Genomic DNA, 57,671 nt, shown 5'->3' with positions numbered 1-57,671 from the left:
TCCTGTATTACTGGCCCAAGTCTGAGGTTGAAGCCTTTTATCAAGCAGCGGCTGACAGCCAAGCCGATGTGATTTATCTCGGTGAAACTGTCTGTGCCAAGCGGCGAGAGCTGAAAACCAAAGACTGGATCGGGCTTGCACGCGAGCTGGTCCAATCTGGCAAACAAGTGGTGCTCTCGACCATGGCGCTGATTGAAGCGCCCTCAGAGCTGACCATGCTGAAACGCTACTGTGACAATGATGATATTCGCATTGAAGCGAATGACGTGAGCGCGGTGCAGTTTTTAAGTGAGCGTCGGCAGCCCTTTGTGGTGGGGGCCGCCATCAATTGCTATAACCCACAAACACTGAAGCAATTTGTTGACCTTGGCATGACGCGCTGGGTGATGCCGGTGGAACTTTCGCGCGACTGGCTGGTGAATATGTTAAACGGCTGCGATGCACTGGGTATTCGCGACCGGTTTGAGGTGGAGGTGACTGGCTATGGTTACTTACCACTGGCTTATTCAGCACGCTGTTTTACCGCGCGCTCAGAAAACCGCGCCAAAGATGACTGCGAACTGTGCTGCATCAACTATCCCAATGGGCGGTTAACGGAATCACAAGAGGGTCAGGCCGTATTTGTGCTAAACGGCATTCAAACCCAGTCCGGGCAGTGCACCAATCTCATTAACGATTTACCGTCAATGCAAGGTCTGGTGGATGTGGTGCGGTTAAGTCCACTGTCGCTTGACACCTTGCACTGGGTAGACAAATTCCGTGCTAACCAAGCAGGCAATAACCCGCAACCGCTCAACCACGATTGCAACGGCTATTGGCACCACTTGGCAGGCATGACACAAGTCGTCGAGTAGTGGACGTTTCCTTTCAAGGGTGTGGGTAGAGTCACTGCATCAGTCTGACTTTTCGGCCATTGTTTAGCATTATCGTTTGGCTAAATGATTGCATCAGACTGTTGAGAGCCAGAATACCCCAAGACTTGAAAAGGAATACAAGGATGCAAGTGAGACGTGCCTCGGTTGAGGACTTGGATGCCATCTTCGCCCTGAATGTACAAATTGGTGACATGCACCATCAACATGCGCCGCATCTGTTTGCAACGCCTGGCCCAAGCGGTCGGGCGTTTTTGCAGAAAGCGCTGCAAGAAGCGGATAAGTACTTTTGGGTGGCAGAGCATCAAAACAAAGTGATTGGCTTTTTGTCGGCAAGGCTGGAGTCGTTTGAACACATTCCTCATCTGGTCGACGATCCCATGTGTCATGTGAATACCATTGTGGTTGACCGTGATGCGCGAGGAACCGGTGCAGGTAAAGCGTTAATGGCGGCCTGTACCCAATGGGCGAAAGACAATCATGCCACTGTGATTAAACTAGAAGTGATGACGTTTAATCAGGATGCGCAGGCGTTTTACCATGCGCTGGGGTTTACCCCAGACTCTATCACCATGATGCAAACATTGAATTGCGAGCCGGAGGAGCCAGCACAATGATTGATAAAGACACCGTGATGCGGGTGGCACGACCCACCGACAATTTGGCCGACATTACCAACATGTATTGCGATGGGCTGGGGTTTGAGCTATTGGCGACGTTTTCTGGCCATAATGATTTTGATGGCGCCATTATTGGTCACCCACATCATAACTATCACCTTGAATTTACCCATCATCGCGGCACCCATGTCGGTCCAGCACCGTCACAGGAAAACCTGTTGGTCTTTTACTTGCCGGATCACGCTGCATGGCAGACTGCGTGTCAACAAATTGAAGCCGCTGGGTTTAAACCTGTGCCGAGTTACAATAGCTACTGGGATAAAGACGGGCGTACCTTTGAAGATCTGGACGGTTATCGTGTGGTACTACAAAACCGTCAGTGGGCGTGGTAGAGCAGGTATGTTAGAGCAAGGCGACGAATTGACTCAGGCGTAAAGGTGAGTGTCAGCAATCACAGTAATTGGCAAAACAGATTAGCGCGGATGTCTAATGCCTATTAACGTTGTATTGGTCGGGACAATCATGCACTTCGCCTGATTGCCTATTAACGCAATGCGCAAGCTGATTCGCTGTGAAGAAAGCTTGTCGAACAATAAGAGCAAGGAGAAAGCAATGTCTCAACAAGGCTCAACGTCAGGTGGTCAGTGCCCTGTCATGCACGGCAGCAAAACATCGGAAGAGATGGCACACAAAACCTGGTGGCCAAACGCGCTTAATCTCGACATTCTTCATCAACATGACAGTAAAACGTCTCCTTTTGATGAGCATTTCGATTATCATGCCGCGCTAAAAACCCTTGATATCGATGCATTAAAAAAGGATGTGAAAGCGCTACTGACCGAGAGTCAGTTATGGTGGCCTGCCGACTGGGGACATTATGGCGGTTTGATGATCCGCATGGCGTGGCACTCCGCGGGGAGCTATCGCATTGCCGACGGCCGCGGTGGCGGTGCGACAGGGAACCAGCGTTTTGCGCCTTTGAACTCATGGCCGGACAACGCCAACCTTGATAAGGCTCGTCGTCTGTTGTGGCCCATTAAGAAAAAATATGGCAACAAAATAAGCTGGGCAGATTTAATTTTGCTGGCGGGGACGATGGCGTATGAATCGATGGGCTTAAAACCCTATGGATTTGCATTTGGCCGTGAGGATATTTGGCACCCTGAGAAAGATACCTACTGGGGCGCAGAGAAAGAATGGCTGGCGCCAAGTGATGCTGAGAACAGCCGCTACTCTGGTGAACGCGATCTGGAAAACCCATTGGCAGCGGTGATGATGGGGCTGATTTATGTCAACCCAGAAGGGGTGGATGGCAATCCCGATCCGCTTAAAACCGCGCAAGACATGCGTGTCACCTTCGAGCGTATGGCGATGAACGATGAAGAAACGGTTGCACTCACCGCAGGTGGCCATACTGTCGGTAAGTGTCATGGCAATGGCGATGCGGAACAGCTCGGCCCCGAGCCGGAAGGTGCAGCGATTGAAGAGCAAGGCTTAGGGTGGAACAACCATCAAGCGCGTGGCATTGGTCGCGATACGGTCACCAGTGGCATTGAAGGGGCGTGGACCACCCATCCCACGCAATGGGATAACGGCTACTTCTATCTGCTGTTTAACTATGAGTGGGAATTGAAGAAAAGCCCAGCAGGCGCGTGGCAGTGGGAGCCCATCGACATCAAAGAAGAAGATAAACCTGTCGATGTGGAAGACCCCTCTATTCGTCGTAATCCCATCATGACGGATGCCGACATGGCACTCAAGATGGACCCAACCTATCGCAGCATTGCGGAGCGTTTTTATCAACATCCCGAGCAGTTAGCGGATGCCTTTGCTAAAGCTTGGTTTAAACTCACGCACCGCGACATGGGGCCTAAATCGCGCTATATCGGCCCAGATGTGCCAAGTGAAGACTTGATTTGGCAAGACCCTGTACCGGCAGGACGCACTGATTATGACGTCGCGGCGGTAAAAGCGGATATTGCCAACAGTGGCCTGACACTGGCAGAGAAAGTGACGACCGCATGGGACAGTGCGCGGACTTATCGGCAATCTGATAAACGAGGAGGGGCGAACGGCGCGCGGATCCGCCTAGCGCCGCAAAAAGATTGGCAAGGGAACGAGCCGGAGCGTTTGTCGAAGGTAGTCAACGTGCTGAGCAATATAGCCCAGAAGCATCAGATTAGTTTGGCCGACACCATCGTGCTGGCAGGTAATCAAGGCATCGAAGAAGCGGCAAAAGCGGCTGGCGTCCCCGTCGACGTTCCCTTTGCTCCTGGCCGTGGTGATGCCACGCTTGAGCAGACTGATGTGGCTTCGTTTGAGGTGCTAGAACCGGTTGCAGATGGATTCCGCAACTGGCTGAAAAAAGACTACACCGTTCAGCCTGAAGAGTTACTGCTCGACCGTGCCCAATTGATGGGACTCACGGCCCCTGAAATGACAGTATTGCTGGGCGGTATGCGCGTACTTGGGACCAATTATGGCGGTGCGCCGGAAGGTGTACTGACCGACCGAGTGGGGCAGCTAAGTCATGACTTTTTTGTCAACCTGACAGACATGGCGTATCAATGGAAACCCGTCGGCCGCAACCGCTATGAAATCATTGCGCGCGACTCGGGTGCGGTGAAGTGGACGGCAAGTCGCGTTGATTTAGTGTTCGGTTCAAACTCTATTTTACGTGCTTATGCTGAGTTTTACGCGCAAGATGACAACCAAGCCAAGTTCGTACACGATTTCGTGGTGGCGTGGGTGAAAGTGATGAACGCTGACCGCTTTGACCTGAATAACTGATTAAGCACCTAATCACTACAAACTGTGATGGCCAAGCCGCCTTTTATTGAGAGGCGGCTTTTTATTTGTCTTAAATCAAGCTCGGGGTTGGTTCTTGTCGTGCCACAGGCAGGGTTTTAGTACAGTGAGCTGAGTAAATTCCATCCAATTCTTTTATCTTTATCATCTGGCGGAGTGAATTATGCTAGAACTGCTCATTGGGCTAGTGGTAACGGTGGCTGTGGGTTACTTCATTGTCAAAGGTTATCGTGCTGCAAGCACCTTGCTAACCGCAGGGATTTTATTACTGATTATCACTGGGTTAATCGGGCACAGTGTCCTACCGGCTAAACTAACGTCGACGGGCAACCTGTTTACCGACTCGCTTGAATACGTAAAATACATGCTGCAATACCGGGGTGGCGGCCTTGGGATGCAAATTATGTTGTTGTGTGGTTTTGCGGCCTATATGTCGCACATTGGCGCCAATAATGTGGTGGTGAAACAGTTCTCTAAGCCGCTATCGGTGATTAAGTCACCTTATGTGCTGCTTGTAGCGGCTTATATCGTGGCCTGTTTGATGTCGCTGGCGGTCAGCTCTGCCACTGGGTTGGGAGTCCTGCTGATGGCCACCTTGTTCCCGATGATGACCGCGATGGGCATTTCTCGTCCTGCCGCTACCGCAGTGTGTGCATCACCGGCTGCGATTATCTTGTCACCCACGTCGGGCGATGTGGTGATTGCAGCGGAAAAAGCAGGCCTACCGCTTCACGTGTTTGCGGTCGAAACTGTATTGCCGGTCTCTATTTGTGCGATCATTGTGATGGCCGCCGCGGCTTACTTTTGGAATAAATATCTGGATAACAAAGAAAACACGCCGATGGAGCGTGTGGATGTTTCTGAGATAGAAACGCATGCGCCTGCTTATTATGCGGTGTTGCCGTTTTTACCCATTATTGGGGTGTTTTTGTTTAACGGTGAAACTATTCCAGGTCTCTACCTCGATATCTACACCATTGTGGTGCTGTCAATATTTTTGGGGGCATTGGTGGACTTTGCGACCAAGAAATTTGATGGTAGAAGAACACTAGAAGATCTCGACGCCTGCTACGAAGGCATGGCGGATGCCTTTAAAGGCGTCGTGATGCTGTTGGTGGCTGCCGGGGTGTTTGCCCAAGGCTTGATGTCGATTGGTGCGATTGACAACTTATTGGGCTTGGCGGAAAGTGCGGGCGCAGGCGGCATCGCGCTGATGATGTTGCTAACCTTGCTCACTGTCGCGGCAGCAATTGCGACCGGCTCGGGTAATGCGCCTTTCTATGCGTTTGTTGAACTCGCGCCCTCGTTAGCCGCGAAGATGGGGCTTAACCCAGCGTTTTTGATTATCCCCATGTTGCAAGCGTCTAATTTAGGCCGTACGGTTTCGCCTGTGTCGGGAGTAATTGTGGCGACATCAGGGATGGCAAAACTCAGCCCGTTTGAAGTGGTTAAACGCACCTCGGTGCCAGTTATCTGCGGGTTAATTACTGTGATTATTGGCACGCTTGTATTGGTGCCGATGATGGCGTAACGTCGCAAGACATGGAAAGCCCGTGTGCAGTCGCGCGCGGGCTTTTTTAATCCTATCGCACTATAGGCCAACACAGTTTTGGATGAAAACAACATGACTGCCCCGACCAAAATCACCTTTTTCTCCACCTTAACGCCCATGGTGGCCGCCGGTGTTAAAACCATCACCATTCGTGATGAATCCGAAAGTCACTATCAACCCGGTTCGCGCGTCGCGGTACATCAGCTAGAAACCGATGATTATGTGTGTGACATTGTGATCGACAGCGTTGCTCCGCTTGCTTTCGAGGACATTAATGCTCGCCATGCGGAACAAGAGGGAATGTCGTTGACTGAGCTGAAGGCGCTGATTTTGCAAATCTACCCAGAACGCCCGCCGTTGTTTGTGATTGATTTTCATCTGGCATAACAGCTCGTGCTTGTTCGTCATAGCGCGCCATTAAAAAAGCGCGCGATAACACGGACGCATCGCGACGCTTGGTGATTTCTCAGACGATTTTGGGTTGACCATCCGAGGCGGTGGCGCCGCCATCAACGGGGAGGTTAACACCGGAAATAAATGATGCATCGTCACTGACAAGGAATGTGACCGCAGACGCGACTTCTTCAGGCTCTGCCGGACGACCTAGTGCGATACGTTCATTGAACTTTTCCCGCACCGATTCAGGCCAGCCATTGGTCATGTTGGTCTTGACCAAGCTAGGACAGACGGCATTAATACGCACGCCTTGAAGGCCGTGATCGAGTGCCATGGCACGCGTTAGGTTCGCAACCGCCCCTTTTGCGGCACAGTAAAAAGCCGCGCCCCAATCACCGCCTAGGCCTGATACTGATGCCGTGTTTACCATTGAGCCCCTGGTTTTAATTAACTCAGGCATGGCGTATTTGGCGCAAAAAACCACACCATCAATATCTACTCCTGATACTTTCTCCCAGTCAGCTAGGGTGCCGTCAATGACCGAACCAGGCGTATGCACCCCTGCGTTATTGATCAGCATATCTAGCTGCCCAAAGTGGGATACCACTTCTTGAATCATGGCTTCTACCGCTTTTGGATCTGACACATCGACAGAGAGCTTCAAGACGCGATCAGCATCGTATTTTGCTGCAGTGTCATTTAATGCCGCTTGGTTCCAGTCTGCAATGGCCACTTTGGCACCTTCTTGATAGAGGCGGTCGGTAATGGCTGCGCCAATGCCGTTGGCTGCGCCAGTAATCAATGCGACTTTTTGGTTAATACCTTTCATTGTGTTCTCCTTTTTATCTGATTGATCAAGCAAATACCGGATCCATACTGCCGGCCTCACGCGGGGCCATCAGTTTGAAGTTGTCACTGTAATCGACGGGAATCGCGATCACGGCGGGTCCTTCGGTGTCCATGGCTTGCTTCAATTGACTGGCAAGTTCTTCTTGGCGAGTGACCGCAAAGCCTTTGGCGCCAAACGCTTCGGCGTAGGCTTTAAAGTCAATCGGGCCGAATTTCACACCGGAAAAACGCTGATATTTTTTGACCTCTTGCATCTCTACCATGTTGTAGGCGTTGTCCACCCAAATAATATGTAGCAAGTTGCATTTGAGGCGCACAGCAGTTTCAAGCTCCATGCTTGATTGCATAAACCCACCGTCACCGGAAACGGACACCACTTTGCGATCGGGATTGAGCAAGCTCGCACCAATTCCCCAAGGAAGGGCGACGCCCATGGTTTGTTGACCGTTCGAGACCAACAATTGACGGGAACGGAAGCAGTTGAGGTAACGAGCAATCCAAATGTGGAAACTGCCCATGTCCAAGCACAGGGTTGTGTCTGGGGTGATCACATCCTGCATCACTTTGATTAGGTGTAACGGATGCAAAGCAAACTCTTGGTGTGAATGGCTGTAGGCACGGATCGCTTGGCGTTGGTGGGAGACTTCCTCGAGCACATCGACGGTGGTAGATGGCATCAGCCAGTGATGATCGAGCTGCTCGGTGAGCGCTTTCAGGGTAGGCTCAATTTGGCCAACGAGCTCAACGCTGGGGCGATAGTAATGCTCGATTTCCGCAGGCTCGACATCAATATGCACGATGTCTGTGTGTTGGGTATTCCAAAGTTCAGGATCGTATTCAATCGGGCTAAAGCCAATGGTGATGATAAGGTCTGCATCTGCAAGCAATAGATCGCCGGGCTGGTTGTTGAACAAACCCACCCGACCCGCAAAGCGCTGGTAGTAGCTGATATCAACAGTACCTGCCGCCTGATAGGTGCCGAGAACGGGTAATTGGGTACGGTTAAGCAGAGTACGAATAGCGGCGGCATTCTCGGGGCGACTGGCTTGCAAACCTAGAAGGAACACCGGATTTTTCGCTGCTTTGATTTTATTGGCCGCTTCGCTGATGGCTCGCGTATCTGCCATGCCGGGCTGGGCGGGGAAGGTCGGTGCGAGGATATCACTTTCAACGGGTTCGTTGAGAATGTCCATGGGCAGACTGACAAAGGCAGCGCCGGGGCGGCCGCTTTCTGCTGAGCGGAAGGCATTGGCAAGGATCTCAGACGCAGCAGTGCTGGCTTGAACCTCGGCGCTGTATTTGGTGACGGAGCGGAATACGCTCACGGTATCAAGGCTTTGGTGGGTTTGTTTTTGTTGATCGGCCCGTTTTACCGCGCCCCCTAATGCGACCAAGGGATCGCCTTCTGAGGTTGCGGTTGCCAGACCGGTGACTAAGTTGGCACAGCCTGGGCCAGAGGTCACCATAGTCACACCCGCCTTACCGGTAAGACGGCCGACGACGCCTGCCATAAAGGCACCATTCGCCTCGTGACGAACGGGAATCATCTTAATGTTGGTGTCTTCAACCGCGTCAAAGAGACGGTCGATTTTGGCGCCAGGAATACCAAAAATGTATTCCACACCTTGGCGCTCTAGGTGATTTGCGATCAGTTGTGCGCCATTGTCCCACTGTGTTTTTTTAGTCATGTTGGGCTCCTCGTGAGGTTGTCTCCCAATGGGAGGTGATATTATTTTTCTGCTTGTTCGATAGCGGCGTGTATGTTGTCCGAGGTTAAGTTCGCGTCGAGGAAGCTGGCATTGGTGGGAAGATCAATGACCAGTTTAGAGACCCGTCCAATTTGCAAGGTACCACAAGCCAATTCGTAGTCTTGGACATGGCCACCGCCTTGGCGTGTGTCAGTGATAAAGTGCTCGTGATAGCCAGCGACATTGATCCCTTGGGTATATTGTGGGCTGCGAAAACCAGCAATCACGCCATTAACATGGTCAAAGCGAAACTCAGGTTGTGCCGCTATGGCCTCAAGCATAGGTTTGTACGGCGGAGTTTGTTTGGGCACAGTGCGAGTGCGCACATGCTCAAAGGCACCATCGATACGAACCGCACAAAAAATGTTATCGCTTGGCACCAAGCTATCGATGACATCATGCAGCTCTTGGCGCGACATGGGGTGATCAAAAGACTGGCTGATCTCTGGCTTGAAGAAGGTCATGACCGCAAAGGGGGTCTTTTGGTCCGGGTCGGCATGACGCGCCGAGCCATCACCGCGCAGCTGAAATATGGTTTTATCAAAGGCGATGAGCTCACCGTCGAGTTGGTTGAATGTGCCGAGGCCGAAATCGCCATGTTTGAGGAGATCGGCCATGGTGGTGTCGCCCTCGTAGATGCCATCAATCAAGGCACTCATCAGGGAGGTTTGATAGATTTCGCCTTCACCCGTGTGTTGGTGATGCTCAACGTAGGCGGCCGCAATGTGCTCGGCACAGTGGCAGGTTTGGGTGCTCATAAAGCGTCCTCGTTAACCGTATTTAACGACCGTTCTGATAATCAAACGGTTCGTTGCGTGAAACCTATAGTTATGATGCGAGCTGACGTGAATAGCATCCAATACAAAAAAGGTTGGCTTTGATATCGAAAAGATATGGCACATAAAAAACGTGGTAAGATACTGAATATCAGAGACTTCTCAGAGGTAGAGTCATGGAGCTAAGGTATTTACGGTATTTTGTAACGGTGGCAGAGTGCCGACACTTCACCCGCGCAGCCGAAAAATTGGGCATTGCGCAACCACCACTGAGTCAACAAATTAAAAAGCTAGAGCAAGAGGTGGGCGTGCCTTTGTTTGAGCGTTTGTCGCGTGGGGTGGCGCTAACGCCGGCCGGTCAGGTGCTTTATGATGATGCGGTGAAAATCTTGGCGCAGTTAGATCATGCCGTGCAGCGGGTCAAACAAGTGGCGCGAGGAGAGCGGAATCAACTTCGGCTTGGGTTTGCCAGCTCGACAGTGGTGAGCCAAGCCGTGTTAGAACTTGTTCGACGATTACAGCAAGCCCATCCAGAGATTGATTTTCAACCAATAGAGCTGCCTATGCCTTCTTTGGTGGAAACCTTGCGCCAGCAGGATGTCGATCTCGCCTTTCTTCGCCTGCCGTGTTATGCCAGTGAACACGTGGCGCACACGCCGCTGTTTCCTGACCCGTTTAAGCTAGTGGTGCCCGCTAATCATGCCTTTGCCAAGCAGCAAAGCGTGACGTTGTCACATTTGGGCGGTGATCCGATTATTCTGTTTCCGCGTGATATTGGTCCGGGATTACATGATGCTTTGGTGGACGCATTAAAAGGAGCAGGACTGGCGCCCTCGAATGCCTCGTTGGCACCGCAATTACATTCAGCAACGGCAATGGTGTCAGCGGGGTTTGGTATTGCCTTGGTACCTGAATCATTGACCACACAGCTGAGCGATCATGTCGCTGTCGTCGCGGTTGAAGATATGCCGTTAGTCAGCCACGTCGTACTCGCGTGGCAGCGCACCAATACCGCTCAGGGTGTGCGTCGGTGTATTTATACCGCACGTGAACAAAGTGAACGGTTAGCGTCAGAGGCCCTCATGGGCGACTAAGATTGCTGAGCTGCACGTTGCAGAAATTCCAACTGCATTCGCTCTTGCTCACTCATTTGATAGGGCTCGTCGGATAACTGTCCGGTGTCAAAAACACCGAGTGAATAATGATCCTGTGGGCTGATGCCAAATTGTGCCCGCTCACCGGGATAGCCCGACATACGCTCAATCACCACGTCTTTCAGTTGCCATTCATCGCCATAGCCACGCATCGAGGCTCGAAAAGCGCGTAGCTCTAGCGTTTGCTCGCCCTCACTGAGGCGTGTCTTATTGGTTAATACCGCAACGGGTTGGTCGTCAGCAGTAAATAGATTAGCACGTACCCGATAAATACCGCCTTTGTCGATATCCAAAACGAGCGGGATAACCATATCCGGCCCGCGGCCGAAAACTGGCTTCACCCCTTTCACTTCCGCAATGGGCTGATAAAGGCGAAAATCGGCGGTGAGCACATCGTCGCCCCCATCAAAACTGAGGGCTGCTTTAAGACGAAGCTCGACAGGCCAATCGGCTTCGGGCTCAATGCTCCACTGTGTATCTGTGACATCGAGGTGGGTCAATTCCCGATTAGCCTCGACATCAATGACCGACAAAGTCGCGTGATTAAAAGAGGCAGGGGTGACCAGTGAGGCTTGGATTTTTTCTGGATAAAAGTAGCGGTATTGGTTGAGCTTTAATGCCGCTTTCACTGAGCCATCGAGAATTGGCATTGGGGTCGAGATATGTTGATTCCAGTGTAAATACGGGCTTTGTTTTGATGGAATGGGGAGCGAGTAGCCGGGGTGCTGGATTTGTTCTGCATAATCGGCGGCAATGTAGCTGAGTGTCGGCGCCATCGAGGTTTTCATCACATCGGGCTCGGCAGGTTGAGCTTGTGCTTTGTGGCGCGTGGTATTAGAAAGGGAGGAGGCGGCTTCACGCATATTCGGGGGCGAAGGTGTGTGGCCACGTTCGGTCGTCGTTTGATGTGTCAGCGTGTCTGGTGCATCTAGCCATAAATACGCTGTCGTTCCCATTGATACGACCAAGGTTACTGCGAGCAGCAGTCTAGTCATAGTAATCCCTAATTAATGTGTTACAGCCACGGTAGCACAGGAAAGAAAAGCGAATAAATCCAACCTGCTGCCCTTATCTCGATGAAAGGGCAGCTTTGTTAATCACGTCACAGCCTGTCCGAAATCATTGTGGGAGAGCATGAACCAGCTCCGACAAGGTGTCACGGTCTGAATCACGGACATAACGGTACTTCTTACCAAACCAGCCATCTTCGTCAATGGTCTCGACAGCGATACGAGACTGATCGCCGAGCTTAAGCTCAGGATCGGTGGCTGTTACTTTGCCTTTATGCCAAGGATTAAAGATAGTCAGATGGCTATACTTATCGCCCATCAATAGCGGGTAGTGTGAGGGCATAAAGCGTCGAACCCCTTTGTGGACATAATCTAATTGCCCATCAAACTCAATGGCGGTTGAACAACTATCAAATGCATCGACATCGGCGGCACCACAGGCCGAGTGGGCGGCGACCACGCCATCGTCGCTGCCTGGTATAAAGGGTGATGTCGCCCCTAAGAAGTCAGAGCCATTGCCCACAAAACGAATACGCGGTACACGGTTATCAGGCCACATGGCGAGTTGGCGCGCGTTTGCCACTTTCAAGTCGTTCAGTACGCCGATATTGTCTTTGCTGGGGAGTTGTCCCATCCACAGTGACACGGCTTTTTTCATCGCATGATTTAGCCAACCACCACCTTCAGCAACATTCACCGCGATGTTGGCCAGTTCAACGCCGCCGCCTGCGCCTGCAAAGTCAAAGGTGCCGACAATGTTGAGTGGCTCGAGCCCTGCGTTATTCAGCCAGTTTGCTTGGTTGTCTAACAGGTAGCGTGCCACCAAGTCGCCGGTAGAGTGGGTCACTAAAATGCAGCCGGACAGACAGGTTTCTTGCTCGGAAAGCGTTTTTAATGCAGGCCATAGATAGTCTGATGCAATCTTTCCTTCGATCCGCTCGTGAGCGGGCCAATCGACACGGGCATCAGCATGCTGTAACCAGTAGTTTTGCCAGTAGTTTGAACCATCTACGGCTACTTGATCACGATCTGGTCGGCTTTGTAGTTGATCGGGTTGAAAGCCATGGATTAAAACGACTTTGTAGGGTCCTATGGCTGCAAAACTTGCAGCAGAGAACAATGCAGAGAGGATGAAGAGTGTTTTATAAATATATTTCATTATTGTTGCCAACCTGTTTTGAGTAAACACTCAGTATTTATAGCTGATTATAAACTCATTGCCATAGTAATAAATGGGTCAGCAAAAGAAAATTTAAACGAAAAAAAGAAGAAAGCACCCTATCCACACCCTTGTTTTGTATAGTAAATGACCGTATTTTGTGTGAAAATACATCAGCTGAACCCAGTATTAACCATATATTCTAAGGGGTTAATATTTTTATGAATAAACGGGTTAATCACATCATTTCTTGAAATGTGATCTTGTTTCTAAATAAAACGATGTTTATCGCACTAAATAACTGATTGTTTTATTATTAAAAGAAAAAACTATGATTTATTTCGACAATGTCGCAAGGAAACTCCACAACGATCACAAGTCAACTCGAATTGGATTTCGCGAGACGCTTGTCCTTGAGTGCCTTCTGCAGCACGCACCGCAAGCCGTCAGTAAGCAGACGCTGATCTGTTATAGCTGGGGGAGTGAGTACATTGGTCAGACGTCGCTGGCTAAATCAGTCAGTGCTTTGCGGCGCGCCTTGATCGCAATAGGTGCAGACGCTTCATTGGTGGTCACGGTCCCTAAGTATGGCTACCGATTAACACAAGGCATGATCGCTCATCATACCGCTGAGCCCGCATGTAGTGAGGTGGATGACGTTACGCCATTACCTCAACCTTCCCTCCCTCAAACAGGGCGATCCTCACACCCTCAGCCATCAAGTCAGGCTCAGCGTAAAGTGCCTCTCTACCGGCAGTGTTTGTTGATTGCGATAACACTATTGCTGTGCGTGGCAACAAGTGTGTTTGTGGTTGGAAAAATGAATGGATGGCGGTGGAGTGATTGGGTTCAGCGAGGAGGGTTAAATCAAAAGCGTGTTGGGGCGCTTTACGTGTTTTACCCGCCCGGTAGTGAGCTCGGCTTTTCTATAGAGCAATTTTTAACTCATAGCCAGTGTAACTGCCTTGTTTATATTGAAAAAAAACACAAGTACTCCACCTTTCTTTTTGTTTCAAAGCAGACCCATCGGAGCACTTTTATTCGATACTCTCCGCTCAATATTATTCATGCGACACAAAAAATAGATGAATTTCTTCAGCAGGAAAAATAATACGCTAGATTCATAAGCAACAACTAAATTTATTCTCATGCCTAAACATGATGTTCTTGATAGGCCAAAAAATAGAGCCTTAACTCTATTTTCATCGCCAGCTTCCTCCTTTCTATTATTGAATGAAAATCACATTGAATATTTGGTGTTTTTTTGAATGTCTAGCGGTAACTTTATGAAGTTTAAAAGGAATTAATTTCAACGCTTTTCATTATTTTTTATTGAACCGTTATGAAAGGGTAAGGGCAGCGACGACCATGACAGTCGCACTATGACTCTTATTTAAGGTTCAATAAGGAATACGTCAAATGGCTAATACAATACGAGTAACGGCGCTCACTGTGTCCAGCTTATCAGTACTGGTTTATGCTGGGCTCGCGCAGGCAAATATTTACCCTGATCAAATTGTGCTCGATAACTTAGGTGATGACCAATGTCGCGCGAATTACCGCCCCCTTACTGCCGATGAAGCAAGCACACATCGTCATTTTCTGATGGATCGCATGGGACAGTGGCAGATTTCCGGCCTAGCAGGTGATTGGGCCATTATGGGCAGTGGATACAACGGTGAAATCAAGCAATACGGCCAGACGGCCGATACTTGGTGTTATCCAGAAAACGATGAGGGCGAAATTCCTCATTATGCTGCCAAAAGCATCCCTGAGGGCACAGAACTTGATATCCAGTATGCACTCGTGAATAACCGCAGTGAGTTTGTTAAACCACTGAGCTATCTCGCGCATTATCTCGGTTATGCATGGGTAGGTGGCAACCACAGTGACTATGTCGGTGAAGATATGGACGTCTGGCGCTCAGGTGACAAGTGGCATATTCGCGGTAATAATGACGGGGGCTGTGATGGCTATCGTTGTAGTGATAAGACCACTATCACGGTCGATAATTTTGCTTATACCCTCAATGATAGCGATTTTTGGCACGGTGATGTGGTCGAGTCTGATCGCCAGTTAGTTAAAACTGTTTCCGCGGTAGCACGGAATAATACCGATATTGATCAACAGGTTGTGGTCGATCTTAAAGTCGATGAATCCACCAGTTGGGAAAAAACCAACACCTATGGCTTTTCACAAAAAGTGGAAACTGAAAACAGTTTTGATTGGCCGCTGGTGGGTGAGACCAAGTTAACCATTTCTTTTGAGGCAAACCAAAGTTTTGCCAGCAGCAATGGCGGCGCGAGCAGCGAGCAAGTGACCTTGCAAGCACGTCCTTTCGTCCCAGCACACTCAGAGATCCCTATCCGTGTTGAGTTATATCGCTCAAGCATTTCGTATCCTTATCGCTTCGGCGCAGACATCAGTTATGACGTTAACTTTAACGGTTTCTTGCGCTGGGGCGGCAACGCATGGCACTCCCATCCAGACAATCGCCCTACACATGACCATACCTTCACCATGGGCCGCAGTAGCCAGCCGTCTGCCGATATTGCCTATCAGTGGCATCATCGTTATATCCCAGGTGAAGTAAAATGGTGGGACTGGAGTTGGGCCATTGAGAAATACGGCCTACAGAGTATGCAATGGGCAACAGGCAAAAGCTTACGTCCTTTCTACTCCCACGTATCTGGCGATTTCTATGCAGAGTCACAATACGCGGGCACCATCGAAGTCGGACAAGCCAAATCGTTTACCTCTCACCACGCTACGCGCAGCAAGCGGTCTGCGCCCTTCATGGCAAGCCATGATCGCGTAAATGGGGTGGAGCTCATTTCCAACTTTGATTCGGATGAGTTGGCCGCACTCGGATTTGAAAATGCTGAACTGACGATTAAACCTGCTCAGTAAGCCGAAAAAGCAGGCAATCAGCAAACGTGCCGCACCCAAGAGGTGCGGCTTTTTTCAGGTGGCGGGTGGAGGGCGTCCGACCTCAAGAACTTGTGCGATAGTTGCAGAACAGTGCTTTCATAGACTAATTTATTGGCACAATATTGACGCGTTGAATTTGCTCACGCCTCTTGCTTGCTGCTCAGTGCTTTGATGTGGCGAGCGGGTGTCCCTCCGTATAGACTGTCAGGCGGCACGTCGTGCTTAACCACCGAGTTGGCGGCGATGACGCTGCGTGCCCCGATCGTGACGCCCTGACAGATAACCACATTGCCGCCAATCCACACATCGTCTTCCACCACGATGGGTTTGCACCAGGTCTCCCACGAGCGGCGGCTTTGATAATCGAGAGAGTGGGTGGGAGTGTAAAACTGGGTATTGGGGCCAATCAGCACATGGTCACCGATAGTGATCGGTGCGCCATCGAGCATAGTGACATTCATATTGATTAAGGTATTGCTGCCAACCCGAATGGTCTCACCAAATTCACAATGGAACGGCGGTTGGATCACCGAACCTTCGCCGATAGCACTTAATAACTCGCGCAGCAGTTGCTGCCTTGTCGTCGTCTCTATTGTTTGATTGAATGCCAGTAAGGTTCGTGTGGCATGGTCTCGCCTGATATCAATGGATCCATCACTGTCGTCGAAGACAAGTCCTTGGCACATCTTTTCCCATTCAGTCATGGTTTCTCCTTATTAATCGTGAACAGTGATACAAGACCAGTCATGACGGCATTATCTCAGTTTGTGGGAGCGTGAAAACAGAAATCATTCCTTAAGCGTTTTTCCTCTTTCTATTATTTTCCTTCTCCTATGGAAATCGAACAAAAAAGCGCCACTCGGCAGTGGCGCTTGGTAGCATTTTTTAGTGCTTAGTGCTTAGTGCTTAGTGCTTAGTGCTTAGTGCTTAGCGCTTAGCGCTTAGCGATCAGCGAAAGTAAACACGCACATCGGTTTGGCTTCGGCTTCCATCGCCCGTGAGCAGTAGGTGCAGACGTTGCTGATCACGTAAATCGACCTCGATATACTGGTTGCTGCCCGGCACGTCTGAAACGGCTTGATTTTGCGCTTGCGTTGGCCAGTAATCCTCGGCGGCGAATACGCTCAGATCGCCCGCTTCACCGTCCGCCATGACCCACACTTGCGCTTTGGTTGCGCCTTCAGGCACATCGGCATACAGGTAGCGACGTTGATAGACGCTGATGCTATTGGGACTCGCGGCGTTAAGTTGCATCGGGCGCAAGTCATCGGTGCCTGCTGGCGTTTCAGGCTGTGGTTCTGGCGTTGGCTCGGGTTGCACTTGGCCTTCCGCATTCACTTTGACGGTGACATCGGTAAAGTCACCACGCCCGGTGACACTTAAGGTATAGCGGCCTGGCTCTACATCGTTAAGGGTCACGGTTTCATTACTCGTCGGGTTCCACTCGGTGGCGTCAAAATCGTAATAGTGCGCTTGACGATCTTTCGCCACGTAGAGATCGGCATTGCCCTGTCCTTCAATGCTAAATGTCAGCGCGCTAGCAGGTTGGGTAAGGTCAATTTGATACAGGTGCTCACTGTAGGCTTGTCCACTAATGGTGACGGTTTGACCTAGAGACAGGGTTGTGATGTCTGGTTGTTCTGGTTCTGGTTCTGGTTCTGGCTCGGGATCAGGATTTGGATGAGGCGGCTCGCCGCTATCTGAACTATCCAGCGTGGTCAGCCATTGTGAAAATGCGGGACCATACTGTTCACCATAATCCTTTACCAAGTTCGACCATTTTTCAAAGTGTCCAGCTCGGCCGGCTGCGAGCAACGCATTGATAGCTTCTGGGTGCTTTTCAAACAAGAAGCGTACCGCCAAATAGCCCCAGCGATACACGCGGTTCACATCATGCTGGTAGGTGGTGGCAAAAATGTCACTGAGTGAATAGCCGCCTTCTTTGCCTAAGCGTATGGCGTCGGCATAGTTGTCGCCATGGGCCATATACTCCGCAAAGCCTTCAAGCCACCACACCGTATGACCGTGACGAAGCACGTCGTTGAAATCGCCGTACATATTAAAGCGGCCATCCAGATAGTGAACGTACTCGTGCTCAAGGTTCCAAATGGAAAGCGATTGACCATTATCATTCCGGTACGCGATAAAACGGGCTTGGTTATCTGGATCGGCAGGATTTCCTTCTAGGTATTGGCCGCCATTATCGGTCGAGTTACCAAACAAAAAGGCTGAATAGGTTTTGTAGTCCGATGGGTTATCAAACACCACGACTTCAACGCTGTCGTTCAGATCGTCGGCGACCGCTTGATAACCTGAGTTCACGGTTTGATGAAAGGCCACTTCTTTATCGTGCAGGCTTTCACATGCCTGCTGCGATTGCGCTTGTGTCATGCTTTGTGAACGAATAATGGCCGGGCCGTCACATTGATGGCGATAAGGCACCACTTTGGCTTCCAGTGTTGCTTTGGCATCAGACAAACCTAATTCCGTCACCTTGTCGGGAGCGTAAGCATCCACCATTTCTGCCATGCCCACCCAAACCGCGTCGTTTGTGCCGCCTAGCGGGAAACGCGGTAATAGATCACGATAATGGCTAATCACACGATCTCGCACGCTGGCTTGGGGGGCCATCAATAGCCGTCCCATTTCGCGGACGGTGTTTGATACCAATAACGCCCCATGGTCGCTATTGGATAGCTGAGGATGATTGACAATGAACTGATAAAGGCGGTCAATCAAGGAGAGATCGGCGGCGAGCACATCGTAAAAGGCTTGACGAGACTGGTGACCCGCCATGGCGCGGAAAAGGTTGTTGAGCGCATCGGCGTAACGGCGGTCGTCTAGGCGGTCTGGGTTGAGGTTTTCCAGCAGTTGAATTTGTAGGTCTAGAGTCTGCGGCAAGCGCTTGATGCTATCGGCCATCAGCGTTAAGCCATGCAAGGCATCAGTTTGGGCGCGACCTTTTGCCGTGGCGTAAGGCGAGCGTAAAAATGCATTGATGGTATCCGCGAGGCGATCGTCTAGCGCATCAGAAAAATCAGCGTTCGCTTTGTCACCGTAGAAGCGTACATAGTAGGCCGCGCGCACGTACTCGGCTAAATTAGCAATTTGGCGAGCTTGGCTGTCATCACCCTGATAATGGGTAATAGTCTGCGATAAACGCTGTGCCACTTTACTTACAAAGGCTTCTTGGTAGAGATTGTTATATCGAATAGACGCGGTGTCGTACCAGCTGGTAAAGCAACTGCGTTCAGCACTCATAATGGCTTGGAGCGGTGTGTTACTGGCCGCTAAATCGGCAATATCACATTGAGCATCAGCCCATGCACTGGTGCTACTAAAGGCGGCAAGCGCAATGAGTGCCGATAGAGTTTTGGGTCGGGAAGGAAATAGTGTATACATTTCAAGCTCCTAGATATGATTAGGCGGAGCCGTTATAACGATTTTCCCGACACTATTGGTTTAATGAGCCTAAAAATTAGGGCTTGGTTCCGTTTTCTTTTTAAAGTCTGCTAGTGACGTATCACTGCGGGTCTTTTTCTCGCAGGTGTAGTTTGGCGATCCGTTTCGTCACTGTATACACGCGCTTTAGCGACTCGGTCCACTCCATCTCGATACTAAAAAGTTGCAAGCGGTTGGCGTCATGCTCTACCAAGCGCTCGGCTTGATGGGCGAGCACTTTATCCAATAGCGCGTTAAGCGCACGTTTGGTATGCAGTACTTGTTTCGCGCGTTTATTATCACCACGTCGAATGGCATTCACGCTATCTAGCAGCGCATGTGTGACTTTTTCTTGAATATTATCAAGGATTTCACGAATATCATCACTGATATCGATCTCAGCATGCAGTGATTTATCCATGATGGGCACCAAGGTGTCTTCAATCAGATCAGCAATGCTCTCAAGCTGATCGGTCATGCTAATTAGGGTGATCTGTCGGTCACTCTGTGCTTGCGTGAGAGGCTCTTTACGCAATCGACCGAGATAAAAAAGCACATGTCCGTGCAAAATATCGACTTGATGCTCAAGCTCATCGATTTTCTCTAACGCATGAGTGGCCGCTTCTCGCTCTTGCTGGGAAGCTAATTTTGAAGTGAGAGGCGGGAGTGCATTCATCATATTGCAAACTCGGCGTCCGATGCGTCCAATCTCGAGCTGGGCTTGATCCATGGCAATATCGGGTGTCATCAGCAGTTCTTTGGAGAGATATTTCGGCGAAACAATAGGTTGTTCACTTGGTGCAGGCTTACGAGTTTTAGGGATGATCTTCTTTGCAAGCCAAACAAACCCGCCGACAAACGGCAACATGACCAATGTATTTAAGACGTTGAATAGGGTGTTGGCATTGGCAATTTGGCGAGGCAATTCCGCGCCTAAGCGCTCAATCCCCGTGAGGTCAGGATGACTTGGCGACAGTGCGACGCTCCAATCACTCAACACACTAATCAATGGAAGCCATACCAACACCCCGATAATGTTAAACAGAATATGTACGCTGGCCGTTTGTTTAGCCTCTCGCGATTTCCCAATCGCGGCGAGAAGAGCGGTCACACAGGTGCCGACGTTGGCACCCATTGCTAATGCGATCCCGCCCTCAAGGGAGATAAAGCCTTGCCCCGCGAGGACGATGACAATCCCGGTTGTGGCAGATGAGGACTGCACTAGCGCGGTAAACAGGGCCGCCAGTAGAATGGCAAAAAAAGGATTGTGCATTTTCGCCATGGTATCAATAAACGGCTGATAATCGCGCAGCGGTGACATTGCCTCACTCATCACGTTCATCCCCGTAAAGATCAATCCCAACCCGAATAGCATTTTACCGTATTGCTTGGTTTTATCGGCCTTGGCGGTAAATTGAATAAAAAAGCCGACGGCAACCATCAGATAGGCGGCTTGAGTGATTTTAAAGGCGACAATTTGGGCGGTAATGGTTGTCCCGATGTTGGCACCCATGATCACGCCTGTTGCTTGCGCGAGCGACATTAACCCCGCAGAAATAAACCCGATGAGCAGCACAGTCGTGACAGAGGAAGACTGAATGGTTGCGGTCACCCCGGCCCCTGTGAAGACACCGGCGACTCGGTTAGTGGTGAGTTTGGCTAACAAGGCTTTAAGTCGGCTTCCAGCGGCGTTTTTTAGTGCTTTGGACATTTTATCCATGCCGTATAAAAACAGCGCCAGGCCACCGAGCAGCCCCATTAACATTGTGAGGGTATGGAGCGAAGACGCGTCCGTGTTCGCTGCCCATGTGAGGGAGGGCAGCAAAAATAAGAGGGTGGCCAAAAAGCGCCACTGCCAAGTATGACTCAACGCGGTTAGTCGCATTTATCGCCTCTACGTTGCTAGATTATGACCAATAATCATTAACATAGATGCAATAAAACTGTAATGCGAGTGGCGCAGTGACGTTAGGTGAGGCATTGACGGGAAGAATCGCTAGGGGATCACACTCTTAGAGTAACGTGAGACGGTGTTAACTCAAATAAAGCGGCCGACAAAAGGTCGGCCGCAGAGCACTTAGCCTTGGCAGCTGCCTTGATACTGCCAAACCCATTGGTTGGTGAAAGGGTCTATGCCCCAGTTATCTTGCGTGGCCTGGAATAGATGCCCTTGATATTGAACGGAGACGCCTGCTGGATAATAGTTGTATCCACCCCAAGTCGGCATATTGGTACAGCGGTTGGTATCTACCCCGCGATCGTCAAGGCGTGCTAACACGTTGGTCGCATAATCACGCGCCCCCACGACAGTGACGTACAGATCCATGCCCTGAATTTGGCTAAAGCCACAGTACTCTTCGTTGCCCGCATTCGTTGAGGCGCAGTCGTTATCATTGACGGTTGCAGGGCGACCTACCGCGGCATATAAATCTACTTCGCCGTGACCACGATAGGTTTGCAGCCAAACAGTGCCGCGAGGCGCATTGTGTACCACGAACTGGTAACCAGTGCCCGCGGGCCCTTGGATTTGCACGGGCTGATCGAGTGTCAGTGGCAAGATTTCTGGATCAGGTTGTGGCTCTGGGTCTGGCGTAGGGTTGCCTCCCGTTCCTTGGCAACCTTGGGTTTGAATGCCCACTTCGGCAAAGGCTTGGCTTACTGCTCCGGCTGGGTAGTTAAGGTCTTTAGCGGCTTCGCAAACCCCATTCGCACCTTGTTGGAAACTGGAATTCGGACGCCAATAAAGCTGATTCGCTGTCGCAAATGCTTTAAAGGCCTTTTTGATATTCCATTGGTCGTTGGTGGCGAGATGGTAAAACGCTTTGTTGAAGATACCTGAGCTAAAGTGCACGTCGATGCCAGAGTAATAGCGGTCGACATGACCAATGGAGCGTCCATCTTGGCTTGGGTTGATGAAATAACGCATAGCTTCGCTATGTTTCATCACGTCTTCACCCATTTTCCAGTTAAACTCACCAAATACGTACTGTCCCAGAGCCGCTGCGGCGACATCCGAGAAAGACTCATTCATCCCACCGGACATGCCTCGGTACTCAAGCCCTGAGTTTTGCTCGGTAAAACCATGGCTCACTTCGTGAGCAATGACATCCCAAGTGGTTAGGGGATACATGCTGCGATTACCGTCGCCAAAGGTCATTTGCCTGCCATCCCAAAAAGCATTGCCATAACCTTGGCCGTAGTGGACGCGCATGGTGAGCTTTTGTCGAATCGGACGTATACCGAGCCAGTCTTGGTACATATCAAATACTTTCTGGCCAAAAAACTGCGCATCATTCATTGGCGCATAAGCACCGTTGACTTGACGGTAGGTGTTTTGTGGGCAATTAAACTGATGAACCTCTCCGCCCCATTCGCGGTTATTCATGTTTAATGTCACCACGTTGGGGCTATCCATTTGGCAGTAGCGGTTGACCTCAAAACTGCCTAGCTGGGTATTGGGACCGAAATTAAATCGGCCGCTCTTTTGGTTACCGCCGGGGCCACCCGCCTCTAGGTGCGCGATGCCCTCCCAGCTGTCAAGAATATCGCCAGACTTCGCATCAATAATTTTGATTGGACGCGATGGATGACCATCGTCGCTGGCGAGGTAGTCGACTTTATAGACCAGGCGGGCTGTTTGTTGTTTATCCAGCCAGACCAAAAGCTCTGTGTTCGCATCGGCTTGATGAAAATGCTGACTGCCTTGGTGAGTCTGGCCTTGTGCAATCGCGATAGCCTGCTGTTGATTAATCATGGGGAGTGTACCACCGATATCTTGTTCGATATCAGTGACAACGTCACCTTTAACGCTGGGCGCAAAGCCGCGTGCGGCGGTATTTTCAACCACCGAATAACCGTAAACGGGAACGCCATGATGTAGCTGCTGCTTGCGCACTAAGGCTTTGTTGCCCACTTGTAGGCGTGACTTTTCACGAAAGCTTAATGCTGGCGATGACGCCACCATCGTGCGAGGTTGATCATCATTTAATGCCGCGCTCAAATCTAAGCTTGAGGCGTCGACCACATTGGCAGCCTGAGCAGGTATCGCTAATGGAAGGGTTAAAGCGAGTAGCGTTTTACGCATAGTGTCCTCTTCATACTACAACGAGTTAAAAATCCTTGGTTACTATCCATCGTGTGCGTCTCAAGCGGGTTTTTGAGCAGTGATAATGAGGATTTGGTTCAAAAAGTGTCTAGAAAAGTGGAACTGATGTTCGATTTTTACGTTATGTGCACAAAATAAAAGACATCGCTAGCGTGTGTTAAAAAATGATTTAAGCGTTGTAATTTCGTGACTATGCTAGCTAGGGGATTCGATATCGGGAGTAATACTGTGAGTCACTCATATTGGCGGCTTTTTCAGCGGATGGTGTTATTAGCCTTGTGCCTAACCGTGACGCCTGTGATGGCAAACCAACAGGCTTGGCAGTCGCCTGATTATATTGTTGAGGCATTTTATCGTATCGCATTTCAGAGCGAGTATGTGCAAGGTGAACAAGGCGTCCGCAAGTGGGATGGCCCGATCCGCTATCATGTGGCGCATCCGATCAGTGCGAGCCAGTTACACGACGATCTGGTCACATATCATGTTGCACATCTGGAGACGCTAACCGGGATCGACTTTATCCCAACGCCGACTCCGCAGCGTGCCAATCTAACGATTATGTTCACCAATCATGAACGTTTTTTAGATGATGCGCGCAAGCAATTTGCCAATGCGGATGTCTCCCCGTTACAAGATGCCGTTTGTGCTGCCAATTTTAGAGTCAATAAGCATGGTGCGATTCGTTATGCAGCGGTCGTTATTCCCGTTGATTTGGCGCGATCCAAAGGGAAGCTAGTGGCCTGTGTGGTGGAAGAGTTGACCCAAGTGATGGGACTGCCGAATGACGATGACCGGGTTTTTCCATCGATTTTTAATGACCGCACGCCACAGCAGCTTTTGACTGGGCTAGATGGCTTATTGCTCAGGCTGTTATACCTCGACGAAATAGAAGCCGGGCAAGATTGGCAGACGGCACAGACCATCATTCAGCCAGTCGTTGAACAGTGGGCTCGTGATGGCACCATCGAGAATGCACACCGAAGTGTAAAAACCGGTGAGCTTTATCGTTTACTCGGCTGGTAGCCCACCGATAGAGCGAGCTATTTATCCATTGGTTTGCTCAATAACACAAATTGTTTAAAGTGATTTAGACATTTCGCCAACTTCGACAACACTTAAAGTACTGGACAACAGATTGTCATGACGATTAAGGGAGGCGACATGGAGTCGATCACCGTTAAAGATTATATGAATAAACGCCCGGTAACCTTTTCACCGGATATGCCGCTTTCCAGTGCACTGGAAAAACTGCTCCGCAGTCAGCAGACCGGTGGACCTGTGGTGGATGCTAACAAGCGTTTGGTTGGTTTTATTTCTGAGCAAGATATGTTGCAACAGCTATTGCGCGACAGCTATCACTGTCAAGATTCACACGCCGTGGCTGATTGCATGACCAGTAATGCCTTGGCGGTTGAATCTGAGGATAGCATTATCAAATTGGCTGAAATGATGGCGCCGACCAAACCTAAACTGTACCCCGTGGTCGACGAGGGCAAGTTGGTGGGTATTATCACCCGGCGGGATGTCTTAAGAGCCATCAGTATGCAAATGGGTGAATGTCTTACCCATCCTGTTTGAGGTTTGTTTATTGCGCACCTTACAAACGGGGTAAGGTGCGCTCATTCTCGTATTGATACCCGCGTCGCTTCTTTTACTCTCTCCCTACCTTACGACTATCTCGCCGCGCTTCATCGCTGCCTAAGTACAAAAACCGAACGAATTGTGGTTGTTTTTCATTCAGTCTTATGTGCTGGTAATTCAATTTTAATCCTGCCTATTTAAGTAGTTACTTGCCATATGACGATATATAGTTCGATTGTTGGTGCTTGTTTTACGTTTTTCTGCTATTGTGCCGCCCGTTGGTAGCGGGCAGTTATCGCGAGATTGAGGCGTAAAAAAGCCCAAGCGCGGCAGCAAAACGATAAGCAGGATGCTGGAGTATCGTGAAGTGTGGCTAACCCGTATTGACGTTAATGTGAACGTAAATGAGGTAAAACAAAGGTCAAATTAAACAATCAGGGAGGATGAGGTGAGAGAAACAAAGAGGTTATATGTATCAACTCAATTCAATTGGTGCGCTAGAATCATTCCTGATTGCCATCGGTGTCCTTTTTTTAGGCCATTTTGTTAATTCAAAAATTCCCGCATTGCGCAAGTTTAATATCCCAGAGCCGATTGTGGGCGGGTTAATCATTGCGTGTGTTATATCTGTATTACATTACAACGGTATCGATTTTAAGTTTAGTCTGCCACTAAAAGATACGTTTATGTTGATGTTTTTTGCTACCGTTGGTCTGGCAGCAAATTATAAACAATTGGTAAAAGGTGGTTTAAAGGTATTTTGGTTTCTTGCCATCGCATCTGTGTACATCATTATACAAAACGCCATTGGTGTCAGTTTTGCGTCGATGCTTGGCTTGGATCCTCTGATGGGACTGGTCGCTGGCTCTATTACCCTGTCCGGCGGGCATGGTACTGGCGCGGCTTGGGCACAGATATTAACCGATGAGTATGGTATTCAAAGTACCCTCGAAATTGCCATGGCGTCGGCAACACTCGGCCTTGTGATTGGCGGTATCATTGGTAGTCCAGTTGCTCAGCGTTTGATTAATAAACATCAGCTTGAGTCTGAATATGGGCGTGGCACCACAACACACGAAAAATATCCCGAGCTTGTGACTTACAATGAAAATGAAGAAGATAAAGTGACAGCGAAGAAAGTCATTGAAGTCTTATTTATTTTACTACTTTGTATTACGGGGGCTCGCCATTTATCTGAGTGGGTAAACGGGTTTAATATTGAATGGCTCATGGTGCCTGACTTTGTTTATGCTTTATTCTTGGGTGTGATTGTTACGAATACGCTAGAGGTCTTTAAACTTAGAAAGCTAGAGTCAGAAACCGTGGATATGGTAGGGACTGTCTCTCTATCTTTATTTTTAGCGATGGCGCTGATGACGCTCAAGCTGTGGAACATTCTCGACTTAGCGGTACCATTTTTAATTATTTTGGCGATTCAATCGGTGGTTATCGGTTTATTCAGTTATTACGTCACGTTCAAGCTGATGGGGAGCAATTATACAGGGGCCGTTATTGCTGGCGGGCATTGTGGTTTTGGCCTTGGCGCCACCCCGACCGCGGTAATGAATATGGGCTCAATTGTGAATCGCTTCGGCCCCGCGCCCCAAGCCTTTATGGTGGTGCCGATTGTGGGGGCTTTCTTTATCGATATTGTTAACCTCCTAATATTACAGGGCTATATTTTTATTATCCAATAGGCGCATTGCGCTCAGCCATCATGGCTGGGCGCATCTTTTTCCTGCTGTTGTGCGGCGTTTGGCAAAACAAATGAGAGTTGTTTCGATAAGCGCTTGACTCTGGAGTGGGCTCCAACCCTTATACTGACCACAAGATAATGACACAACGACCAAAGAAGGAGTCGATTATGTGTAAGCATTGTGGACATCACCACTGTCATCAGCCACATCACCAAACGGTTTCTCAGTCTGCGCAGGCGGTAACGAATAGCTGCCAAGCGTCGAGCTGCTGTGCAAGTCACCAAGACGGAGAGGGTAGTGCGGGCGATGACGATCCCGACAGGCCTCACACCTCGTGTAACGATACCTGCGAGAATGCATCTTCGGCGTCATCCCCGTCATGGTCCTCTGTAACCCATGAGTGGGGGGTGACCGGTATGGATTGTCCAAGCTGTGCTGGCAAACTTGAAAAGGCGATTCATGCCACGCCGGGTGTAGAGAGCGCACAAGTGCTGTTTGCGACTGAAAAGCTACGCGTCGCTTTGACTCACGAAGCGCCAACAACCGATACTCGCTCTGCGATTCAGCAAGCCGCGAAAAAAGCCGGTTTTCCGCTGGTTCCCTTGAATCAAACCGCCACTACGCCTTCTGGCTGGCTGAAATGGCGTGATGACGCTCTGCTGTTTGGCCTAATGGGCATTATGTTGGTGGCTTGGGGACTAGATTACTGGTCCGCTTCTTTATCCGATTGGTTGTTTACTGCTGCGACTGTAGTTGGACTGGCACCCATTGTGCTTAAAGCGGCTCGGCTTGCCCGCCAAGGATCGCCATTTTCGATAGAAACCTTAATGAGCATTGCAGCCATTGGGGCCCTGTATCTGGGAGAAACCACGGAAGCGGCCATGGTACTTGTGCTGTTTCTTATTGGCGAGCGGCTAGAGGGATATGCCTCTACACGTGCCCGTGATGGTATCCAGTCACTCATGGCGTTAGTGCCAGAAACCGTGACGCGGATTGATCGTCATGGTTCGCGTGAGACAGTCGCGGCCAGTGATCTAGAGCCGGGTGATCGGATTGAAATCAGTGCCGGTGAGCGGCTCCCCGCGGATGGGCAACTGATGGAAGGTGCCGCCAGTTTCGACCAAAGTGCGCTGACAGGTGAACCTATTCCCGTCGATATCGACGCGGGTGATACCGTGATGGCGGGCAGCTTGGCAACTGATAAAACCGTACAGCTGACCGTGACATCCGCACAGGGCGAAAATGCCATTGACCGTATTTTGCGTCTCATCGAGCAGGCCGAGTCGAAAAAAGCGCCGATTGAGCGATTTATCGACAAATTCAGTCGTTGGTACACGCCGGCAATGATTGGGCTCGCCGCGCTGGTTGTGGTGATTCCACCCCTGTTCTTTGCCGCCAGCTGGCAAGAATGGTTATACCGAGGGTTAGCGCTATTGTTGATCGCGTGCCCATGTGCGCTCGTGATTTCGACACCTGCGGCGATTACTTCGGGGCTTGCCACCGCGGCACGCCGTGGTGCTTTGATCAAAGGTGGAGCAGCGTTAGAGACACTCGCCAGTATCAATGCCGTCTCATTGGATAAGACAGGTACCTTGACCGAAGGTAAACCCATGGTGACCGATGTGCGCGCATGGCACGGTGATAAGAGCGCTCTGCTTCAAGCGGCGACGGCGATAGAGCGTGGCAGCCACCACCCCTTGGCGAAATCCTTGGTGTTGTATAGCGCCGAGCGTGGTCTATCGGTACCGGATGCCTCGCATATTCAAGCGAATGCTGGTCGCGGCGTGCAAGGCATGGTCGAAGGACAGTTAGTCAGGTTGGTTGCATTGGATAAAGTGGCAGAGTCGACGTTAAACCACGCACAATATCAAGAGGCCCAATCGGTGGCCGAGCGCGGGGTGACGGTTGCGGTTGTGCTCATTGACGAGCAACCACAAGGGATGATCGGCTGGCGAGATACACTGCGACATGATGCGCGAGAATCCATCGAGCAATTGCGCGCTATGGGTATCCAGCCTGTGATGTTGACCGGCGATAACCCGACCTCAGCCGCTGAAATTGCCCGCGAACTGGATATTGATTACCGCGCGGGGCTACTGCCGGAGAACAAGGTTGAGGCGGTAGAAGCGCTGGCGGAGCAATATCGTATCGCCATGGTTGGCGATGGCATTAATGACGCACCGGCCATGAAAGCGTCTCACGTGGGTGTTGCAATGGGAAGTGGTACCGATGTGGCGCTAGAAACGGCTGAGGCGGCATTGAGTCATAACCGGCTGGTCGAGTTACCAAGAGTACTGCAACTGGCGCGAGCGACCCAAGCGAATGTACGGCAAAACATTACGATCGCATTAGGGCTTAAAGGGGTGTTTTTGGTGACGAGTGTACTCGGTATCACAGGACTTTGGGTCGCGGTGCTGGCTGATAGCGGGGCCACGGCGTTAGTCACGCTGAATGCGCTACGCTTACTTCGTGACCCGCGCTAAAAACCAGGGCAAAGGCTGTCTGCTTTTGCCTTTATAAAGTGATAACGATCTCTAAATTCTGAAATCTGTAATATTCAATATGGTAATAGGTCGATGGTGGTCACACAAAAGGCGTAAAATTTGGGTATCCTAACCACATAACCAATAACGCGTTGATGCCTGCTCACGTAGGCATCACATTGATTCTAATGCGGATGATACCATCCAGCGAGGAGACGAATGATGTCTGATACCCCTGTATTTCACCTTGGCGTAACAAAAGCGGATCTTCAAGGCGCAACCACGGCGATTATTCCTGGCGACCCTGCGCGCGTAGAAAAAATTGCTAACTTGATGGAAAAACCCACGTTTCTCGCCTCACAGCGTGAGTATACCTTGTACCTCGGTTGGCTTGATGGCAAACCTGTGGTGGTTTGCTCAACGGGTATCGGTGGCCCATCGACCTCTATTGCGGTTGAGGAGTTGGCACAACTTGGCGTTGGTACCTTCTTGCGTGTGGGCACGACGGGGGCAATTCAGCCTGACATTAATGTCGGTGACATGATTGTGACCACCGGCTCTGTACGCCTTGACGGTGCAAGTACGCACTTTGCACCAATGGAGTTCCCTGCGGTGGCCGATTTTGACGTCGCCACGGCCATGAAAGCCGCCGTTGATGAAGATGGTGCGACGGTTCACACTGGCGTGACGGCATCCAGTGATACCTTCTATCCAGGTCAAGAGCGTTACGATACCTTTAGCGGCCGTGTTGTGCGTCGTTTCCAAGGTTCAATGCAAGAATGGCAGGACATGGGTGTGCTGAACTTTGAGATGGAATCAGCCACATTGCTGACCATGTGTGCGAGCTCCGGCCTGCGAGCGGGTTGTGTGGCGGGCGTGATTATCAACCGCACACAAAAAGAGACCCCAGATCATGCAACCTTGAAAGAGACGGAAGCGCGCTCGATTAAAGTCGTGGTAGAGGCTGCACGTAAGCTTCTGTCATAAGCGAGACTTCGTTATCCTACCCAAACGCGGTGCCCTCGGGCACCGCGTTTTTTTATTGCCGACCGTTTAGCGAACCTGTCCTATTGCTTCGCGCAAGCGTCTAGCTCGTTCTTACCTCAATCGTCCCGCCCGCTGCGATAAACCAGTCATAAAGATGAGTACGCAGGTTGGCCAGTTGATCAGGGCCAATCAAGGCTAAGCCTAAATCGGTGGCACGGGTAATATCGTGATGCCTTAATGGACGGAAGCTCACCAACATCGCGCGCGCCTGAAGCCCTCCGAGCAAATCACGCAAGGACTCCAGCTTGTATAGGGTATCGTCGCCGTCGCTCGACATGCCTTTGGTTTTGCATTCAATAATATGCAGCTTGTTATTCACCACCATGGCGACATCTAATTCATTGCGCACCTCGCGCTCACCAATTTGGCGATATACCTGTAAAGAGAGGGCACTGTCTTGGATGGTGGGAAGCTCCTGTTGGATGGAAGTGACAGTGTGGTGCACGTAGCTTTCTAGCCACTCCCCGTTGGCAAAACGTCGCGCTTCTTCACAGCTAAATGTCAGCACCCCTTGCTCATAACTGGCTAAGCCGGCATCCGAGAGGTCATCGAGAAGAATACCAAGCTCGCGATAACCTTGCTGCTTCTCACTAAGCGCGACGTCTAAACGTTGCTCTTTACGACACGTGGTTGCGAGGTAGTTCAAAGTGGCTAGGCCTGGACCGAGCTCATAGGCATTGCTGGCCCACTTTTCTCCCAACCGGTAAATGTCATTGGTTAAACAACCTGAGACTTGGTCATCTTGATGCTCACAGCGCGCGCCGAAAACCGTTAAATACTCAGTGAGACTAATATGGTCTTCCACTTGTTGCTGGGGGAGGCCGTCAGGGTACAGCCAACAAAGCTCGTCGCTATAGGGCTCAATTACATAGCTGGGCCACTGATAGGTACGAAAGACTTCATAAGCGGAGAGTAATTGGTGGCGCAGGCCACAGCTCGCATTAAAAAGGATGTCTTCAGAAGCGCTGCTGAGCTGTTCTGCCAGTTGTTTCACTTGGCTTTTTACTTCACGAATATTGATATCGTCCGAGATTTCAAAAAACTCGGTTTCAATCCCCTTGGGTGCCAACACACGTGTTAAACGCTCAAACTCCAGATCTTGCTCCAGTGTGCCAATGAGTATCAGCTTACTCACAGGCAATTGCTGATGTAAAACAGGGGTGACGAGACGGACGGGGTCAGAGTCGATGATTCCTACATGAATAGCCATAATTGCTCCAGGCGGGCTACGAGGCGGCATTAGGCCGCTTAATTATCAGTATAGTTGCCAGCCTCAACAGGTGGCGTAACTATTAATATCCGGCCTCGCGGTCAGGCTTTCAACCATTCGCTGCGTAAATAAGTGTAATTTTACACAGCGCTGACGTGATATCCGTCCTGTTAACTCCGCAATAACCGTGCCTTTCACGTGACAGTGCCGAGCTAACCCTGTGTAACCGCTTTTCTTCCTTTTAGGCGCGACTTTGCTTAAGTGCTTGCTGGCGCAGTGTTTCTGTCAAACTATTGAGCTCAGGCAACATGCGTCGAATTAAGTGTAGCTGTTGCAGCACCATGCTTAGCGGCGCGTTATCAACAGGCGCATACGAAGGTGATTGCGATGCGGTAGCGTCATTGGCGTGGTGCTCATCAATGCTCACAGGCTCGCCTGCGGGTGTCTTGGTGCCAGTGGATGGTACTTGGGTGGGTAACTCTGCTGGCAATGCTTGACCCAAACGCTCAGTCAGTGTGTTAAGTGATTGATGAATCTCACGATGGAGTTGCGCCATTTTTTGGTGATTAACTTCATCATCCATGCGACTACGGTGCGCGCCGAGGGCCGAAATATAGCTCAACATTGCGTTGTTTAAACACAAGAACCGGAAGGTCTCTTCGATATTGGTGCGATAGCGTCCAGGCTCCACCAGCATGTTACTGATAGCGGTGGTGAGCTCGGCATCGGCATTGTGGGCGTGACGTCGAGCGATACGATAAGCCAGGTTGTCGCGCTTACCGACGCGGTATTGCGCAATCACATGAGCAAGATAGTCTCGATTGGCTTGCAAGGCTTCGGTCATGATCCCGCGCAAACGGTGTGCTTGCCAGTCGGGTAACACGTAACGGACGGCCGCGACGGCAATCAAGCTGCCAATGACGGTATCGCCAAGGCGGGGAAGAATAACAGCGAAGCCTTGGCCGAATTGGCTAAAGCACATTAATACCAACAGCGTAATAAACAAGGTTGCGAGGGTGTATTGCACGGTGCGAAATGCGAAAAAGAGCACACCGGTGATCACCATCAACGCCAGTTGACTGCTGGGATCTGGAAAGAGATAGAGCGCCGGTACGCCCAAGAGTAGACCGGCGACGGTGCCCAATACTCTCTCTTTAAGCTTACTGCGGGTGGCTGAATAGTTGGTTTGGCACACGAACTGAATGGTCATCAAAATCCAAAAACCGTGCTCTAGCGAAAGCCCTTGGATCAGGGCGTAGCCGGTCAATAACGATAAAGATAGGCGAACAGCATGACGAAACCGCAATGATTTGACCGTGAGCTGTCGACGAATGCGGTAAGCCATTTCCCCCAACGAGTGTGCATCAGGGTCGGCCAGTTCACTTTCTTGCAGATTGTCCGTGCTGGCTAAGTGGCTCAAGCTGGCGAGTTGTTGTTCTACTGTTTCCAAGTTTTTGTAGAGAAAATCGAGTTGCTGCAGAAGCGCGAGGCGAGTGCTGTCTTGCTCCTCTTGTGCCGACAAATAGGCCATCGACTGTTTGATTGCCGTGAGCGCTTGCTGGCCTGTTTTCGGATGCTGGTAGTGTGTACCGATTGACATGGCTTGAGCGACATCCCGGCAGGCTTGAGCTTGCGCGTTTAATAAGGCTTCAAAGCGAAAGAGGATATCGGAATGGAAAAAATGCGCCGCTAGATCTTGGTAACGATAATGGGATGAACTCACACGCTCGTGAATATCTTGGGCAATGAAATAGGTTTGTAGCAAGGTTTGATGCCGCTGTGTGAGTCGGCCACGCCGCGCGCGTGTCAGCAATGACGCTTTTGCTTGGTTTAGCGCCGCAACCACTTGGGCATTTTGGTTAGCGGCGGCGATACGCGTCGGCTGCGGAACCAGTTCAGCCACCGGATGAAATAATCGGGATTTGGTTTCCATGTACGTCGCCGTTTGACGAAAAACCGCCGCGAGCCGGTGCTGCACAGGGCGGTGAGGCCAAATGAGGATCCATACTAGCGATAGCAGCCCATACCAGAGTGCGCCTGACAGCAGCATCATAGGTTGCAACCACATATCACTGCCTTGCTCCATCCCCAGCATGGTATAAACCGCGAGAAGCAAAGAGGCAAAGGCAATGGTGCCATAGCGCTCACCGATCGCACCCAGCATGATAAAACCGAAACTCGATAGTGTGAGGCCAATGGCAAATAACCAAGGCGTGTCGTAAAGCAGTTCGACAGAAAAGGCGGCGACCGTGAAGCAAACGAGTGTGACGCCAAGTGCTCGTATCCGCCCCCAAAAGTGGTCATCCACTTCTGCCAACGCCGAGGCAATCACGCCCAACACCAGCGGTGTGACAATATCCGTACGGTCTGCATACCCCGCATAAAGCGCTACCCCCATTAGGGCGATAAGGACGCGAATGCTGTCATTAATACGATGGTTCGCCCAATACTCACGCACAGCGAGCGGCAGGAAAGGTAAACGTGGCAGAGAAAGAGACATAAATAACGGTGATCGGCCAACAATGCTGGCAAGATAGCAGAAACGGGACCAGAAACTAAGCCTCAATCGGGTATTTTGTCATGGATTAAGAAAATGGTTGCGGCAGGTCAATTTCGTGTTGTCAGCGCAGTGCGTAGGCAGTGGCATCTCTCTAGTGAATTGATTTATCGAGCCTTGAGAAGTAGCATGCCAAGCATCTTTTTAGGGCACAACGCGTGCGCTATTCGCTGAATAACGTTGAGATATGAAACTTACGGCCAATCGTTGGGCACAATGGCTTGTTTATGGCGATCATTATAGCCTGCAGTTAGAAGATGATGGTTTATTGCTGGAGTCTCGCCACCATCGCCAATACATTCCTTTCTCAGCATGGGACGGGCAACTTCGGGTGTCGCGTGGTTTGCTTTGGGGTACGATTTCGCTGACCGGTTATACCGATGAGGGCGACCCACTGCCATTCGAGGTCTTTGGCTTGCCATGGGATCACGCCCAACAGGCGGGACAAACTATCTATCGCCACTATCAAGCCTATATCGCCCGTTATCAAAAACGGCTGGCAATGATACGCCCCAGTTTACTGGCTGAGCTTGATGCACTGGTGAATGCGCCCGGTTATGCACGTGTCACACAATTACGCACCGCGCAGCAAACAGTATTGAATAAGCTGGAAGGCGAGGGGATACCCGTCTCATTCTTAGCCAATTTGGACGAAAGCCTTGCCACCACGTTAGCGCCTGTGTTGCAGGCCGATTCAAGCTGGCTGAAAGCCCGCAATCAACAGTGGCAAGCGGCGATGCTTAATCAGTGGCAAACCTGGTTTGATCAGGTTGAGTCGTCGCCTTTGAATGCGGGACAGCGCGAGGCCGTGCTTACTGATGAATCTCATACCTTGGTGGTGGCTGGGCCCGGAAGCGGTAAAACCAGCGTGTTGGTAGCACGCGCCGCCTACTTGATTGAAAGCGGTCAAGCCAAGCCTGAGCAGCTTTTGTTGCTTGCCTTTGGTCGAGATGCCGCCACCGAGCTCAAAACTCGGATTAAGACCAAAACGGGCCATGAAGTGAATGTAACCACCTTCCATGGTTTTGCCCGCCAGCAACTTGCTGAACACCAAGGACAGGCGCCGATTATTTCTCCACTCGCCAGTGATGAGACGGCGAAATCGGCATGGCTGACCCAAACACTCGCCGAACACTGGCAACAGTCCTCTACCCGTAAAGCATGGGACAAATTACATCAGCAGCACGCACTACCACTTGATGATAATGCTGAGCTCAGCGCCTGTGCCCATGAAAACCGGTTGCACACCTGGATTTGGTCGCGTCTTTCTCGAGTGATCCAAGCCAATACCACCAAGCGCGCCCTGACCGATAGATTGGCGAGCTTTGATGAGCAGAGTGCGTTAAAAAATGAACTGGCGGTGATTTGGCCGTTGTACCAAGCCTACAAACAGGCGCTAAAAGCGGAGAGCGCTGTTGACTTTGACGGCTTGATCGCAAAAGCCACCAAGTTGTTTCAGCAGCGAAAATTCGTCACGCCTATTCAGTTTGTGATGGTCGATGAATACCAAGACATCTCCCCGGCACGGTTGGCGATGCTCGAGGCACTGTGTCACGGTAAAACGGACAGTGAAACCCAATCACCACGCGCCTCCTTGTATACCGTGGGGGATGATTGGCAAGCCATTTATCGCTTTGCCGGTGCCGATGTTAGTTTAACCACCGAGTTTGCACAGCGTTTCGGTGACAGTGAAATTTGCTGGCTGACCACCTGTTATCGCTACCCGTCTACCTTGGGAGATGTGGCACAACAATTCATTGGCCAAAACCCTAAACAGCTCAGCAAACAATTAGATTACGCGCGAGACAAGGCATCGACGAAAACACCCAAAGCGATCAAGGTGATCACTGACGATAAGCTAGAAAAGACACTGGCAAGCTTAGAGAAAAAGCATGCTAAGGCGGCGCAAGCTGTGAGTGTGATGATGATTGGTCGCACGCATGCCATCCGTCCTGACGCACTAGAAAGCTGGCAGAATGCGTATCCTTCATTGGCGCTTCGCTATACCACCGCACACGCCAGCAAGGGCCAAGAAGCCCACTATGTGTTTATCCTCGGCATGGATGATGGCGTATTTCCCGCCAAACCACGCTCGCTTTCACTCGATGAGGCGTTACTGGGAAAAAATGAAGAGCCGATTGAGCACGCGGAAGAACGACGACTGTTTTATGTCGCCCTGACACGCGCACAAAAACAAGTGTGGCTAGTACACCAAAAAGGCCATGCCTCATCATTTGTTGAGGAGCTCAAAGGGTATCTCTAGAAGGTGTATAACCCACACTGTCAGCGAACGACTCACAGCGTGGGGCAAGCACTACAAACGCTCGTCTAAATAGGCTTGATAATCGGGGATTTGAACATCCACCTCTTGCCCGAACAGCGGGGAGGTAATCAGAAAGCGGGCGGTTGAGCGATTGGTGGCAACGGGAATGTTCCAAACCGTGCTGACACGCAGTAGTGCTTTGACATCTGGGTCGTGTGGCACGGCATTGAGCGGATCCCAAAAGAAAATCATCGCATCAATTTTTTGTTCAGAAATCATCGCACCGAGTTGCTGATCGCCACCCATTGGGCCGCTGATAAGCGGAGTGATTTTTAATCCGGTTTCTCGCGCAAGAATATGCCCCGTGGTGCCAGTAGCATAAAGCTCATGCTGACTCAGTATCTCTTTATTTTCTTGTACCCACTCGCTCAAGGCGTTTTTGTAGTGATCGTGCGCCACTAACGCCACGTGTTTACGCGCAAGCATGGTGCGAGACGTTTGCTTCATACCTATCATCCCTCGTTAACAAGGTGGTTGCTATCAAACTGCGTGATGCAGCATTTACCGAAGCCTAAATCAATCCGGCGATGAAATATATCGTACAACGGTCAAACTCCGACGGTCACTTGTCAGAATTATCACATTACCAATAAAAAAATAGCCAAGCAGATGAAATAACATCTATTTTTTCACCCACTTGTTAATCAAGCACGCAAAAGTAGCGCGACAACCCGTCCAAGTAGCAACAAAAAGGCTACAGTTAGGTAATCAGGCAATGGAAGTGCCTAGTCATGCAGGAGTGTTTATGAGCAAGGAGTACGCGTATGTGGGTGACACTGGATTTTGAAGCATCCGGTTTGTCGTTAGTGTCTTACCCGATAGAGGTCGGGTACGTGTTACCAAATGGCGACAGTGATAGTTTTTTGATTGACCCTTCCACCGCCAGTGGCCATTGGAACCACTGGGACAAAGAAGCCGAAACCCGAATTCATGGGATCTCCCGCGAGCGCCTTTTTAGTGAAGGGATGAGTGTGTTAGAAGTATGCCAGCACCTTAACCAAACCCTTGCCCCCTTTGAACATGTATTGTGCGACAGCCAGTGGGATCTGTTTTGGATGGGGCGGCTTTACAAAGCCTGCTACATGCGTCCTTCATTCACCCTAATGGAGGTGAATCAATGGCTAAAAAAGCACAGCGATCTCGATCGGCGCGATTTTAGTCGCGAAATGGAGGCTTTGGGGCCGACACCGCATCGAGCAGAAGAAGATGCGCGGCAAATTCGTCGCGCCCTCGATAGCTTGTTAAAATAGGGGTTCTTTCAGCACATTATCGGGATGTCATGACAGCACCTTCAAGCCTTAGGTTGGCACAATTCAACCTGTCTCTAGCCGGACGTCAGGCCGGTGACATTAAAGCACAGATGTTAGCGCCCACCCCCAGCCGACAAATTAGAAATCTCGCCGCGACCCTACAACGAGTGCGTCCTGATGTGGCGGTGCTTTGCGAGTTTGATCATCCGGGCAGCGGTGGCGACGATGGTGCGCTCGCCGCATTTTGTGAGCGGCATTTGGCTCAATCGCAACACGGTGAAACGCCGATTGATTATCCGTATCGCTATTTGCCGGCCACCAATACAGGCTTAAAATTAACGGTGCCGGTCAGTGAGCACCAACGCTTAAATCGTGCCCAGCAATGCCATGGCTTTGGCGACTATCATGGTCAATTTGGCTATGTGATTTTATCGCGTTACCCCATCGAAGATGCCGCAATTCGCACTTGGCAGCACTTTGCGTGGCATCAATTGCCTCGCCATCAGCTTCCTACGGAGTATTACACCGAACAAGCACAGCAGGCGCTGCGTCTCGCCTCAAAAAACTTGGTGTCAGTGCCGATACGGGTTGGCGAACATCGAATACAAGTGGTGGCCTGTCATCCCTCACCGCCCGTGTTTGATGGACCGGAAAAGCGTAACTGGCGTCGCAACAGTGATGAAATTCACCAACTGATTGGCCTTTTAGACAACGCCGATTGGCTGGTGGACGACAAGGGCGTCCACGGCGGGCTTGCTTCCGAGACGCCGTTTGTGGTGATTGGCGATTTAAATGCGGATCCGAGCTATGGCGATGGGGATAAGCAAGCCATTGGCGCTTTGCTCAATCATCCGCGTGTGCATCCAGAGGTCGCTGTCGGCGCACAGGTGCCAAAAAGTGAGGCGGCACTGTCTCACGCCTTTCGATTTATCGATGGGAAAGGGCGAGCAATCGCCACCCACAACGGCGGGCTGCGCCTTGATTATGTCCTACCTTCGCGAGAGCTCGCGGTGCAAGCCTCCGGCGTATTTTGGCCTGCGCCTGATGATGCCGACTACCCACTGATTTGTGATAAAAACGGCCAAGAAAATGCGCGTGCTCACTCCGATCATCGTCTTGTTTGGGTCGATGTGGCGCTGAGTTAGCGAGGCTGCGTGTCCAGCGCCACGCCTTCACGCTGACACGCGACTTCTGCAAGGCGCTTAGCTTGTTCGTCAGGCTTTAAAAAGCAGCAGGTTGAGCAATAACTGTGATCATCGACGGTAAAGATCCGGCAGCAGCCGCCGCGTAGACGGAAGCTATGGGTTTGCAGCACGGTTTGGGTGTCATTCGGGTCGTAGACGGTCACATCGTGAAAGCCACTGCGCTTACTATAAAGTGGGGTGCCGCGTTGATGGACGATAGATAGAGCTGCGTCACGCGCGGCTTGCTCACAATCACGATGTTTACCCACCATCAAAAAGGCAATACAGATTGAATCGGCAACCACTTTCCAAAGTGGACCTTCACGCATGCCACTTTGCTCCGCCACCGCGTCGACGATGGGCGAAAAATGCCGTAACAAGGCACCATGTAAAATAGCCTGCCAATCCTTTGCCGCTGGCTGTTCCCAACCAATCAAGGCATTGAGATAAAAGTGCGGCTTATGATAAACGAGCTCTTCGCCGTTCGGCTTAGTGACGCGGGTAGGCTCGTATTTGACCTGCCAATTATCCAAGTCCAGTGCGGGGAGTTGCCCAGCTTGTAGCCAGCTTGCCAGCACTGGAAGCAAAAATTCATAGGCATAGGCGCCAATAAAAAGTGTGCCCTGGGCGCGGTTATCTGCATCGCCATAGGTGGCGTTGACGGCGGAAAAACACTGCGTCAATCCGTGCTCAGTCGTGAGCTGTTCTTGAAGTGATGTGCCCACTACATCATCTGGGATCACAGACAAGCCTAAAGCAGCGGGGAAAGGGGACAGTGCAACCGTGGCGGGCAGTGGTAACACATCAACGCTAGGATCGGCCGCGTTCATCAACACTCCTTTATGATAGGCGCCAAAAAAGCGAAATTTAGCATGTACGGCAATCAATTGTAAGAGTGATTCGTATTTAGGAACGCGAGTGGCGACGATGGCACGAATAACACGCCAGACGTAAGCGGATGGAGCCTGAGGGAAGAGAGGCGAAAACTCGCCTCTCAACACTCACTGCCATTATGCGGTTGAAGGAGGCTGGACTTGATAGCGTCCAGGCTTGTGGTTCATGGCCAGCACGAGATTGGTGGTAATCGCCGCGGCGACAGATAAGGCTATCAGCCATGGGTCAACGATCATCAGCGACAACACCACAATCGAGCAATCCAACGCCATTTGTACTTTCCCAGCGCGAATACCAAATCGTTGCTGTAAGAACAACGCCAAGGTGTTAAATCCGCCCAAGCTGCATTGATGGCGGAACATCACCAGCATGCCCATGCCAATTAAGCCGCCGCCAAACAGCGCCGCATACACAGGATGAATGCTGTTGATAGTTAATACGGCGCTTAGATGATCCGCACCGAATGAAACGATGCTGACCGCAACCAAGGTACTGATGGTGAAGCGTTTGCCCATTTGGGTGTAGGCGAGCCAATAAAAAGGCAGGTTGATCACGAAGAAAAGCTCACCAAAGCTGAAATCGGTGATCCGTTGTAAAAAGAGTGCTAGCCCAGCGGTACCGCCGGTCAGTAACCCCACTTGATTGAAAAAGAAGATGCCGAGTGACACCAAACTACTGCCAATCAGTAGCGCTAATGCGTTTTCACGCTTGGAATGATTTCTATCCATATTTGCGCTCTATCCCTATTAAAACGACCGCTACACCATACGCCGTTGTTCGGATAGGTCGAGTCAAACGCTCGTTTGATAACAAGTGAATAACAACTCAATGCGTACATTATCATTTACGTTGTGGCTTTGATCACGATAAAAGTCGGTGTCTACAGACCAAAGTCTAATCCACATTGTCTACAATATTGTTCTATTCTGGCTTTATTGAAGTTTTTAGGCGGTGTTTATGTCTTTATTGTCGACAAATGATCAATTTCTCGATCAGAGCGTGCAAGCGGCGCAGCTTGAGTCACGAGAGCCCACCAAGTCAGCCAGTCTGACCGAGCAACTTATCGAGGCGATTGTCACCGGCACTTATCCAGCGGGCACCAAGGTATCGGAAGCGGGGTTGGCTGCTGCATTTGGCGTCAGCCGAGGGCCACTGCGTGAAGCCATGATGCGGGTCGAAGCCTTGGGGTTGGTAGAGCGCGTCCCTCATGTCGGGGCAAGGGTAGTGACACTCACGCATCGTCAACTGGCTGAGATTTATGCGGTGCGAGAAGCGTTAGAAGGTATGGCCGCAAGACTGGCTTGCGCGCACATCACCGATGAGGAAATTGAGCAGTTAAGTGCAGTGCTCGACACCCACCATGCCTATATCGAACGGGTGGAGGGGGCGGCGTACTTCCACCAACAAGGCGATTTTGATTTTCATTATTGCATCATTAAAGCCAGCCACAACCAGAAACTGATCAACCTGTTGTGTGGCGAGTTGTACCACTTGCTGCGGATGTACCGCTTTCAATCGCCCCGGGCGCATTCTCGCCCCCAGCAAGCGTTACAAGAGCACATGCAGATTTTGGCGGCAATTCGAGAGCGCGATGCCGAGTTGGCCGAAATGCTGATGCGTCGTCATATTCAGCGCAGTCGCCAACTGATTGAACAGCAAATTACCGATTAACTAATCCGCTAAGCCATGAGTTCACAAGGAGAATGCTATGAGTGCAGGTGCACGTTTTCGCCAAGCGGTGCGCAACAATATTCCGCTGCAAGTCGTCGGTACAATCAACCCCTATTGCGCCAAGATGGCAGAGCGAGTGGGGCATCAAGCCATTTACCTCTCTGGAGGTGGAATTGCCAATGCCTCTTATGGCTTACCGGATTTGGGGATCACGACTCTCAACGATGTGTTGGAAGATGTCCGCCGGATCACTGCAGCAACCGACGTGCCCTTACTGGTGGATATTGATACCGGCTTTGGCGGCGCGCTCAATATTGCTCGCACCATTCGCGAAATGGAGCGGGCCGGTGCAGGCGCGGTACATATGGAAGATCAAGTGGCGCAAAAGCGCTGCGGTCATCGCCCTAACAAAGAAATTGTCAGCCAAGCCGAAATGGTCGACCGCATTAAAGCCGCGGTGGATGCGCGCACCGATCCTGAGTTTGTGATCATGGCGCGCACCGACGCCTTGGCGGTGGAAGGTATGGACAGTGCTGTCGCCCGCGCCAGAGCTTACGTAGAAGCAGGGGCGGACATGATTTTCCCCGAAGCCATGCAAACACTCGAGCAGTACCAAGCCTTTGTTGAGCAAGTAAAGGTGCCGGTACTAGCGAATATCACCGAGTTTGGTCAAACCCCACTGTTTACCAGCCAAGAGCTGGCGGGTGTCGGGGTCAGCATGGTGCTGTATCCGCTCTCTGCGTTTCGTGCCATGAACCAAGCCGCCCTCAATGTGTATCAACACTTGCTGGATGATGGCCACCAGAAAAACGTGGTCGACACCATGCAAACCCGTGATGCCCTCTATGAATTCTTGGGGTATCACGCCTACGAACAACAATTGGATCGCTTATTTGGAAAAGAGTGATCACGAACGTACACCCACAGTGTGAAAACGTCGGTTACACCACTGGAATTATCGCCACGTTCACGGATTCATGCAGCGGTTGAATCTGATGGCATCAAAGGAAAGGAGCCAATCATGACAAATGTCGCCGTCGCACCCAAAGACAAAGCCATCTCCGGCGCGGGCCTTCGTGGTCAAAGTGCCGGCACCACCGCCTTGTGTACGGTGGGACAAACCGGTACTGGATTAACCTATCGCGGTTACGACATTACCGATTTAGCCAATCACGCCCAATTTGAGGAAGTCGCTTACCTGCTACTCAAAGGCCAACTCCCCAATCGCCAAACGCTCGCCGACTACACAGAAACCTTGGTCGGCAAGCGGGGGTTACCTGACGCCTTAAAAGCGGTGCTGGAGCGAATTCCTGCCAATGCGCACCCCATGGATGTGATGCGTACTGGTTGCTCGATGCTGGGTAACTTGGATCAAGAAACCGACTTTAGTGAGCAAGCGGATAAAACCGATACTCTGTTGGCGATGTTGCCGGCCATTATCTGCTATTGGTACCGCTATTCGCATGATGGTGTGCGAGTCGATACCTATCAGCCGGAGGTGAAAAGCATTGGCGGTTACTTTCTCAAAATGCTCACTGACGAAACCCCGTCGCCACTGCATGAATCTGTGATGCATTGCTCGCTGGTGCTGTATGCCGAGCATGAGTTCAATGCCTCGACCTTTACTGCCCGTGTGTGCGCGTCCACTTTGTCTGATTTGCACTCTTGCATTACCGCGGCCATCGGCAGCTTGCGCGGCCCATTGCATGGCGGTGCCAATGAAGCGGCGATGGCGATGCTCGAGCAGTGGCGTGCGCCTGACGACGCTGAAGCCGGGCTAATGCAAATGCTCGCCAACAAAAACAAAGTGATGGGCTTTGGCCATGCGATTTACCGTGAATCAGACCCTCGCAATGCGCTTATTAAGCATTGGTCGAAACAGCTTGCCGAAAACGCACCGGACGCTTGGCTTTATGACGTGTCTGAGCGGGTTGAGCAAGTGATGAAGCGCGAAAAAGGCTTGTTCCCCAATGCCGATTTTTATCACGCCTCGGCCTACCACTTTATGGGGATCCCGACCAAATTGTTTACCCCGATTTTTGTTATGAGCCGAGTAACGGGCTGGGCGGCGCATGTGTTTGAGCAGCGCGCTAATAACCGCATTATTCGCCCCAGTGCCGATTACGACGGCCCTGAGCACCAAGATTGGCTACCTATCGATCAGCGCCCCTAACCGGCGCGCATTAACTGGATTAACCATCACACAAGGAATTGACCATGAGCAACAACGTAGAACTCAACCAGCGCCCCGACCCAGACGCCTTATTGGTGCAAATTGCTGATTATGTCGATAGCACGCCGATTGCCTCGGCAGAAGCCTACAACACCGCGCGTAACTGTTTGATGGATACCCTTGGCTGCGGCTTGCTGGCGCTACGTTTCCCTGAATGTACCAAACACCTGGGTCCACTGGTGCCGGGGACGACTGTGCGCCATGGCGCGCGTGTGCCGGGCACCTCCCACGAGCTTGATCCGGTCACTGCCGCGTTTAACATCGGCTGTATTATTCGCTGGCTCGATTTTAACGATACTTGGCTCGCCGCCGAGTGGGGCCATCCGTCCGATAACCTAGGTGGAATTTTGGCCACCGCCGATTACTTAAGCCGTGTGGCCGTGGCCGAAGGCAAACCACCACTCACTATGCGCGATGTGTTGACCGCGATGATTAAAGCGCATGAGATCCAAGGCGTGCTCGCCCTTGAGAATAGCTTTAACCGCGTCGGGCTCGATCACGTTTTATTGGTGCGCGTGGCATCAACGGCTGTGGTCACCAAAATGCTGGGCGGTAATCGGGAGCAGATCATTGATGCCGTCTCACAAGCTTGGGTAGATGGCTGTGCGCTGCGCACTTATCGCCATGCGCCGAACGCCGGTTCACGCAAATCGTGGGCGGCGGGCGATGCCACCTCCCGCGCGGTGCGGTTGGCGATGATCACCATGAAAGGTGAAATGGGCTTGCCGTCGGTGCTTAGCGCGCCCAAGTGGGGCTATTACGATGTGCTGTTTAACGGTAATCCCTTTAGTATCAAACAAGACTTTGCCAGCTACGTGATGGAAAACGTGTTGTTTAAGATTTCCTTCCCAGCGGAGTTTCATGCCCAAACGGCAGTGGAAGCGGCGGTGACCTTGCATTCACAGGTGAAAAACCGCGTGGATGAGATTGAACGTATTGAAATCACCACCCATGAATCGGCCATTCGCATCATTTCTAAAGAAGGGGAGTTGGCTAACCCGGCTGACCGTGACCACTGTCTGCAATACATGGTGGCAGTGCCGCTGCTATACGGCAATCTAGTGGCCGAGCACTACGAAGACGCCTTCCATCACGCCGACCCGCGTATTGATGCGCTACGGCAAAAAATGGTGATCAAAGAAGACCCACGCTACAGCGCGGAATACCTTGAAGCCGACAAGCGCTCGATTGCTAATGCGATCCAAATCTTCTTTACCGATGGCAGCAGTACTGAACAAGTCGCGGTGGAATACCCAATTGGTCACCGCCGCCGTCGCGAAGAAGGGATCCCTGTGCTGGAGCAAAAATTCCGCGCTAACTTGGCGACTCGGTTCCCGCAAGCACAGAGCGAAAAAATCGCTGCCTTGTGTAGCGACCAGGCCGCGCTGGAGAAAACCCCAGTGCACACGTTTATGTCTCTGTTTGTGATTAACTAAGCACGTTATTAAACACGTTGCTTGCTAACTCATCGCTCGCTCATGGCGGGCGATAAGGAGCCGCTTATGCAAGAAGCCAGTTATCAACACCATGCGGATTGGGCTAGCCGCGATCCCGAGGGGTTTTGGCAGGCGCAGGCCAAACAGCTTGATTGGTTTACCTTTCCACAAACCATTCTTAGCAAAGATGACAATGGCATTGAGCGCTGGTTTGCCGATGGCACTATGAACACCGCGTATATGGCGCTTGATGCTCATGTCGAGCAAGGTCGAGGCGAACAAACTGCACTTATTTACGACTCCCCGGTCACCGACAAAAAAACCACCTACACCTATGCCGCGCTGCGTGACTACGTGGCGAAAGTTGCGGGCATGCTGGCAGGGCTAGGAGTTGAAAAGGGGGATCGCGTGGTGATTTATATGCCCATGATCCCAGAAGCGACCGTGGCCATGCTCGCTTGCGCACGGCTTGGGGCGATTCACTCGGTAGTCTTTGGTGGCTTTGCCCCGAACGAACTGGCGGTAAGGATTGAAGATGCGGAGCCCAAAGTGGTGCTCACCGCCTCATGCGGTATCGAGGGCGCGAAAACCTTGGCTTATAAGCCGATGGTCGATCAAGCCATCATGGATAGTCGCTACAAACCCGACCATGTGGTGGTCTATCAACGTGCGATGTGTCGTTCTAATTTAGACAATCCGCGTGATGCTGATTGGGCGGCGCTGTTAGCGGAAGCCACCCCTGCGCCGCCGGTGCCCGTTAATGCTACGGACCCTTTGTATATCCTTTATACCTCCGGCACCACGGGCAAACCCAAAGGCGTAGTGCGCGACAATGGCGGCCATGCGGTAGCGATGAAGTACAGCATGAGCGCGATTTACAACGTCAAACCCGGTGAAGTGTTTTGGGCCGCTTCGGATGTCGGCTGGGTAGTGGGGCACTCGTATATTGTCTATGCCCCCTTGCTACACGGCTGCACCACGGTGATGTTTGAAGGCAAACCCGTCGGCACACCGGATGCGGGGGCGTTTTGGCGTGTGTGTGACGAGTATAACGTCAGCATCTTGTTCTCGGCGCCTACCGCCTTTCGGGCGATTAAAAAGCAAGATCCAAACGGTGAGCACCTGGCGCGTTATCCGATGACATCGTTACGCACGGTGTTTATGGCCGGCGAGCGGCTTGACCCGCCCACATTGGAATGGGTAGAAGAAAAGACCCAGCGACCCGTGGTGGATCACTGGTGGCAAACTGAAACCGGCTGGGCGATTGCAGGCAATCCATTAGGGTTAACCTGTTTTGCGACCAAGCCTGGCTCGGCAACCATGCCAAGCCCGGGGTATCAGGTGTGTATTCTCGATGAAATGGGCGACCCTGCGGCGCCAAACCAGCAAGGATATATTGCCGTGAAGCGCCCCCTGCCGCCCAGCTGCCTGCCCACGGTGTGGCGCAACCACGATCGCTTTGAAGCCGGCTATCTCAGCCAGTTCCCCGGTTACTATGTCTCTGGTGATGGGGGCTACATGGACGAAGATGGCTATGTGTTTGTGATGGGACGGATAGATGATGTGATTAACGTCGCGGGTCACCGCTTATCGACCGGAGAAATGGAAGAAGTACTGGGAAGCCATGAAGCGGTCGCCGAATGTGCGGTGGTGGGGATGCACGATGAGCTCAAAGGCCAATTGCCGCTCGGCTTGGTGGTACTGAAAGATGGTTTTGTCTCTGTGAGTGGCGAGATCGAACAGGAGTTAGTTCAGCGTGTGCGGGATCAAATTGGCGCGATCGCTTGCTTTAAAAAAGCGGTGATCGTCGATAAGTTGCCCAAAACACGGTCAGGGAAAATATTACGTCGCATTATTCGCCAAATGGCGGATGGCGAGGCTTATCACGTGCCCTCGACGATTGATGATCCGAGTAGTTTGGAGACCATCGCCTCGGCGCTTTCACACTAGATGCAAAGGCTGTGAGTACTATCGACAACGCGTGGCACCTTGGTGTGCCACGTTTTTTATTCGTTTACACGTCTACACCGCTTAGGGCTCATCACCGTTGTGGGCTTTTTGACGCATTTTTTGTTGATACATCTTGGTATCCGCTTCATCCAACAAGTCATCTAAACCGCGGTGCGAGGTGGCTGAGCTGGTCGCAATGCCTTGGCTAAATGAGAGAGGATACGTGTGTCGGTTAATCTGATTAAATCGTTCAACCACTCCAGCAAAACGCTCGAGGGCATTCTCCGCTTCTTGACGACCCGCACCATAGAGAAACACCACAAACTCGTCCCCACCAAAGCGGGCGAACACATCCGATTCGCGCATATTGGCGCGCAGCAAGTTGGCTAAGTGAGACAACGCGATATCCCCTTCAGCATGGCCGTAGGTATCATTAATCGCTTTAAAGTTATCTAAGTCCAAAAAAGCTAATGAATAGGGAGCATTAATTGATTGGCAATGCTGTACCGCTCGGCTCGCCAGTTGCATAAAACCGCGTCGATTAGAAATGCCTGTAATGTCGTCAGTGTAAGCGGTATGTGCCGATGACAACTCACTTTCCGCGAGTAGCGCCAGATCTTTTAAAAAGCGCACGTCCTCTTGGCTAAAACGTCTTGGCTGGGTATCAATAACACAGAGTGTGCCGATATTGGTGCCATCACTAAGAGAAAGCGGGTGCCCGGCATAAAAGCGGATATGCGGGTCACCAGTCACCAAAGGGTTATCGGCAAAACGTGGATCGGCACTGGCGTCTTGAACCACAAACGGTTGACTACCCAAAATGGCATGGCCGCAAAAAGAAATATCGCGGGAAGTTTCGCGCACAGTCAGGCCAAAGCAGGATTTAAACCACTGACGATCGTTGTCGATTAAGCTAACGAGGGCGATCGGGACGTTGAATAAACGTTTTGCTAAGCGAGTGATACGGTCAAAGCGCTCTTCGTCTTCGCTATCTAGCAGGCCCGTCTCTTCTAGTTTTTTTAAACGCTGATCTTCATCGTGTGGCTTAATGGGACTGAGCATTTATACACTCCTGTTGCTGGCTCTCTAAACGCTGACTCTCTAAATACAGTAGAGGCGCTAGACAGAAGTGTCTAGGTAAGAAGACGACATAGGTCGCCTACTGACACAAAAGTGCGATAGCGCTTGCGGCTTATTGCACCAAGCAGGCAAACCCTTTCAGGTAAAAGCCTTCAGGATAAGCACTGTGAGTGGGATGATCCGCCGCTTGTGCAAAGCGTTCGATAAACTGCACGTTCTTACCGGCATCTAACGCCGCGTCCGCGAGGATCTTTTGGAACAGCCCCGCATCCATTAAACCCGAGCAAGAGTAGCTGAGCAGCACACCGCCTGGATTAAGCAGCTGCATCGCCAGCATGTTAATGTCTTTATAACCACGGCACGCCCCATTAAGTTGTGACTTCGACTCGGCAAACTTAGGTGGGTCCATCACAATCACGTCAAAGCGCTCGCCTTGTTCGCGATAAGTGCGCAGCAGCTTGAACACATCGGCATTGATAAATTCCGCGCGGGTGAGATCAAAGCCGTTTCGCGCCGCATTGGCTTTCGCTTTGTCGAGCGCAGGCTGTGACACATCGACATTAGTGACATGTTTGGCATTGCCTTTTTGCGCATACAAGCCAAAGCCGCCCGTATAGCAAAAGCAGTTCAGTACACGTTTGCCATCCATGTATTTCACCGCTTGTTCGCGACTATCACGCTGGTCGAGGTAAAAACCGGTTTTGTGGCCGTTGGTAATATCAACCTCAATTGCCACGCCATTTTCCTCGATTATGACGGACGCAGGCGGCTCCTCACCGTGCAGTACCCCCACACGAGGCTTGAGGCCTTCTTTTTTACGAATGGCCACATCGGAGCGCTCATAGATATGACAATCTGGAAACTCGGTGCGTAGGGCGGTGACCAGATTATCACGCTGGGCATCCGCGCCGGCGCTGAGCAATTGGCACACCAAGTAGTTATCGTACTTGTCGACAGTGATGCCGGGGACACCGTCTGACTCGGCGGCTAAGAGACGATAACCGGTCAAGCCATCACGCTCGGCGAGCATGGTACGTAGCGGTTTTGCCGCACGAATACGGGCAAGGAAAAAGTCACTGTCGATGGGGGTTTTTTCAAAGCACCACATGCGTACCCGAATTTGCGATTGTGGCGAGAACGCGCCAAGGCCTAAAAACTCGCCTTGATGATCACAGACAGTGACAGTGTCACCTAAACCTGGCTTTCCTTCAATACGGGCAATGCCGCGCGAGAAAATCCAGGGGTGGCGGCGTTTGATCGATTTATCGCGGCCTTTGGCGAGATACACAGTGGCAGTCATGATGGTGTCCTAACGAGGCAAAGCAAAAAAGGGCGGGTATTGTCGAGCAAGGTCAGGGGGATTGCAATAAAAACGCGCCCAGAGAAGGGCGCGTGATTACAAGCGTGAGGGGGTAGACTCAGGCGTTTAGGTACGAAGCCCTGCCACTAAGGTTTTCAGCTGATGAGCTTGTGCGCCCAGCTCGCTGACTTCGGTGGCAGAATCACGCAGCATTTGTGCCACTTGTGTGGACTGACTGCGTACCTGTTCGACGTCTTGTGAAATTGTGCCCGCGACATTGCCTTGCTGTTCGGCAGCGGCCGCAATCTCGGTGCTGCGATCGGCGATGGTGCCACTGCGCTCAGCGATTTGGCTGATTTCGGTATCAATTTCTTGCACCGCTGCCTCGCTGGCGGACGCATTTTCAACCGTGCCTTCCATCACGCGGCGCAGATCCGCGGTATGCGCTTGCAGTGATTCAATCATAGACTGAATATCAACCGTTGACTCTTGGGTGCGACTGGCCAGTGTGCGTACTTCATCGGCCACCACGGCAAAGCCGCGGCCTTGTTCCCCGGCACGTGCCGCTTCAATCGCCGCATTCAGCGCCAACAAGTTGGTTTGTTCACTGATGCCATTGATGGTGGTCACCACGGTGCCAATTTGCTCGGCGTTTTTGCTCAGCTCGCTGACTTTATCCGCCGCTTGGGCAATTTCGCTGGCAAGGCCGTTAATCGCGGCCATGGTTTGCTGGACTTGCTGACGTCCTTGGTTCGCCGCTTCGGTGGCCTCTTGCGTTTGGGTTGAGGTGTCCGTGGCATGGCTCGCCACTTCACGAATCGAGCCTGCCATTTCTTCGGTGGCACTGGCCAGTGAATCAAGATACTGGCGCTGACTCTCACCCAAGGCTTCACTCTCATCGCTACGCTGCTGCAAGCTTGCTGACAAGCCATCCATCATCTCAGCGCTTTGTTGAATCGCCTTCACCAAGTTTTGCTCGCGCTCAAGTACTTTATCGATAGTGACGGCAATTTGGCTAAACTCATCACGAACAGGAATAAAGTTCATTCGGTAGCTCAGCTCACCATCTGCTAGCTTTAATAAGGCTTGGTTCATGGTGTACATCGCGCCGCCAATAAAGGTCATGATGTAGTAAATCAGTACTGCAATCACCAGAACCATACCGATCAGCAGGCTCCAGTCGGTGGCGCTCATATGGCTAAACAGTGAGCCGTCAAGTTGATAGACAAGCTCATTACCATTGAACGTAAAACCGGTTTGCTGGTTATTGAGCAGGGTTTGTACCTCGCCTTTCGGGAGGTCGTATTTATCAACCATGGCTTGAATGGCTTGGCCTTCCGCTTCCATCTTGTGTGCCACACGGGTATCCGAGGCGGCATCCAAGGTAAGCGCAATCACAACCATTGCGAGCAAGGGGAGGAAAAAGATAAGGTAAAATTTTTCTTGTAGCCGAAGGTGGATAAAATATTTATCAATCCATCGAAACGCAACTTCTTTCATGACGCCATCCTGTCAAACGACTTGTCTCATGTAGCGTTATACAGGTGTCGTTTTGCAATGGGAATATAGGAGAAGTGACAGATGTCTCAAAAATGTGTCAAAGCCTATGTCACAGGTCACGTTCAGGGGGTTGGCTTTCGTTATCACACCGCCCATGAGGCGTTGAAGCTCTCATTAACCGGATACGCGAAGAACCTGCCGGATGGTCGCGTTGAGGTATTGGCTTGTGGACGCGAAGAGTCAGTGGATTCGTTAATGGCGTGGTTAGATAAAGGGCCACCGACGGCGGGCGTCGATCAGGTTGATCAAGAGGACGCGGAATGGCGCGCCGTTGATGGCTTTGCCATCTTGTAGCGCCTTAATAACAGGTCTCAATAACAGAGAGCCTGCTGCCAATCGTTACATGCGCCGCGAAGGTGTGGCGGCGCTTGATCTATCGGCCTCGGTGACTAGAGGCATTTCGCGGGCTTGGGTAAGCCTGCCAGCTTGGTGGCCTGTTTTGCCGGGCCTTTAGGGAACAGCTTAAACAAGTATTTGCTGTTACCTTTCTCCGGGCCGTATTCTTTTTCCATCGATTTAACCAACAAACGCACCGCCGGTGAGGTGTTGTACTCTTGATAGAAATGGCGGACGAAGTGAATCACTTCCCAATGTGCTTCGGTCAGCGCAATGTTTTCTTGTTCGGCAAGCAGCGGTACCAGGGCTTCGTGCCAATCATCCACATTTTTTAAATACCCTTGCGCATCCGTCGCAATGGTTTCACCTTCATACACCAGCATACTTTTACCTTTGTTCGTCATCTGACCGGACGTTATCGCTTTGATTGAGGCTGCAAAGCATAGCGAGCAGGGCGGGCGAGTGCAACTGGCGTTCACTGTGCCTGATGTGGCGCGCTTCACTGAGTGGGTGCGCCATTCAATCACACGCTTTTAGGGATAAAAAAGCAGCCATAAAAAAAGCCGGCGCATGCCGGCTCTTTGTGACTTACGGTTTAAAGCACGAGGCTTAGTCGTCGTTCATAAAGCCAAGAATGCTCAGCATATGAACGAAGATGTTGAAGATGTTCAAGTACAGCGACACGGTGGCGCGGATGTAGTTAGTCTCGCCGCCATTAATGATGTTGCTGGTGTCATACAGAATAAAGGCTGAGAAAATCAGTACCGCGATGGTGCTGATTGCCAAGCTCAGCGCTGGGATCTGCAAGAAGATGTTCGCGACCATCGCCACCAGTAGAGCAATCACACCCGCGACCAAGAAACCACCCATGAAAGAGAAGTCTTTCTTAGAGGTAATGGCATACGCCGATAGGCCTAAGAACACCATACCTGTGGTCGCCAACGCCTGCATGACAATTCCTGGGCCGCTAGACAGGCTCAGGTAGTAGGTCAAGGTTGGACCGAGTGAGGCACCCAGTAAGCCGGTGAACACGAAGGTCCATACAATACCGGCGGAAGAGTTCATGGTGCGTGGTAGCACAAAGAACACGATCGCCAACGCACCTAGGGTCATACCTAGCGACATCATTGGGCCGATGCCGACAGCGATAGCGATAAAGGCCGCGATAGCACTGGTGATCAGTGTCATCGATAGCAGTGCATACGTATTACGTAGCACTTTGTTTGTAGATAACGCACTCTGCTGTGACTGGCTGTGCGAAACGATACGATCGTTCATAACGTTCTCCCGGTTGGGTTAACAATCCATTTTTATATACGACAGTTATGTGGGCAGTCGTTCACTTTTTCAAGCCGCCCACGTCCTTAACCTAAACCACGACTGGCTTTTATAAGGTCAATAATACCTTATCCGCGCTCAACACCGATGGTGAAGTTGTAAAAGGATGTTAACCCAGCCCTTTAAGCGCGAACAAGGTAAACTTTGTTACATCAACCACTTCCACCAGACGAACACCGCCAAAAAGCCGAATAAATACACTAATCCAGTAATGGCTAGCGCACGCATTGCTTTGCTCATGGTCACTTCAGGCGGCAAGCGGTGCTTGGTCACCAAAATATAGTTCAACAGAGCGAAAAAGGGCGTGGTGACAAATGCCGCCACCATGGCGAAATCAAGCATGGTCAGCAGTGCGCCGGTCCAAAACGCCACAATCGCCAGTGCCAACACCGAGATCAGCATCATCCAACCTTGTGCGATACCCGGGTGCGCCTCGGCTTCTGTTTGTTCACGCAACAAGCGTTGTGATTCAGATACGACCCGCGCATAGCCATCAATCACGGTAATGGTGCTGCCGAAAATACAGAAAAAGGCGACCACGGCAATCAAATAGCGCGACCATTCACCAATGGTGGCGGCGTACAGGCCCACTAACTGATGCGAAAAGCCGATACCCGATTGCTTTAACTCCACCCCGCTGCCGTGCAGAAGCAAGGCACCGAGTGATAAGAACACAATCGCCAACAGCGCGGTACCGATGTAACCGACGTTAAAATCAAACAGCGCCGCTTTGGCGTTAATTGGCTCAGATTGCGCTTTACGCTTGAGCCACACCGAGGTGATGCTAGATATTTCAATAGGAGCGGGCATCCAACCCATGGTCACCACGATAAAGCCGATGGCGGCGACAGACCAAATCGAGGGCGCATTGAAGTTGGGTTCAACCGCGACAGGATTCCCCACGGCAATCGTCACCGCCACTAAGGTGGCGCATGTCAGCGTCGCCATGATCACTTTCGATAAGGTATCCAGCGCTTTGTAATGCCCCGCAATCAAGATGACTAAGCAGGTGGCCACAATAATGCTCGAGAGCACCGTCAGTGAGAGATCAAACGGCACAAAATAGCTGAGCAAGCTGGCACTAAATAAGGTCAAGGCCGCGGTGTTAATCACTCCAGAGACCGCACTTAACGCGACAAACAGCCACAAATAAGGCCGACCTAAACGCGCATAGCCTTCGACCAAGGTTTCACCGGTTCCCGCGGTGTATTGTACGCCTGCTCGAAAAAAGGGGTATTTAAACAAGTTAACGAGCAGGATTAATGCCGCGAGTTGCCAGCCATAAATGGCTCCGGCTTTGGTCGAGGCAACAAGGTGAGAGCCGCCTACAGCTGCCGCGGCCATCATGATGCCAGGCCCCAATGCGCGTAGACGTTGCATCACCGACAAGCTAGATCCTGTCTGATGCGAAGAGACGGTTTGCATGTGTGTTTCCTTTATTGTGGTTGCGTTGTTGTGTTTGCTTTGTTTTATGTTTTTTAGCGCTATTGCTTTTGTTTTTCCATTGAGGCTTATTTTTATCGCTTTACCTTCAATGATTTTGTCAATAGCCACCCATGAATATCATATGAGCCAAACGTGTCAACCAATCTTGCCAAATTTGTTAAGCGCAGGCGTGATGCAGGGTGTGAATGATAGACACCATCAAGGTGACACAAAAAGAGAGGGATAAACATCCGACCATTGTCTGAGAGACAAGACATAGCCAAAAGGGCAGTTTGCAACCCTCAATAACCACTCAATAAGTGTGATCGAGCGTCAAATTCTGCTGGAAATGAGAGTTTAATCACACTAGAATGCTCGCCCAACATGTGCTCTTTGCGCAGCGATAGCCAAAGAGTGACTGTGTCGCGATTTGCGGCTGAAGAAAAAGCGTCCAAGGTCGGGCCCACCTTCACCGAACCCGCGGTACGATGTAACGCATGATGGAACCTCTTGCCACCCCGGCAGCGTGTCGTACTCATCCGTACCGCAAGTGCAACACAACGGCAAGGTAATCTATTTATGCAACTCCTCTATAGTGCGGCAGGTCTGGTCGCTCTGTTTCTATGCGCGTGCGCATTTTCCACCAACCGCAAAGCGATCAACTGGCGAACAGTGCTAGGTGCGTTTGGCCTGCAAGCTGGGTTTGCTGCCCTGGTGCTCTATATTCCCTTTGGTCAAGCCATGCTAGGGGCAATGAGTAATGGCGCGGCGAAGCTGCTCTCCTTTGCCAACGAAGGCATCGAATTTGTGTTTGGACCTCTGGCGAACAATGGGTTTGTTTTCGCTGTTAAAGTACTGCCGTTAATCATTTTTATCAGTGCGCTGATTTCTCTCCTTTATCATCTCGGCATTATGCAGTGGGTTATCAAACTCCTCGGCGGCGGCATACAGCGATTACTCGGCACCAGCCGCGCAGAGTCTCTGGTGGCAACCAGCAACATCTTTCTTTCTCAGGGCGAATCTCCTTTGGTAGTTCGCCCTTTTCTTAGCAAAATGACCCGCTCTGAACTCTTCGCCGTAATGGTCGGCGGTATGGCCTCAGTGGCCGGCAGTGTGCTTGGCGGATATGCCGCCATGGGCGTGGATTTGAAATACCTGATTGCCGCGAGCTTTATGGCCGCGCCCGGTGGATTATTGATGGCCAAAATCATTGTCCCTGAGACGGAAACACCGGCGGAGCAAAACCAGGTGGAGATCAGCGATAGCGACCAAGCGAACGCGATTGATGCCTTGGCCAGCGGCGCGATGAACGGTATGAAAGTCGCGGTGGCCGTGGGTACCATGCTGGTGGCCTTTATCAGTGTGATTGCCATGCTAAACGCCGGGCTCGGGAGCATTGGCGAGCTGCTTGATTTAGAAGGCTTAAGCCTAGAAAGCCTGTTCGGCTATTTATTCTCACCCTTGGCATTGCTTACTGGGGTGCCGGTGCATGAAGTGTTTGCTGTCGGCAACCTATTAGGGCAGAAAATCGCACTCAATGAGTTTGTCGCCTTTTTATCCTTTGCCGATATCAAAGCGAACCTGTCGGTGCAAAGCCAGGTGATAGTGACCTTTGCCTTGTGTGGCTTCGCCAACATTGGCTCAATTGCCATTCAACTTGGCTCGATTGGTGCCATGGTGCCCGAACGCCGCAAAGATGTGGCAAGCTTAGGCGTGCGCGCAGTGATTGCCGCCACCTTTGCCAACCTAATGAGTGCGGCACTGGCGGGTATTTTTATCGCGCTATAAACACTGCGCAGCAAAGAGACTCAGCTAACGTGTCCCAGTTAAAAGCAGGGCGATTGGCGGTAAGCTAATCGCCTTTTGCTAGCATGTTCGCCAAGCTGATCATTGATTGAGCGAGTAGGCAAAAAGCGGCAAATAAAGGGTTTACAAGCCACAGCGAACCCAATAATATACGCCGCGTTCCGGAGAGATGGCTGAGTGGTTGAAAGCACCGGTCTTGAAAACCGGCAAGGGTTAATAGCCCTTCTAGGGTTCAAATCCCTATCTCTCCGCCACATACCGAAAAGCCGCTGTTTAGTCAGCGGCTTTTTTGCGTTTAACCCCCACAAATTCCCAAACCCTGACCTAACCAACATTTTAGACCCCTTTGCCTAAACACACTGCCCAGCGTCTGATAATCTAGCCCACGAAAAACTGCCCTATAAGGCCTTTTGGACGCCGCCAACCAATGGCGGTAGCGTGGGTGTTAAAGCGCATTCCTTTAACTGCCAAGCTGTATATTTACACAGCTTATCGGCGAGGGAAGCCAGATCGTGTGCACGATTATTCGAAACACATTCACATTATCACCAAATGAAGAGACATAAATGCAATTTAATCAATGGATTGCATTTTACTGCTTGGGGATAATGTGAACGCCTGAACCGTGATAGGCGGCATGCACACTTTCGTAGACGAGTTGATTGCTTAGAGCGTTGAAAATGTTATTAATAACAGTATTTTAGGCGATAAGGGATGCGTATAACGGTTTTGACAAATCGAGCACGCGCACTAATACAATGTTATATCTAAAAGGCAAAGAAGCACCAAGGTAGAAAAATGTCAGATTTAGAAGAGAACAAGGAAGCTTCCTCGCTTATTACTCTCCAACTTGATATCGGAGAACGAGAATTTCAATCTCTTGACGAGATGCAGGAATGGATGAATCAAGAGCGGTCTTTTTTTGCTTGGATGAAAACTGGCAGTAAAAATGACGGAAATGCGGCCCATGCTTGGAATGTGACCAATCAGTGGTTGAATTTTGTTCAGCAGTATATCCAGCAATCACGCCAGCACCAAAACAACGAAGCACAACTGCAGAACATAGAGAAAAACTTTAAAAATCAGGTTAATCAGCACTTGCAGAAGGGCCATTTAATTACATCGAAAAACCCAGATGCAATTTTTTGTAAAAATTTAGCTGGGGAAGAAAACGAAGTCGTTGCGTGTTATGCAATTGCGAACTTATTAGATATTCCATCAAATCAAAATTCTCCAAAAGCATTAAAAGGCGCATTTTACGCATTTCAATACAGGCAAGGGGCTACATCCACGATTGAATCTCAAGCAGAAGCCTTAGAGGCGTTGAATTCCGAGTGGAACGGTAGATTTAACCAGCAGCATCTGGGCTTAAGGGCCCAGAATGAAGTATTGATCGAAGAAATTGGAGATTTGAGAGAGCAGTTTTCAAACCTGAAACAAGAAATAGCCGTACAAAAAGAAGAGCAAGTCACAGCGTTCAAAACGCAGATAGAGGAATCAGAGAAAACCTTATCTGATATTGCTCACACTTATGACGAGAAGCTGGCTCTCCAAGCCTCAGTGCAGTATTGGTCTGATAAGCGTGATTTACACAATAGGGTGATGTGGTGGGTTGGAGGCTCAACGCTTTTGCTTGCGGCGCTTACAGGCGGTGGCTTTGTTCTGGCTGCGCACAAATTGCTGCAAGTCACGGTATCCGAGGTTGAGCTATGGCGGCTTGGTGTAATGCTTGCCATTTCAACTTTTGGTATCTGGGTAACAAGGCAGGGAAAACGCATGAAGATCCTCGCCATGCCTGGGCTAGCGATTTAATGACTTAGTTGTCAATTAAGGCTGAAAACCGTGCGTTGCACCATGTTTATTCATAAAAATGAGTGAAAATAAAGGAT

Annotated in this window: 45 protein-coding genes and 1 tRNA gene (1 of these 46 running past the window's edge); 26 read left to right on the top strand and 20 right to left on the bottom strand. The window is 51.0% G+C overall.

Translation table 11 applies throughout. The features are described from left to right. From EHW58_RS12155 to yqfB, 6 genes are all read left to right on the top strand, one after another. Positions 1 to 854: the 3' portion of a U32 family peptidase gene (locus tag EHW58_RS12155; RefSeq protein WP_152796786.1), read on the top strand. Its footprint begins 22 nt before the window's first position; only the last 854 of its 876 coding nucleotides appear in the window; the start codon falls outside the window, past its left edge; it ends in the stop codon at positions 852 to 854. A 143-nt stretch (positions 855 to 997) separates the two neighbouring features. Further along, positions 998 to 1,489, top strand: a complete 492-nt coding sequence (locus EHW58_RS12150; RefSeq protein WP_152796725.1) for a GNAT family N-acetyltransferase — start codon at positions 998 to 1,000, stop codon at positions 1,487 to 1,489. Further along, positions 1,486 to 1,884, top strand: a complete 399-nt coding sequence (locus EHW58_RS12145) for a VOC family protein (RefSeq protein WP_152796723.1) — start codon at positions 1,486 to 1,488, stop codon at positions 1,882 to 1,884. Before EHW58_RS12150 ends, EHW58_RS12145 begins: the two co-directional genes overlap by 4 nt. A 220-nt stretch (positions 1,885 to 2,104) precedes the next feature. Next, entirely contained in the window at positions 2,105 to 4,282 is a 2,178-nt protein-coding gene (gene katG, locus EHW58_RS12140; protein ID WP_152796721.1) for a catalase/peroxidase HPI, read from the top strand. A gap of 181 nt (positions 4,283 to 4,463) precedes the next feature. Continuing rightward, on the top strand, positions 4,464 to 5,831 hold the full coding sequence (gene dcuC / locus EHW58_RS12135) for an anaerobic C4-dicarboxylate transporter DcuC (protein ID WP_152796719.1): 1,368 nt from the start codon (positions 4,464 to 4,466) through the stop codon (positions 5,829 to 5,831). A 93-nt stretch (positions 5,832 to 5,924) separates the two neighbouring features. Beyond that, positions 5,925 to 6,239, top strand: coding sequence for a N(4)-acetylcytidine aminohydrolase (yqfB, locus tag EHW58_RS12130; protein ID WP_069590200.1), 315 nt, complete (start codon positions 5,925 to 5,927; stop codon positions 6,237 to 6,239). Between the two features lie 79 nt (positions 6,240 to 6,318). Here the strand turns inward: yqfB and EHW58_RS12125 are convergent, their stop codons facing one another. The 3 genes from EHW58_RS12125 to budA are packed head-to-tail and all read right to left on the bottom strand — an operon-like array spanning position 6,319 to position 9,603. Next, complete coding sequence (locus EHW58_RS12125) at positions 6,319 to 7,077, bottom strand: SDR family NAD(P)-dependent oxidoreductase (protein ID WP_152796717.1); 759 nt, start codon at positions 7,075 to 7,077, stop codon at positions 6,319 to 6,321. A gap of 25 nt (positions 7,078 to 7,102) precedes the next feature. Continuing rightward, positions 7,103 to 8,785, bottom strand: coding sequence for an acetolactate synthase AlsS (alsS, locus tag EHW58_RS12120; protein WP_152796715.1), 1,683 nt, complete (start codon positions 8,783 to 8,785; stop codon positions 7,103 to 7,105). A gap of 41 nt (positions 8,786 to 8,826) precedes the next feature. Continuing rightward, a complete protein-coding gene (budA, locus tag EHW58_RS12115; protein ID WP_152796712.1) occupies positions 8,827 to 9,603 on the bottom strand; it encodes an acetolactate decarboxylase in 777 nt (258 codons plus the stop codon). A 194-nt stretch (positions 9,604 to 9,797) separates the two neighbouring features. On the opposite strand from budA, the gene EHW58_RS12110 reads away from it, so the two are divergent. Then, entirely contained in the window at positions 9,798 to 10,715 is a 918-nt protein-coding gene (locus EHW58_RS12110) for a LysR family transcriptional regulator (protein ID WP_152796710.1), read from the top strand. Here EHW58_RS12110 and EHW58_RS12105 read toward each other — a convergent pair. After that, complete coding sequence (locus tag EHW58_RS12105; RefSeq protein WP_152796709.1) at positions 10,712 to 11,770, bottom strand: hypothetical protein; 1,059 nt, start codon at positions 11,768 to 11,770, stop codon at positions 10,712 to 10,714. The two genes, EHW58_RS12110 and EHW58_RS12105, sit on opposite strands and share 4 nt — an antisense overlap. 124 nt (positions 11,771 to 11,894) lie before the next feature. Next, a complete protein-coding gene (locus EHW58_RS12100) occupies positions 11,895 to 12,944 on the bottom strand; it encodes a hypothetical protein (RefSeq protein ID WP_152796706.1) in 1,050 nt (349 codons plus the stop codon). Positions 12,945 to 13,275: 331 nt separating this feature from the next. Here EHW58_RS12100 and EHW58_RS12095 point away from each other — a divergent pair, with 331 nt between their 5' ends. Continuing rightward, positions 13,276 to 14,055, top strand: a complete 780-nt coding sequence (locus EHW58_RS12095; protein WP_152796704.1) for a transcriptional regulator — start codon at positions 13,276 to 13,278, stop codon at positions 14,053 to 14,055. 308 nt (positions 14,056 to 14,363) lie between these two features. Then, complete coding sequence (locus tag EHW58_RS12090; protein ID WP_152796702.1) at positions 14,364 to 15,854, top strand: aerolysin family beta-barrel pore-forming toxin; 1,491 nt, start codon at positions 14,364 to 14,366, stop codon at positions 15,852 to 15,854. A gap of 161 nt (positions 15,855 to 16,015) precedes the next feature. Here EHW58_RS12090 and EHW58_RS12085 read toward each other — a convergent pair whose 3' ends face one another. The 4 genes from EHW58_RS12085 to EHW58_RS12070 all read right to left on the bottom strand — a co-directional run bounded on the left by EHW58_RS12085 (position 16,016) and on the right by EHW58_RS12070 (position 23,400). After that, positions 16,016 to 16,579 (bottom strand): sugar O-acetyltransferase, encoded by a 564-nt coding sequence (locus tag EHW58_RS12085; RefSeq protein WP_152796699.1) that lies wholly within the window; start codon positions 16,577 to 16,579, stop codon positions 16,016 to 16,018. 244 nt (positions 16,580 to 16,823) lie between these two features. Then, entirely contained in the window at positions 16,824 to 19,277 is a 2,454-nt protein-coding gene (locus EHW58_RS12080; protein WP_152796697.1) for a M9 family metallopeptidase, read from the bottom strand. Between the two features lie 121 nt (positions 19,278 to 19,398). After that, the gene (locus EHW58_RS12075; RefSeq protein WP_227486545.1) at positions 19,399 to 21,201 is read right to left on the bottom strand and encodes a Na/Pi cotransporter family protein; all 1,803 of its coding nucleotides are present in this window, start codon (positions 21,199 to 21,201) and stop codon (positions 19,399 to 19,401) included. 192 nt (positions 21,202 to 21,393) lie between these two features. After that, the gene (locus EHW58_RS12070; protein ID WP_152796695.1) at positions 21,394 to 23,400 is read right to left on the bottom strand and encodes a M4 family metallopeptidase; all 2,007 of its coding nucleotides are present in this window, start codon (positions 23,398 to 23,400) and stop codon (positions 21,394 to 21,396) included. Between the two features lie 249 nt (positions 23,401 to 23,649). On the opposite strand from EHW58_RS12070, the gene EHW58_RS12065 reads away from it, so the two are divergent. From EHW58_RS12065 to udp, 5 genes are all read left to right on the top strand, one after another. Beyond that, positions 23,650 to 24,444: a DUF2927 domain-containing protein gene (locus EHW58_RS12065; RefSeq protein ID WP_172970043.1), complete on the top strand. Its 795-nt coding sequence runs from the start codon at positions 23,650 to 23,652 to the stop codon at positions 24,442 to 24,444. 138 nt (positions 24,445 to 24,582) lie between these two features. Then, positions 24,583 to 24,999: a CBS domain-containing protein gene (locus tag EHW58_RS12060; RefSeq protein WP_046073384.1), complete on the top strand. Its 417-nt coding sequence runs from the start codon at positions 24,583 to 24,585 to the stop codon at positions 24,997 to 24,999. A 473-nt stretch (positions 25,000 to 25,472) separates the two neighbouring features. Continuing rightward, on the top strand, positions 25,473 to 26,699 hold the full coding sequence (gene gltS, locus EHW58_RS12055; RefSeq protein ID WP_077577915.1) for a sodium/glutamate symporter: 1,227 nt from the start codon (positions 25,473 to 25,475) through the stop codon (positions 26,697 to 26,699). A 167-nt stretch (positions 26,700 to 26,866) separates the two neighbouring features. Further along, a complete protein-coding gene (locus EHW58_RS12050) occupies positions 26,867 to 29,182 on the top strand; it encodes a zinc/cadmium/mercury/lead-transporting ATPase (RefSeq protein WP_227486546.1) in 2,316 nt (771 codons plus the stop codon). Positions 29,183 to 29,404: 222 nt separating this feature from the next. Next, positions 29,405 to 30,169, top strand: a complete 765-nt coding sequence (udp, locus tag EHW58_RS12045; RefSeq protein ID WP_046073381.1) for a uridine phosphorylase — start codon at positions 29,405 to 29,407, stop codon at positions 30,167 to 30,169. Between the two features lie 100 nt (positions 30,170 to 30,269). Here the strand turns inward: udp and EHW58_RS12040 are convergent, their stop codons facing one another. Together EHW58_RS12040 and yccS are read right to left on the bottom strand one after the other, a co-directional pair. Then, positions 30,270 to 31,439 carry a Card1-like endonuclease domain-containing protein gene (locus EHW58_RS12040; protein WP_152796689.1) on the bottom strand — a complete coding sequence of 390 codons (1,170 nt, stop codon included), beginning with the start codon at positions 31,437 to 31,439 and terminating at the stop codon, positions 30,270 to 30,272. A 241-nt stretch (positions 31,440 to 31,680) separates the two neighbouring features. Next, complete coding sequence (yccS, locus tag EHW58_RS12035; protein ID WP_152796687.1) at positions 31,681 to 33,939, bottom strand: YccS family putative transporter; 2,259 nt, start codon at positions 33,937 to 33,939, stop codon at positions 31,681 to 31,683. Positions 33,940 to 34,183: 244 nt separating this feature from the next. Here yccS and helD point away from each other — a divergent pair, with 244 nt between their 5' ends. After that, complete coding sequence (helD, locus tag EHW58_RS12030; RefSeq protein ID WP_152796684.1) at positions 34,184 to 36,259, top strand: DNA helicase IV; 2,076 nt, start codon at positions 34,184 to 34,186, stop codon at positions 36,257 to 36,259. Between the two features lie 51 nt (positions 36,260 to 36,310). On the opposite strand, the gene EHW58_RS12025 is transcribed toward helD, so the two are convergent. After that, entirely contained in the window at positions 36,311 to 36,766 is a 456-nt protein-coding gene (locus EHW58_RS12025; RefSeq protein ID WP_046073377.1) for a methylglyoxal synthase, read from the bottom strand. 317 nt (positions 36,767 to 37,083) lie between these two features. On the opposite strand from EHW58_RS12025, the gene EHW58_RS12020 reads away from it, so the two are divergent. Together EHW58_RS12020 and EHW58_RS12015 are read left to right on the top strand one after the other, a co-directional pair. After that, positions 37,084 to 37,569, top strand: a complete 486-nt coding sequence (locus EHW58_RS12020; protein ID WP_077606298.1) for a hypothetical protein — start codon at positions 37,084 to 37,086, stop codon at positions 37,567 to 37,569. 29 nt (positions 37,570 to 37,598) lie between these two features. Next, positions 37,599 to 38,714 carry an endonuclease/exonuclease/phosphatase family protein gene (locus EHW58_RS12015; protein ID WP_152796682.1) on the top strand — a complete coding sequence of 372 codons (1,116 nt, stop codon included), beginning with the start codon at positions 37,599 to 37,601 and terminating at the stop codon, positions 38,712 to 38,714. On the opposite strand, the gene EHW58_RS12010 is transcribed toward EHW58_RS12015, so the two are convergent. Both EHW58_RS12010 and EHW58_RS12005 read right to left on the bottom strand, forming a co-directional pair. Then, positions 38,711 to 39,583 (bottom strand): ferric iron reductase, encoded by an 873-nt coding sequence (locus tag EHW58_RS12010; RefSeq protein ID WP_077638983.1) that lies wholly within the window; start codon positions 39,581 to 39,583, stop codon positions 38,711 to 38,713. The two genes, EHW58_RS12015 and EHW58_RS12010, sit on opposite strands and share 4 nt — an antisense overlap. A 180-nt stretch (positions 39,584 to 39,763) precedes the next feature. Continuing rightward, positions 39,764 to 40,375 carry a YitT family protein gene (locus EHW58_RS12005; RefSeq protein ID WP_046073373.1) on the bottom strand — a complete coding sequence of 204 codons (612 nt, stop codon included), beginning with the start codon at positions 40,373 to 40,375 and terminating at the stop codon, positions 39,764 to 39,766. A 229-nt stretch (positions 40,376 to 40,604) separates the two neighbouring features. On the opposite strand from EHW58_RS12005, the gene EHW58_RS12000 reads away from it, so the two are divergent. The 5 genes from EHW58_RS12000 (at position 40,605) to EHW58_RS11980 (ending at position 46,937) form a co-directional block, all read left to right on the top strand. Continuing rightward, positions 40,605 to 41,318 carry a GntR family transcriptional regulator gene (locus tag EHW58_RS12000; protein WP_077638984.1) on the top strand — a complete coding sequence of 238 codons (714 nt, stop codon included), beginning with the start codon at positions 40,605 to 40,607 and terminating at the stop codon, positions 41,316 to 41,318. A 37-nt stretch (positions 41,319 to 41,355) separates the two neighbouring features. After that, on the top strand, positions 41,356 to 42,225 hold the full coding sequence (gene prpB / locus EHW58_RS11995) for a methylisocitrate lyase (RefSeq protein WP_152796680.1): 870 nt from the start codon (positions 41,356 to 41,358) through the stop codon (positions 42,223 to 42,225). 114 nt (positions 42,226 to 42,339) lie between these two features. Beyond that, on the top strand, positions 42,340 to 43,491 hold the full coding sequence (gene prpC, locus EHW58_RS11990) for a 2-methylcitrate synthase (RefSeq protein ID WP_152796679.1): 1,152 nt from the start codon (positions 42,340 to 42,342) through the stop codon (positions 43,489 to 43,491). Positions 43,492 to 43,535: 44 nt separating this feature from the next. Then, positions 43,536 to 44,987, top strand: a complete 1,452-nt coding sequence (locus tag EHW58_RS11985; protein WP_152796676.1) for a bifunctional 2-methylcitrate dehydratase/aconitate hydratase — start codon at positions 43,536 to 43,538, stop codon at positions 44,985 to 44,987. Between the two features lie 66 nt (positions 44,988 to 45,053). Beyond that, positions 45,054 to 46,937 carry a propionyl-CoA synthetase gene (locus EHW58_RS11980; protein WP_152796674.1) on the top strand — a complete coding sequence of 628 codons (1,884 nt, stop codon included), beginning with the start codon at positions 45,054 to 45,056 and terminating at the stop codon, positions 46,935 to 46,937. Positions 46,938 to 47,018: 81 nt separating this feature from the next. On the opposite strand, the gene EHW58_RS11975 is transcribed toward EHW58_RS11980, so the two are convergent. From EHW58_RS11975 to EHW58_RS11965, 3 genes are all read right to left on the bottom strand, one after another. After that, positions 47,019 to 47,999 (bottom strand): sensor domain-containing diguanylate cyclase, encoded by a 981-nt coding sequence (locus EHW58_RS11975; RefSeq protein ID WP_152796672.1) that lies wholly within the window; start codon positions 47,997 to 47,999, stop codon positions 47,019 to 47,021. 130 nt (positions 48,000 to 48,129) lie between these two features. Continuing rightward, positions 48,130 to 49,317, bottom strand: coding sequence for a class I SAM-dependent methyltransferase (locus tag EHW58_RS11970; RefSeq protein ID WP_152796670.1), 1,188 nt, complete (start codon positions 49,315 to 49,317; stop codon positions 48,130 to 48,132). Positions 49,318 to 49,443: 126 nt separating this feature from the next. Beyond that, positions 49,444 to 50,817, bottom strand: coding sequence for a methyl-accepting chemotaxis protein (locus EHW58_RS11965; protein WP_077606289.1), 1,374 nt, complete (start codon positions 50,815 to 50,817; stop codon positions 49,444 to 49,446). Positions 50,818 to 50,898: 81 nt separating this feature from the next. Between EHW58_RS11965 and yccX the strand changes: the two genes are divergently transcribed. Then, positions 50,899 to 51,171, top strand: a complete 273-nt coding sequence (gene yccX / locus EHW58_RS11960; RefSeq protein ID WP_077606288.1) for an acylphosphatase — start codon at positions 50,899 to 50,901, stop codon at positions 51,169 to 51,171. Positions 51,172 to 51,266: 95 nt separating this feature from the next. On the opposite strand, the gene EHW58_RS11955 is transcribed toward yccX, so the two are convergent. The 3 genes from EHW58_RS11955 to EHW58_RS11945 all read right to left on the bottom strand — a co-directional run bounded on the left by EHW58_RS11955 (position 51,267) and on the right by EHW58_RS11945 (position 53,976). Further along, positions 51,267 to 51,596, bottom strand: a complete 330-nt coding sequence (locus tag EHW58_RS11955; protein ID WP_025672953.1) for a TusE/DsrC/DsvC family sulfur relay protein — start codon at positions 51,594 to 51,596, stop codon at positions 51,267 to 51,269. Between the two features lie 226 nt (positions 51,597 to 51,822). Next, positions 51,823 to 52,491 (bottom strand): Bax inhibitor-1/YccA family protein, encoded by a 669-nt coding sequence (locus EHW58_RS11950; protein ID WP_046073363.1) that lies wholly within the window; start codon positions 52,489 to 52,491, stop codon positions 51,823 to 51,825. Between the two features lie 207 nt (positions 52,492 to 52,698). Next, the gene (locus EHW58_RS11945) at positions 52,699 to 53,976 is read right to left on the bottom strand and encodes an NRAMP family divalent metal transporter (protein WP_152796668.1); all 1,278 of its coding nucleotides are present in this window, start codon (positions 53,974 to 53,976) and stop codon (positions 52,699 to 52,701) included. 579 nt (positions 53,977 to 54,555) lie between these two features. Here EHW58_RS11945 and EHW58_RS11940 point away from each other — a divergent pair. From EHW58_RS11940 to EHW58_RS11930, 3 genes are all read left to right on the top strand, one after another. Then, complete coding sequence (locus EHW58_RS11940) at positions 54,556 to 55,764, top strand: NupC/NupG family nucleoside CNT transporter (RefSeq protein WP_152796666.1); 1,209 nt, start codon at positions 54,556 to 54,558, stop codon at positions 55,762 to 55,764. A gap of 181 nt (positions 55,765 to 55,945) precedes the next feature. Next, positions 55,946 to 56,036: transfer RNA gene (locus EHW58_RS11935), tRNA-Ser, on the top strand. A 544-nt stretch (positions 56,037 to 56,580) separates the two neighbouring features. Continuing rightward, entirely contained in the window at positions 56,581 to 57,594 is a 1,014-nt protein-coding gene (locus EHW58_RS11930; RefSeq protein ID WP_152796663.1) for a hypothetical protein, read from the top strand. The last annotated feature ends 77 nt before the right edge of the window (positions 57,595 to 57,671 follow it).

The sequence above is a fragment of the Salinivibrio sp. VYel1 genome, from assembly GCF_009377945.1.
GTDB lineage: Bacteria > Pseudomonadota > Gammaproteobacteria > Enterobacterales > Vibrionaceae > Salinivibrio > Salinivibrio siamensis.
Note: the sequence above shows the minus strand (reverse complement) of the source record. Positions and strands in the feature narration are given on the sequence as shown.

Bases quoted from the DNA above. Each gene is read 5' to 3' on its own strand.
- katG (WP_152796721.1), top strand. From the start codon at position 2,105: ATGTCTCAACAAGGCTCAACGTCAGGTGGTCAGTGCCCTGTCATGCAC.
- EHW58_RS12015 (WP_152796682.1), top strand. From the start codon at position 37,599: ATGACAGCACCTTCAAGCCTTAGGTTGGCACAATTCAACCTGTCTCTA.
- gltS (WP_077577915.1), top strand. From the start codon at position 25,473: ATGTATCAACTCAATTCAATTGGTGCGCTAGAATCATTCCTGATTGCC.
- budA (WP_152796712.1), bottom strand. From the start codon at position 9,603: ATGAGCACCCAAACCTGCCACTGTGCCGAGCACATTGCGGCCGCCTAC.
- EHW58_RS12050 (WP_227486546.1), top strand. From the start codon at position 26,867: ATGTGTAAGCATTGTGGACATCACCACTGTCATCAGCCACATCACCAA.
- EHW58_RS12080 (WP_152796697.1), bottom strand. From the start codon at position 19,277: ATGTATACACTATTTCCTTCCCGACCCAAAACTCTATCGGCACTCATT.
- EHW58_RS12000 (WP_077638984.1), top strand. From the start codon at position 40,605: ATGTCTTTATTGTCGACAAATGATCAATTTCTCGATCAGAGCGTGCAA.
- EHW58_RS11945 (WP_152796668.1), bottom strand. From the start codon at position 53,976: ATGCAAACCGTCTCTTCGCATCAGACAGGATCTAGCTTGTCGGTGATG.
- alsS (WP_152796715.1), bottom strand. From the start codon at position 8,785: ATGACTAAAAAAACACAGTGGGACAATGGCGCACAACTGATCGCAAAT.
- EHW58_RS12085 (WP_152796699.1), bottom strand. From the start codon at position 16,579: ATGACTGAATGGGAAAAGATGTGCCAAGGACTTGTCTTCGACGACAGT.
- yqfB (WP_069590200.1), top strand. From the start codon at position 5,925: ATGACTGCCCCGACCAAAATCACCTTTTTCTCCACCTTAACGCCCATG.
- EHW58_RS12010 (WP_077638983.1), bottom strand. From the start codon at position 39,583: ATGAACGCGGCCGATCCTAGCGTTGATGTGTTACCACTGCCCGCCACG.
- EHW58_RS11965 (WP_077606289.1), bottom strand. From the start codon at position 50,817: ATGAAAGAAGTTGCGTTTCGATGGATTGATAAATATTTTATCCACCTT.
- EHW58_RS11980 (WP_152796674.1), top strand. From the start codon at position 45,054: ATGCAAGAAGCCAGTTATCAACACCATGCGGATTGGGCTAGCCGCGAT.
- EHW58_RS12005 (WP_046073373.1), bottom strand. From the start codon at position 40,375: ATGGATAGAAATCATTCCAAGCGTGAAAACGCATTAGCGCTACTGATT.
- EHW58_RS11970 (WP_152796670.1), bottom strand. From the start codon at position 49,317: ATGACTGCCACTGTGTATCTCGCCAAAGGCCGCGATAAATCGATCAAA.
- EHW58_RS12060 (WP_046073384.1), top strand. From the start codon at position 24,583: ATGGAGTCGATCACCGTTAAAGATTATATGAATAAACGCCCGGTAACC.
- EHW58_RS11950 (WP_046073363.1), bottom strand. From the start codon at position 52,491: ATGAACGATCGTATCGTTTCGCACAGCCAGTCACAGCAGAGTGCGTTA.
- EHW58_RS12105 (WP_152796709.1), bottom strand. From the start codon at position 11,770: ATGACTAGACTGCTGCTCGCAGTAACCTTGGTCGTATCAATGGGAACG.
- EHW58_RS12110 (WP_152796710.1), top strand. From the start codon at position 9,798: ATGGAGCTAAGGTATTTACGGTATTTTGTAACGGTGGCAGAGTGCCGA.
- EHW58_RS11930 (WP_152796663.1), top strand. From the start codon at position 56,581: ATGTCAGATTTAGAAGAGAACAAGGAAGCTTCCTCGCTTATTACTCTC.
- yccS (WP_152796687.1), bottom strand. From the start codon at position 33,939: ATGTCTCTTTCTCTGCCACGTTTACCTTTCCTGCCGCTCGCTGTGCGT.
- EHW58_RS12095 (WP_152796704.1), top strand. From the start codon at position 13,276: ATGATTTATTTCGACAATGTCGCAAGGAAACTCCACAACGATCACAAG.
- yccX (WP_077606288.1), top strand. From the start codon at position 50,899: ATGTCTCAAAAATGTGTCAAAGCCTATGTCACAGGTCACGTTCAGGGG.
- EHW58_RS12020 (WP_077606298.1), top strand. From the start codon at position 37,084: ATGTGGGTGACACTGGATTTTGAAGCATCCGGTTTGTCGTTAGTGTCT.
- EHW58_RS12145 (WP_152796723.1), top strand. From the start codon at position 1,486: ATGATTGATAAAGACACCGTGATGCGGGTGGCACGACCCACCGACAAT.
- EHW58_RS12070 (WP_152796695.1), bottom strand. From the start codon at position 23,400: ATGCGTAAAACGCTACTCGCTTTAACCCTTCCATTAGCGATACCTGCT.
- EHW58_RS11955 (WP_025672953.1), bottom strand. From the start codon at position 51,596: ATGCTGGTGTATGAAGGTGAAACCATTGCGACGGATGCGCAAGGGTAT.
- EHW58_RS11985 (WP_152796676.1), top strand. From the start codon at position 43,536: ATGAGCAACAACGTAGAACTCAACCAGCGCCCCGACCCAGACGCCTTA.
- helD (WP_152796684.1), top strand. From the start codon at position 34,184: ATGAAACTTACGGCCAATCGTTGGGCACAATGGCTTGTTTATGGCGAT.
- EHW58_RS12125 (WP_152796717.1), bottom strand. From the start codon at position 7,077: ATGAAAGGTATTAACCAAAAAGTCGCATTGATTACTGGCGCAGCCAAC.
- dcuC (WP_152796719.1), top strand. From the start codon at position 4,464: ATGCTAGAACTGCTCATTGGGCTAGTGGTAACGGTGGCTGTGGGTTAC.
- EHW58_RS12150 (WP_152796725.1), top strand. From the start codon at position 998: ATGCAAGTGAGACGTGCCTCGGTTGAGGACTTGGATGCCATCTTCGCC.
- EHW58_RS11940 (WP_152796666.1), top strand. From the start codon at position 54,556: ATGCAACTCCTCTATAGTGCGGCAGGTCTGGTCGCTCTGTTTCTATGC.
- prpC (WP_152796679.1), top strand. From the start codon at position 42,340: ATGACAAATGTCGCCGTCGCACCCAAAGACAAAGCCATCTCCGGCGCG.
- EHW58_RS12075 (WP_227486545.1), bottom strand. From the start codon at position 21,201: ATGCGACTAACCGCGTTGAGTCATACTTGGCAGTGGCGCTTTTTGGCC.
- EHW58_RS12090 (WP_152796702.1), top strand. From the start codon at position 14,364: ATGGCTAATACAATACGAGTAACGGCGCTCACTGTGTCCAGCTTATCA.
- EHW58_RS12040 (WP_152796689.1), bottom strand. From the start codon at position 31,439: ATGGCTATTCATGTAGGAATCATCGACTCTGACCCCGTCCGTCTCGTC.
- EHW58_RS12025 (WP_046073377.1), bottom strand. From the start codon at position 36,766: ATGAAGCAAACGTCTCGCACCATGCTTGCGCGTAAACACGTGGCGTTA.
- udp (WP_046073381.1), top strand. From the start codon at position 29,405: ATGTCTGATACCCCTGTATTTCACCTTGGCGTAACAAAAGCGGATCTT.
- prpB (WP_152796680.1), top strand. From the start codon at position 41,356: ATGAGTGCAGGTGCACGTTTTCGCCAAGCGGTGCGCAACAATATTCCG.
- EHW58_RS11975 (WP_152796672.1), bottom strand. From the start codon at position 47,999: ATGCTCAGTCCCATTAAGCCACACGATGAAGATCAGCGTTTAAAAAAA.
- EHW58_RS12100 (WP_152796706.1), bottom strand. From the start codon at position 12,944: ATGAAATATATTTATAAAACACTCTTCATCCTCTCTGCATTGTTCTCT.